Genomic DNA, 57,290 nt, shown 5'->3' on the forward strand with positions numbered 1-57,290 from the left:
CAGCCTGGGCAGGCTATATCGACAGCACGCCGGACGGCGTGCCGGCGATCGGCGAAATCGCCACGCTTCCAGGTTTCATCTTCGCTGCGGGCTTCAGCGGCCACGGCTTCGGCATCGGACCCGGCGCCGGTCATCTGATCGCCGACATCGTCGCCGGCGATGAGCCGATCGTCGATCCCAGGCCCTATCATCCCAACCGCTTCGCGGCCTCCGCCTGGGGCAAGGTCGCCGACTTCTAGAGCGCCGTGCGTCCGTGCGGACCCCCAAAGGACTCTCTCACTCTTTAGACCGCGTGCCGCGCAAAAGACCCGAAGGTCGGGCCACTCAAGAGGCCACGGCCATCCGCGGGCTCACGGCAGAGGAAGCCCTGCGGCCGTCGGCGGTTTGAAAGCGGGAGATCCGTTCATTCAGCAGTTCCACCTGCTGCCGAAGCCTGTGAATTTCGGCGGTGTTTTCCTCCACCATGGCGGCATTGTGCTGCGTGATATGCTCAATGTCGCGGACGGCGCTGTTGACCTCGTCGATGCCTTTGTACTGCGTGCTGGTGGCCGTCGAGATGACCTGCACCAGCCCGTTGATGGAGGTAAAATGCTCCATGATCGCCGAAAGCGCCTGGCCGGTCTCCTCGACGAGCCTGACGCCGGTGCCAACCTGCGATGCGCTGTTGGAGATGAGATCCTTGATTTCGCGGGCAGCCTTGGCGCACCGCTGCGCAAGCTCGCGCACCTCCTGGGCCACGACGGCAAAACCTCTGCCCGCCTCACCTGCCCGCGCCGCCTCGACGCCGGCATTGAGGGCGAGAAGATTGGTCTGGAAGGCGATCTCGTCGATCACACCGATAATGCTGGAGACCTTGTCCGACGAACGGTTGATGGCGTCCATGGCGTCAACGGCCTTGGCGACGACGGCAGCGGAATGCTCCGCCTGCCGATGCGCCTCGGCGACGGAAAGCGAGGTCTGGTGGGCGTTTTCCGCCGTCGTGCGCACGCTGGCGGTGAGTTCGCCAAGCACACGTGAACTGTCTTCGAGAGCGGCCGCCTGCTGTTCCGTGCGCCGCGCCAGATCGTCGGCCGCACCCGAAAGATTGGTGCTGCCCTCGGCGATTTCGTAGGTGGTGTTGCGAACCTCGGCGAGTGTGCGGCGAAGCGCATCGATCGCCTGGTTGTAGGTCCTGGCCATTGCGACATAATCGGCAGCCAGTTCCTCGCTCATCACGGCGGCGAGGTTGCCGTCGGCAAGTTTGCCGAGCATGTCGGACAGTGCGTCCAGGGCCTCGCTCTGCTCGGCTTCGATGCGCGCCTGCTCGGCGGCGCGGCGGGCCTGTTCCTGTTCGTCGCGCGCCCTGTTCGTTTCAGCGACCTCTTCGAGCCTTGTCTTTTCGAGCGCCTGGTCGCGGAAGACGGTCACGGACCGGATCATATCACCGATCTCGTCGCCACGCTTGCCGTCGCCGATCGGCACGTTGAGATCGCCGGCGGCAAGTCTCGTCATCGTCTGGGTGATCCGCTTCAGCGGTCCGCGTAGCGTTTCGATCAGCATGAGGCCGCCAATGATCGCAAGCACCGTGCCGGCAATCATCGCCGCGAGCGACATCGTGGCCGAACGCTGGCTGATGTCCTTGCCGCTCTCCTGCGCAGTGCTGACGAATTGCTCCAGAGTATGGCTTGCAGCGGCCACGAGTTCGGTTGCCGCCCCCCTCTCTGCCCGCCACCGGTCTGCGACCGATATCAGCAGCGACGTGTCCTTTTCGATCGTGGCGAGGGATGGCTCGATCTTCTTCGCAAGGTCCTGCAAGGCGGCATTTTTACCGCTCAAGGGTACGAGCTGTGCAGCGCTTTCGCGCAGCGCCTTGAGATCGGCGAGAACGGCGTCCCGGGCTTCGGTATCGACCCGTCTGTTCAGTTCACTCAGGTGCAGGCGCAGATCGTCGATCGATTTGAAAGCGGTGCTGACGATCGCCACCATTGAGCGAAGCGTGCCGATGTTCGCATCCATGCCGACAAAACGCTCGATTGCGGTATCGGCATTGCCTGAGGCGAGCTTGACGAACGTCTCCTCGACGCCTTGCAGATCCTGGTCGACCGGAGCATAGCCCTCGAGCGTTAGGTTGGCGCTGTCCTTGGCCATCGCCGCGAGCTTGTCCAGCACCGGCTTCAGCGCGGCAATCTGGCTTTGGGCCTTGTCGGAGGCGACTGCGGCGCTGCCGCCGACCTCCTTGACCAGCGGCGGCAGGAGGCTGCCGAGAGCGCCGGCGATATCGGCGGGGGCAGTCGCCTGCGCTGTTGCCTTGCGCAATTTTGCAATGCGCTGGGCGATAGTCTTGTAGGCGGAGGCATCGAGAAGAAGCGCCCGGACGAAGGCTTCCTTTCCGTTCGCCTGATCCTGAAGGACGTCGAGCTGCTTGCGGGCGGTCTGGCTTTCCTTGAAAAGCTGCGCCACAGCCTGATCGATCGCCTGTTCGGTATTCGTGCGCTCCTGTGCCACGGCCCAGAGCGCGTCGGCGCTACCCTGCATCTTGCCGCCGAGGTCGCGCACCGCCGAGATCTGCTGCTTCTGCGACGGATCGATCAGCATGGCATCGAGCGTCGCAGCCCCCTTCTCCTGATCCGAGATGCCGGCGATCAGCCGGTCGCGCGTGGCCGCCGTCGGAAGATCGGTAAAGGCCGTCAGCGAGGATCTGAGCTGCTGGAAACTGGAAAGCGTGTCGATCGTCTGCCGCGTCAGGGTCATCTGGCCCTTGAGCGTGCCGGCGGTGAAATAGCCGAAAAGCCCGATGCCCGCTATGAGGACGATCAGAGGCACCACGAAGAAGAGAACCTTCGTGACGATCCGCATACGCTGCAACAGTCGATCAATCAATGCCATAAGAAAGCCCCGCCCCCAGGAATGGTCACGCCTGATGGCGCGACGATAGCCGCAACTGCTAAAAAAATGGTCAATAGTGTCGAGTTCGTTCGGAGTCGCCAAATGCGTAACCGAGGCTCCATTTTTCTGCCTCCTCAGGCTCGCTGATAAACCTCGCTCTTTACTCGACGTCATCCTCGGCCTTGTGCCACTGCAGACGCTTCCTGCGAATTGAGACACGAGCAGGAGTTCAATCTCAGGCGACATCCCGACACCGGAGATCGACGAAACCAGCCCCGGCACCTTCTCCCCGTAAACGGGGCGAAGGGGATATGCCGCAGCCTCTCCGTTCCCTCACAGCGTCTCGTAGTGCACGTCCCCTCTCCCCGACAGAACGGGGAGAGGGTGAGGGTGAGGGGCAATCGCAACGCGAATCGGACAGCCATGGAACAAGCCAGAGCATGACGAAAGAGGAGTTGTAGCCTTGGGCCGGAGGCCGGGAGAGCGCATATTTCCGCGCTCACCCTGCCCACTCAGCCGATCGCCATCAGGCTGGCATTGCCGCCGGCAGCGGCGGTGTTGATCGAGGTCGACACTTCCTCCAGCAGCCAGTTGAGGCAATAGGCTTCCGGGTCGCTCGCCAGTTCCTCGCTCGTCGCGGCCTGAACCAAGAGAAGCGGACCGGGCAGCGCGGCGATCTTCCGGTTGACGGCAAGAACTCTGTCGCGATCTCCTTCGACGAGCGCACCGGAAAACGGCCCGTCCTTTTCCCAATCCGATGTCCAGGAAAGGCGGCCGGCCACAGCCGCCGGAAGATCCGCCAGAACCGACTTCGATATCGAACCCGCGTCGACGACGACGTGGTTGCCTGTGGAAAGGGCGGCGGCGACCTGGCGATGCAGCCCCCCTTCCGTCTGCGGAACGAGCAGGATGCGGCCGCGAGGATGGAGCGCGTAGAGATTGCGTTCGCCGACGGGGCCGGTGAGCTCACGTTCGAGGCCGAGCGCCGAGCGGCTCGCATAGCCGCGCGCCACCTCCCCTTCCGCCGTCAAGCCTTTCTTGTCGAGCCAGACGATGTAATCGCGAAGGGCGAGGTCGGTATGAACGGAATCCTGCTGCGGCGGCACTGGCGCGCGCTGCACCAGCCGGCCGATATAGAGCGGACCGCCGGCCTTCGGGCCGGTTCCCGACAGGCCGCGACCGCCGAAAGGCTGCACGCCGACGACCGCGCCGATGATGTTGCGGTTAACGTAGAGGTTGCCGGCCTTGATGCGGCTCGTCACATGGGCAATCGTTTCGTCGAGCCGGGTGTGAAGCCCGAATGTGAGGCCGTAGCCCGAGGCGTTGATATCGTCGATCAGCCGATCGAGGCCGTTCCGCTTGAAGCGGACAACATGCAGGACCGGACCGAAGACCTCCTTCGTCAGGTCCGAAAGCGACTTGATCTCGATGATCGTCGGCGGAACGAAGGTGCCTTTTGCTGCGCTTTGCGGCAGCGGCAGCTGCTCCACCTTGCGGCCGGCCCCGCGCATCGCTTCGATATGCTGGTCGATTTCCGCCTTGGCGCCGTCGTTGATGACTGGCCCGACATCGATGCTCAGCCGATCGGTGCGGCCGATCGTCAATTCACGGAAAGCGCCCTTCAGCATGGCGAGCGTCCTGTCGGCGACGTCGTCCTGCAGGCAGAGAACGCGCAACGCCGAGCAGCGCTGGCCGGCGCTGTCGAAAGCCGATGTCACGACGTCGGCCACGACCTGTTCGGCCAGTGCGGAGGAATCGACGATCATGCCGTTCTGGCCGCCGGTTTCGGCAATCAGCGGGATCGGTTTGCCGGTCGCTGACAGGCGCTCGGCAAGTTGCGCCTGGATCATGCGCGCGACCTCGGTCGAGCCGGTGAACATGACGCCGGCCGTTTCCTGCGCTCCGACCATGCCCGCGCCGAGGCGGCCGCTGCCGGGCACGAATTGCAGCGCGCCGACCGGCACACCTGCTTCGTGGAGGATCTTGACGCTCTCCGAGGCGATGATCGGCGTCACGCCGGCCGGCTTCGCCAGCACCGGATTGCCGGCGACGAGGGCTGCAGCAACCTGGCCGGTGAAAATCGCCAGCGGGAAATTCCACGGGCTGATGCAGACGATCGGGCCGAGCGGCAGATGCGACGGGCCGAGAGTCTTGCGCGCCTGATCGGCGTAATAGCGCAGGAAATCGACCGCTTCGCGTACTTCACCGACCGCGTTGGCGGCGGATTTGCCGGCTTCGCGTATGATGATGCCCATCAGCACCTTGATGCGGGCCTGCATGATATCGGCCGCCCGATCGAGGCAGGCGGCGCGCTCTGCCGGCGGCACAGCCGCCCATTGCGGCGCATATTCGGCCGCCATCGCAACGATACGGGCGGCTTCCTCGACCTTCAGCTCGGTCACCGTGCCGACGACGTCGCCGTGATCGGCGGGATTGGGGACATCGCGCGTCACGCCCTCCGTGGAGCCGTCAGCGAGGATCGGAAGCGCATGCCAGGGCGCGACAGCCGTGGAGGCAAGCGTCTCCGCCAGGTCCGAAAGCGTGATTTCGCTCGAGAGATCGAGGCCGCTCGAATTGGCGCGTGCGTTGCCGTAAAGAGCCTTGGGCGCCGCGATCTGCACATGCGGGGCGCCGACGACGGGCATGGCCGCGACGGTCTCAGCGGGATCGGCGATCAGCGCCTCGACCGAGACGTTCGGATCGGAGATGCGGTGCACGAAGGAGGAATTGGCGCCGTTTTCGAGAAGGCGGCGAACGAGATAGGCGAGCAGCGTCTCATGCGTTCCGACAGGCGCATAGATGCGGCAGGGCCGGTCGAGCTTTTCCTTGCCGACGACCTCGTCATAGAGCGGTTCGCCCATCCCGTGCAGGCACTGGAATTCGTATTTGCCGACCGCGAAATCAGGCCCTGCGAGATGATAGATCGCAGCCAGCGTCTGCGCATTGTGGGTGGCGAACTGCGGGAAAACGGCATCGGCGGCGGCAAGCAGCTTGCGTGCGCAGGCGATGTAGGCGACGTCCGTATAGATCTTGCGGGTATAGACCGGATAGTCGTCGAGACCATCCAGCTGGGCGCGCTTGATCTCCGCATCCCAATAGGCGCCCTTGACGAGACGCACCATCATCCGGCGCCCGGAGCGGCGGGCGAGATCGATGATATAGTCGAGCACGAAGGGGCAGCGCTTGCCATAGGCCTGCACCACGAAGCCGAGCCCGTTCCAGCCGGAAAGTTCCGGAGCAAAGCAGAGTTCTTCGAGAAGATCGAGCGACAGCTCCAGCCGGTCGGCTTCCTCGGCATCGATATTGAGGCCGATATCATAGCTCTTGGCCAGAACGGCGAGCGCCTTGACCTTCGGCAGCAGCTCGCTCATCACCCGGTCGGCCTGCGCTCTCACATAACGCGGGTGCAGAGCCGAAAGCTTGATCGAAATGCCCGGGCCGTCGTAGATGCCGCGCCCAGCCGCCGCCTTGCCGATGGCATGGATCGCCTTCTCGTAATCCTTGAAATAGCGCTCGGCGTCTGCTGCGGTCGTCGCCGCCTCGCCCAGCATGTCGTAGGAATAGCGGAAGCCCTTGGCCTCCAGCGGACGAGCGCGCTTCAGCGCCTCCTCGATCGTTTCGCCGGTGACGAACTGCTCGCCCATCATGCGCATCGCCATATCGACGCCGCGGCGGATGACCGGCTCGCCGGCGCGCGCGATCAGCCGCGTCAGCGCCGCCGACAGGCTGCGGTCGTTGACCGTCGAGGTCAGCTTGCCGGTGACGACGAGACCCCAGGTGGCGGCGTTGACGAACATCGATTTGCCGCCGCCGATATGCGAGGTCCAGTTACCCTCGGCGATCTTGTCGCGGATCAGCGCGTCGCGTGTATCCGTATCGGGAATGCGCAGCAGTGCCTCGGCAAGGCACATCAGCGCGACGCCTTCCTGGCTGGAAAGCGAATATTCCTGCACCAGTCCTTCGACGCCGGTGCCCTTGTGCTTGGCGCGCAGCGCCTCGATCAGCGTGCGGGCGGTGCTGCGGATGTCATAGCGCTTCGCCTCGGAAACGCGCGCTGCCGCAACGAGCGGCGGCAGGCATTCGGTTTCCGGTCGGCGGTAGGCTGATGTGATGGCCTGGCGAAGGTCCGATTGCGGCCGGATCGGCGGGGCAAAGGCGGCGAACGGCACGCCGCCGGCGGGTTCTTTGGAGGATGCGGGGTCGATCGCTGCGTTCAACATGGGAGTCCCTGTTCAATCAAAATCTGTTTAGCGGATAAATGGAACACCTGGCTCGTCATCCCAGAGTGCATCATCCAGAAAAGCGGGACCGGAATATTCCGTCTCGCGAAGCGGGCGCGCCTCCGACTTGTCGCGCTTGAGGGTGAATGCGGCCGCAACCGCTCTTATCGCCACCGGCCTGTAGTGAACGAGCAAGTCCGGCTTCTGATCGTCATCGATTTGTTTCCCGTGCATCCATGATCCCCCTGTGGTGCGGCGCCGCTGCCGATCCCGGCAATGCGCCAGACGCTCACGCCTTCCTCCCATTTGCCGACGCACAATCTATCACAGCCGCAAATCGCGATCTCACTTGATCTTAGCCATTTTTAAGCTGTATGAACTTATAAAACGATCGCCAAGGGTTCATATGTCCACAGAAACCGAGACATTTAGTGATTTGGACCAGTTCGACAGAAAGATCCTCGCGGCGCTGGCCGAGAATGGTAGGCTGTCGATCACCGATCTCGCGGCGCGCGTCGGGCTTTCGAAGACGCCTTGCCAGATCCGCTTCAAGCGGCTGATCAACGACGGCTATATCGAAGGCTTCAAAGCCGTCCTCAACCCCGCGAAAATGCAGCTCGACCACATCGCTTTCGTCGAAGTGAAACTTTCCGATACCCGTGAGGATGCGCTGAAGAGCTTCAACGAGGCCATCAAAAAGATCAGAGAAGTCGAAGAGTGCCACATGATCGCCGGCCGGTTCGACTATCTCCTGAAGATCCGCACCCGCGATATCGGCCGCTACCGCCGCGTCCTCGGCGAACGCATCTCGACGCTGCCGCATGTGGCCAACACTTCGACCAATGTCGCGATGGAGACGATCAAGGAAGGCTGGGACAAATTCGGGTCGAGCCTTTCGTGAACGGCGGGGTTGCCGACAGTTACGCCAAGCCAATATTCGGCCACTGAAGCGCAGGTGAGGGTCAAAATGGATCAGGCCAATAGTCCGCAAGGCTCGGCGAGCGAACAGAGGGAAGCGCGCCGGCTGCAATACCTTCCCTGGCAACGCAGTGCGTCGGACCTAGATCATCCTGCCCATCTCGCCCGCAAGGCTGAGCTTCGGCGATCATGCGGCGCTGAATTGGCCGCGACGTCCTATATCGCCGAACATGCGGCGGTTTTCACCGAAAGCCTGACAATGGGCGAGCGGTCCTGGATTGCCGGGCACGCGCTCGTGCGGGGCGACGTGGTCCTCGGCGACGATTGCAGCGTCAATCCTTTTGCCTGCGTTTCCGGCAAGGTGACCTGCGGTAATGGCGTGCGGATTGCCTCGCATGCATCGATTGTCGGCTTCAATCATGGCTTCGACGATCCCGATCGGCCCATCCATCGCCAGGGCGTCGTCAGCCTCGGCATCGTCATCGGCGACGATGTCTGGATCGGCGCCAATTGCGTGATCCTCGATGGCGTCACGATCGGCAACGGCGCCGTGATCGCCGCCGGAGCGGTGGTCACGCAAGACATTCCTGCGCTAGCGATTGCCGGCGGTGTACCGGCAAAAGTGCTGCGGAGCCGGGGGGCATCTTCCAGGAAATCCGGCACTGGAGAGATCGAAGATCAATTGGGCAGGCTCGGGCAGAAGGCGAAAGAGCAATGGCCCGATATTCTTGGCCGTTGGAAAACACCCGAAGGCTATGAATCGCTGGAAGCGGACGGCGTCAGGCGCCCGGCGATCCGGCATCTCTGCGATGCCATCGAGATTGCGGCCGGCTTCGGGCATCTGCCGCCCGGATTCGATCTGTCGCAGACCGTCGAGCGTCTCCAGGGCCTGCAGGATCGGGAGACCGGCCTTTTCCCGGAAGAACATTCGCCCGGGCATGGCCGGGCGTTGCGGGAGGATCCGAAGGCACTCTACAACGTGCTTTCGGTCGGCTATGCGCTTGAACTGCTTGGCTCCGGGCCACGGCACCCGATCCAGGCGGTGCAGCTCGACGCCGAAGAGCTGGAGCAATGGCTGAACGCCCTGCCCTGGTCGAGCCGGGCGTGGCACGCCGGCAGCGTCGTCGATGCCATCGGAACCGCCATGTACTTCAACGCTAGGCATTTCGGCATCAAAGGGCCACGGCAGGCGCTCTTCGAGTGGCTGAACCGCAATGCCGGCAGCGTCTCCGGCCTCTGGGGCGAGCCGACGGTGGCGGAAGGATGGCTCCAGCCGGTGAACGGCTTCTATCGCCTGACGCGCGGGACCTATGCACAGTTCGGCATGCCGCTTCCGCATCCGCATGCAGCGATCGAGACGGTTCACCTGAATTACCGCAACCACAAAGGCTTCGTTGCCGAGAAATACAATGCCTGCAACCTGCTCGATACGATCCATCCGCTGCTGCTGATCGGGCGGCAGACCGATTATCGCCAGACCGACGGCGAGGCGATCGCGCGCGGCCTGATCTCCAGGGCGCTCGACAGATGGCGGGATGGCGAAGGTTTCCCGTTCGCCGACGGCGGCGAAGCGAGCCTGCAGGGAACGGAGATGTGGCTTTCGGTCATTCACCTGGCGGCCGATTTCCTCGGCCTCGCGGACCAGTTCGCCTTTGTCCCCAAGGGGGTTCACCGGACGTCAACTCCGGGGCTCGGCCTCTGATCAGCCGTGCAGCGAGGCCGTCAGCCAGGCGGCGGCGAGATCGCTCGCATGGCTACGCTTGGCTTTGATCGGCACGATCACGTTGTAGCGGCCTTCGGCTGCAAGCTCGGTTTGCGAGGTGGGCACCAGGGTTCCGTCCTCCAGAAAGGTGCCTATCAGCATGCGCCATCCAAGAGCGATCCCCTGCCCCGCGCGCGCCGCCGCGATGCTTTCGGTGTAGTGATTGAAGCGAAGCGACGGCTTGACCTCGATATTGCCGCCGGTCAGCGACACCCATTGCGCCCAGCCATACCAGGAACGATCGACCACATCCGTTTCGATGAATTCATCGGCGGAGCCGAGCGGGCCATCTCCCCGGCGCTTGAGATGGTCGGGCGAGCAGACCGGGCAGACGACGTCGCCGCGCGAGGCAATGACGGTTCCGTCGCTGAAGGGAGGCACGCCGTACCGGATCGCCACGTCGATCTCTCCGCCATCAAGAGTGATCGGATTATCCTGGGATATCACCCGCACCAGAATACCGGGATTGGCCCGGCGGAATTCGGCAAGCCGCGGCAGCAGCCAGAAGGAGGAGAAGGCGACTGTAGCGCCGATCGTCACCACGTCCTGGCTGCGCGACTGGATCGCCTCTACGCTCTCGGCGATATCGGCGAAACTCTTGGCCAGCGTCGCGCCGAGGCTGACGCAGGCCGCCGTCGGCTCGATCGCCCGGTGCTTGCGCAGGAAGAGCGGCTGCCCGAGTTCCTCCTCCAAGGCGGCGATCTGCCTGCTGACGGCCGCTTGGGTGACGCCGAGTTCGCTGGCAGCCGTGGTGAAGCTTTTCCGGCGCAGCACCGCTTCCAGCGTCACCAGCGCCGTCAGCGATGGAAGCCGTCTTCGAAACTGCATCTCGAAATCCATCACATGAGAAAATATTATGCGAGCGTGATTTTTTATGCCGTTGAAAGACAAGTGCTGCAAGCGCAATCTAGGGAAACTCTCACATAAGAGGTTCTCATGCTAAACAGGCTTCCTTCTTCCATTTCGGCGCTGCTCGACTCCCGCGCGGAAGGCCATTCGCTGCCGGCCGGCCTCTATATCCGCGAAGACGTGTTCGAAGCGGATGTCGACGTCTTCTTCCACAAGCACTGGATCTGCGTCGGCCTCGACTGTGACGTTCCCGAGCCGGGCGACGCCACGGTGATCGATATCGGCAAGACGAGCCTGATCCTGCTGCGCGACGACGAAGGCGAAATCCGCGTGCTGCACAATGTCTGCCGCCATCGCGGCTCCCGCCTTCTCGATGCGGGCAAGACGATCGTTTCGAAGCTCGTCTGTCCCTACCACACCTGGACCTATGAACTGACCGGCGAACTCAGCTACGCCCCTCATATGGGCAAGGATTTCGACAAGGACTGTCGCGGCCTGAAGCCGGTCATCTTCAAATCGATCGGCGGCCTGATCTACGTCTGCCTCTCCGACAATCCGCCCGAGGATATTGCCGGCCTCGAACAGGCGATGGTCGAGCGCCTCGCTCCCTACGACATCCGCAACGCCAAGATCGCTCACCAGACCGATGTCATCGAGGACGGCAACTGGAAGCTGACGATGGAAAACAATCGCGAATGCTACCATTGCTCCGCCAACCACCCGGAGCTCTGCGTCTCCTTCGTCGATCTCGACTTCGGCTTCGATCCGGAAACGCTAAGCCCGGAAGACCGTGAGCAGGCGGAGGAGCATTTCCGGCTTTACGAGGAACGCACGCAGGCTTGGGAGGCCGACGGTTTCCCCTCGGCTGCCATCGAGCAGCTTACCGACTGCGCCACAAACTTCCGCACACAGCGGCTGATCATAGCAGGCGCCGGCGAGTCCCAGACCCATGACGCCACCGCTGCATCCTCCAAGCTGCTCGGGCAGATGACCCGCAAGGATCTCGGCGACACGCATCTGTGGGGTCATAACAGCTGGAACCACTTCATGGGCGACCATGCGGTCGTGGCAACCGTCATTCCGCTCTCGGCAGGCAAGACGCTGGTCAGGACCAAGTGGCTGGTGCACAAGGACGCCGTCGAAGGGGTCGATTACGACCTCGACAAGCTGACGGATGTCTGGATCGCAACGACGGACCAGGACGCCGACCTCGTCGCCCGTTCCCATGCCGGCGCTCTCGATCCCGCCTATCAGCCGGGCCCCTATTCCCGCTTCTCCGAGACGAACCTCGACAAGTTCGCCTCCTGGTACATCGACCGGATGCGCGCTCATGGGTATTGATCTCACTTCCATGCGTCTAGCTCAGAGCGCGCAGCAGGTCTGGGACCCTGAGACCGACGAGACTCTCGTCTGTCTCGACGTCCATCAGGAGACGCATGACGTGAAAAGCTTCACGTTCGCGTCGCCCGAAGGCAAGCAGTTCCACTTCGATGCCGGCCAGTACTTTCTGTTCGACCTCCCCACGGGTTCGGATGGCGAGGCGCGCTGCTACAGCATCTCGTCGTCGCCCCATCGAACGAACGCCTTTACGGTGACGGTCAAGCGTGTGCCAGGCGGCAGGATATCGAACTGGCTCCACGACCACATGGCGCCAGGCATGACCGTCAAGGGTCAGGGACCGCTTGGTCATTTCATCCGGCCCAAGGGCGATAAGATCAAGCTTCTGCTCCTCTCCGGAGGTTCGGGCATCACGCCTGTGATGTCGATCACGCGTGATCTGGCAGACCGCTACGAAGTGTCGGACATCGTCTTCCTGCACGCGGCGAGAACCCCTGCCGATCTGATCTTTCGCCAGGACCTTTCGGGGCTCGCAGCGAGGATGAAGGGACTGCGTCTCCAGTTTCTTCCCGAGACGGTCGCCGGAGAATTATCATGGCCAGGGCTGACCGGCCGGATCTCGCCGGAATTCCTCAAGCTTGCCGTCCCCGACATCGCCGAACGCATCGTCATGTGCTGCGGTCCCGCGCCGTTCATGGCGGCGGCGCGTTCGATCACGGCCGCTCTCGGCGTGCCGGCAGAAAACTATATCGAAGAGAGCTTCGACGCCGCGGTCATCGACGAGCCGGTCCTCGACGTCGAAGCACAGCCGACGGCAAGGACTTTCCAGGTCGAATTCTCGAAACAGAAGAAGACGTTGGAAGTCCCGTCAGACCAGACCGTGCTTTCAGCCGCAAAGAAAGGCAGCGTCCGCCTGCCCTCCTCGTGTTCGAACGGGGTCTGCGGGACCTGCAAGTCGAAGCTCGTCTCCGGCTCGGTGGAGATGAGCCATAATGGCGGAATCCGGCAACGCGAAATCGACGCCGGTTTCTTCCTGCCCTGCTGCTCCAAGCCGCTCAGCGATCTCGTCATCGAGCGCTGAGCGCTCGCTCACCCCACGCCATTCACGGACAAGAAGGATCGACTCGGATGCTGCGAGACGAAAGCTGTTCCGCCGAGCCGTCCGGCTCGACGGTTTTCAAGGACGAGAGAAAGCAGGCCTATCTCAATCCCGAGGGAGCCGACCGGCCCCTCATCAGCCCCGTGCCGGCCGCAACGCTCGACCGGGCGCGCCGCTACCGGCTGGAGCGGCTGCGCCTGAAGATGCGCGAGTGGGACTGCGGCGCCCTGCTGCTCTACGATCCCGTCAACATCCGATACGCTTTTGATTCCTCGAACATGAGCATCTGGACGATGCACAATCCGTCGCGCTACGCCCTGATCCTCACCGACGGTCCGGCAATCCTCTTCGAATTCGAAGGCGCCGAACACGTCAATGACGGGCTGCCCGGCATCGACGAAATCCGGACGGCGAAGTCGTGGATATTCTTCACGGCAGGAAACCTCACGGAGCCCCGGATGAAAGCCTGGGCCGACGAGATCGCCGCCCTCGTCACCGGCAATGGCGGCAACAGGCGCATCGCGGTGGACCGGCTCGAGCCGGCAGGCGCTATCGAACTCAGGGAACGCGGATTGACGCTGCTCGACGGCCAGGAACTGGCCGAACGGGCGCGATCGATCAAGAGCGCCGAGGAGATCGAGCTGATGCGGTGGACGATCCGTGTCTGCGAAGCAGGCATGGCGCGGATGTACGAAATTTCGGAGCCCGGCCGGACCGAGCGGGAGATCTGGGCCGAACTGCATTTCGAAAATGCGCGCAGCGGCGGCGAGTGGCTCGAAACCAAGCTGCTGACCGCGGGTCCGAGGACCAATCCCTGGTATCAGGAATGTTCGGACTATGTCGTCAAGCGCGGCGAGATGATCTCCTTCGATACCGACATGATCGGCCCCTACGGCTATTGCGCCGATCTCTCGCGCTCATGGACGGCAGGCCATGTCGCCATGAACGCCAAGCAGAAGGAGCTCTACGCGGCAGCCAGGGACCAGATCGAGCACAATCTTTCCGTCATCAGGCCAGGAATGACATTCGGCGAATTCAACGCATTGTCGTGGCGGATTCCGGAGAAATACCAGCCTTATCGCTATACGCTCGCCCTGCACGGGACGGGCATGGCGGACGAGTGGCCGGGGGTGCTGCTGCATCCGGATTTCGATCCCGATTTCAGCGGCATCATCGAGGAAGGCATGGTGCTGAACGTCGAAAGCCTGATCGCCGAGGCCGGCTCCGAAAGCATCAAGCTGGAGACCCAGGCCCTGATCACAGCGACGGGCGCGGAGCGGCTGGACAGCTTTCCGTGGGAAGATATCTGAACGGTCGCTATGTTCAGTGCGCTCTCGCAGCGGCCGCGCGATGCTGCGACGGCGTCTGCCCGAATGTGCGCTTGAACGTCCTCGTGAATTGCGAGGCGTTTTCGAAGCCGACATCGAGCGCGATCTCGATCAGCGGCGCCTTCGACTGGGCCAGGATCGATTTTGCCCGCTCCATGCGGACACGATTATAGGCCTTTGCGGGCGACATACCGGTCTTCTCGATGAAGATTCTTTCCAGCTGGCGCCTGGATAGCCCGACCATGGCGGCAAGCTTTTCGATCGGCATACTGCCGTCGACGAACTGCTCCATGGTGATCATCGCCGCCTTGACGCGGGCATCGTCATAATCGTCGTAGAGCGGACGCCGGGGCTGAATGTCGGCCGGAGCGCGAGCCTTCTCGATCTGCAGCACTTCAAGCGCGTTTCGTTCGGCATCGCGGCTGATGTATTTCCTGACCAGCAGCGCCGCCATATCGGCACTGCTGCTGCCGCCGGCGCAGGATCCGCGCTGGCGATCGAGATTGAAGAGCCGGTCGGAGCGAACACTGAGATCGGGAAAGCGCTCGCGAAATTCCTTGTAATGCAGCCAGCTGACGCAGGATTCATGCCGCTTCATCAGGCCCGCCGCGGCAAGGATGAACGTACCGGTGCATACGCCGATCAGCGGCACCTTCTTGGCATCCGCCTGCTTGAGGAAGGTGATGGTCTGCTGATCGACGGGGTTCTCCACGCTCAGAAGGCCGCCGACGACGGCGATGTAATCGAAACGTGTGGGATCGACGAAGTCCGACGTCGGAGCGACCTGGACGCCGCAACTCGAAGTGATCAGGTGCCGCGTGCTGCCGATCACCTGCCAGTCGGCAAGCACTCTTCCGGAACGGTCCTGCTCGTCGCTGGCAAGCCGCAGCGTATCCACGAACAGCGCAAAGGCGGACAGCGTGAACGACCGCGACAGAACGAAACCAACCTTAAGCCGGGCGGCGGGTTTTGCGGCGCCATCTGCCTGCCGATGCTGCCCAGGTCGCATATTCATCTCATCACCGTTCCTGAATGCGCTCATCTGATCTGAAAACCGTGCGCCAGCGGATCGCGGTCGTCAACAAAAATGGTGTTGTGGCCGATGACCCGCGCCCAGCCTCCGATGCTTGGGAGAATGCCGCGATAAGGCCCGACGTTTGCCTCGGCCTCCACCCGCCCCTCGAAGATGGTTCCGATCAGACTTTCATGACGGTAGCTCGATCCGACGGTAAGCCGTCCCTTTCCATGCAGCTGCGCCATGCGCGCTGAGGTGCCGGTGCCGCCCGGCGAGCGATCGATGGCCTTTTCCCCATAAAAGACCGCGCAGCGCCCGTCCGACACGTCGTTCACCGGCCGGTCGCACCAGATCGCGTGATGCACGCCCGATATCCTGGCATCGTCGGGATGAACGGGATTGCAGATATCGGCAAGCGCTGTCCTGAGCTTCTGGCTGCAGCCGACGATGTCGGATGCGCTCATGCCGTCGAGTCCGCTCCAGTTCTCCTGTGGCTCGACGACTGCATAATAGTTGCCGCCATAGGAAATATCGACGCGCAGGCGGCCCATTCCGGGCACATCCACCGCGACATCGGCGTCATGGAGATAGCTCGCGACGTTGTGGAGACGGACGGAATCGACATATCCATCCTTCTCCTTATAGGTGACGTCGACCCTGCCCGCCGGCGTCTCGATCGCGACCTTTCCGGGCTCGCGCGGCTTGACCAGCCCTTCCTCGATCGCGGCGGTGACGGTGCCGATGGTGCCGGCGCCGCACATCGGCAGGCAGCCGCTCACCTCGATGAACAGGACAGCGAAGTCGCAATCGGGCCGATAGGCGGGATAGATGATCGAGCCCGACATGATGTCATGCCCGCGCGGCTCGAACATCAGCGCCTTGCGCACCCAGTCATGGTCACGGACGAAGATCTCCCGGCGCTCGCTGATCGGCGCATGCGGCAGCAACGGGCCGCCGCCGGCGACGAGACGAACAGGGTTGCCGCAGGTGTGCGCGTCGATGCAGAAGAAGCTGTGTCTCATTCCACCATCTCCTTGCTCATCTCGCCTTCGGCAGACTGCCGCGGTCGAGCAGGCCGCGGGACAGCCGATCGAGCAGAAGAGCGACTGCGACGATCGCCAGGCCTGCTCTCAGGCCGAGCCCCATCTCCATGCGCGTCAGGCCCCGCGTCACTTCCGCGCCGAGACCACCCGCGCCGACGAGGCCGGCGAGCACGACCATGGCAAGCGACAGAAGGATGCACTGATTGAGGCCGACGAGCAGCGTCTGCTTGGCGAGCGGAATTTCGATCTTCCAGAGAATCGAGCGGGGCGGCGCGCCGATGGCGCTGCCGAGCTCGATAAACACCTTCGGTACCTGGTTGAAAGCCAGCGTCGTCAGTCGCAGCATCGGCGGAATGCCGTAGACGATGGTGGCGATGATGGCAGGCACCCGCCCGAGGCTGAAGATCATCACCGCAGGGATCAGATAGACCCATGGCGGCACGGTCTGCATCACGTCGAGAACCGGGCGCACCACAGCTTCCAATGTCTTGTAGCGCGAGCAAAGCACGCCGATGGGGAAGGCGATGAGAACGGAAATCGCGACGGCGACGGTCACCAGCGAAAGCGTCTGCATCGACGCCGTCCACAGCCCGACAAGAAGGCAGAAGCCGAGACAAAGGCCAGCGAGGATGGCGGCGCGCAGGCTGACGGCGAAGAATGCCAGCAGGACGATGATGGCGATTAGAGCATAAGGCGGCACGAAGAGGAGTGCCGTCTCGATTGCCGACAGGACCGTTTCGACCACGGTGCTGATGGCCGCAAACAGCGGATGAAGATTGGTGTTGAGCCAATCGACGGCCGGGGCCAGGAAAGCGCCCGGCGAAAACTGCAGGTCCGCAGGATTCATGACTTCCTCCCTGTTCCCAGCCGGGCAGCACTCTGGGTTATCCGGTCAATCACCATGGTTAGTACCACGATTGCGATCGCGGCATTGATCGAGGTCGCGATATCGAGCGTCCTGATCGCGCCATAGATCGTCTCTCCGAGCCCGCCGGAGCCGACGATGCCGGCGATGACAACCATACCGAAAGCCATCATCAGGCTCTGGTTGATGCCCGCCATGATGCTCGGCAGTGCAAAGGGAAGACGAATCTTGAAAAACATCTTCCCCGGCGTCATCCCGAGTGCCTCGCCGAGCTCGATGAACTCCTTGGGCGTCATGCGGATGCCAAGAGACGTCAGGCGGATGGCCGGCGGCACGGCAACGATCACTGTGGCGATCAGCGCCGTCGCCGGCCCGTAACCGAGCAAAGCGATTGCCGGCAGCAGGTAGATGTATGGCGGAAGCGTCTGGATGAGATCGAGGCCCGGCTCCATGAAGTGATCGAGAGCCGTGAAGAAGCCGGCGGCAATGCCGATCGGAATGCCGATCGCCAGGGCGATCGTGGTGGCAGTCAGGACCAGAGCCAGCGTGCTCATCGTCTCCGGCCACAGCCCCATCGAAAAACAGAGCGCCAGCGCGACGCCGCTGAGGAGTGCGAACCAGACATTGACCAGCCGCCAGCCGACCAGCGCCACGATCAGGGCGACCACGTAAAACGGCGGAAGCTCCAAGAGCCAGAGGATCCCGTCATAGAGACCCTCAAGAAGCTGTCTGATATAGTCGAACAGGAATTCCCCGTTGTCGCTCACCCATTCGAGCGCGGAGTCCGTCCATTCGTCGAAAAGGTCGGTGAAGGCTGAAGTATCCATATCAATACCTCCAGTTGGGATCACGCCGCCGTCAGATCGTGGGCGGAGGTTCCCTTGACGCCCATCAGGAGGCTGCGCGGTGTAACCACGCCGACCACCTGATCATTATCCACCACGGCGATGGCGTCGCGGTCCGACTGCATCGTCAAAGAGATGAGCTCGTCGATGTCGGCGTCCGGCGTCGTGCGCGCCAGCGATGCGATATCCGAATTCGCAGCGCCCTGCTGGAATTCGGCAACGCTGCGCATGACCGAATGCGCCTTGATCAGATGCAGGCGGGATATGCCGGCGACGAACTCGGCGACATAGGCGTCGGCCGGGTTGAGGATGATTTCCTCGGCCGTGCCGGTCTGGATGATGACACCGTCCTTCATGATGGCGATGCGGTCGCCGATGCGGATCGCTTCGTCGAGATCATGGGTGATGAAGACGGCGGACTTGCCGAGCGCTTTCGTCAACTGGCGGAATTCGTCTTGAAGCTGGCGCCGGATCAGCGGATCGAGCGCGCTGAACGGTTCGTCCATCAGAATGATCTCGGGATCGGAAGCGAGCGCGCGGGCAAGGCCGACGCGCTGCTGCATGCCGCCGGAAAGTTCGCTGGGATAACGGCTCAGCCAGTCGGCGAGGCCGACTTTCTCGAGGGCGGCGGCGGCGGTCTTGTTTCGCTCCGCCTTTGCAATTCCCTGGACCTCGAGGCCGAAGGCCGCATTTTCCAGAACTGTCCGGTGCGGCAGCAAAGCGACACTTTGAAACACCATGCCGATATTCTTGGCGCGCATCTGCCGGAGATCGACCGGCGACAGGCTGGCGAGATCGCGCCCCTTGACGAGAACCTTGCCGGAACTCGGCGTAATCAGCTTGTTGAGAAGGCGAATGAGCGTCGATTTTCCGCTTCCCGACAGCCCCATGATGCAGAAGATTTCGCCGCGCCGGACCTGAATGCTCGCATTGGAGACGCCGACGACGCAATTGAACTCCTGCAGGACCTCTTTCTTGCCGAGGCCGCGCTCCTTGATCGATTTCATCGCCGCAGCGGACTTACCTCCGAAGACCTTCCAGAGGGATTGGCAATCGATCAGGACATCCTTGGCATCGATATTGACGGTTTTCATGGCGATCCCCTTTGAGCCAATGGCGCTGGCTTCTCATTAGGTTTCAAGATGGCCGCCCGACGGCTCGGGCGGCCAGGAGGTGCTCACTTCTTCTTGATGTTTTCCCAACGCTTGATCAGGTCGGCATGGGCGCCGATCCAATCCTGCACGGCCTGGTCCATGGTCTTGCCGTCCTTGACTGCACCGTTGATGGTGGTGATGTCGGCGATCGGCACGTAGACGCTGGCCATGACTTCACGGGCATGCGGATATTCTTCCGAGAAGCCCTTGTGGCCGATCCAGTAGTAGCTCTGCGGCGGCGGGAAGACACCCTTCGGATCCTTGAGGTACTTGACCTCGTACTTCTGGACCATCCACGACGGTTCCCAGATCGTCACCGCAATCCATTCCTGGCGGTCGTAGGCAGACTTCAGCGCCGCCGTCATCGCAGCCGTGCTGCCTTCGACGAGCTGGAGCTTGAGGCCGTATTCCTTGACCGCATTCGCGGTATCGCGCATCAGGCCGGCGCCCGGTTCGATGCCGATGATCTTGCCGCCGAACTTGTCGGCGTTTTCATTGAGCTGTTCGAGCGAGTCGATCGGAACATATTTCGGAACGGCCACGCCCTGATAAAGGCCGTGCGACACCGGAGAAATCTTCTCCAGGCGGTTCTTGTTCTTGTCCCAATAATCTTGCGCGACGTAGTCGGTCTGCGAGGTGAGTGCCTGGATGTCGCCCTTGGCAAGAGCGGCATAGGCAATGCCCCATTCGGAGAATTCGGTGACCTTCACGGTGTAACCGGCGTCTTCAAGAACCTTCTTGGTGATACCGGTGATGGGGGTCAGGTCTTCCCATGCCATCGTGCCCAGAGTGATCGTCTTCTCTTCCGCGCGGGCAGGCAGGATACTCATCCCGATCACCGCAGCGGCGCAAAGCGCCTTCCACAAAGTCTTCATTGTTGTTACTCCTGGTTTTCGTTCCCATTCTCATTGAAGCCTGCGAACGGCAGTCTTCATATTGCGCCGGCCGAGGGATCACCCCTCGCGGCCGGCTCGCAATTCCTGAAAGCGGATGACCGAGTTGATGCCGAGCCATGCGATGGGCTCGGGCGGCAATCTCGTCGGTTCCGGCTGGTTCTTGTATGTGTCGAGCTCGGGGCTTGCGGCTCCTGTCGCAAGATCTGCGGCCATCATGCCGGCGAAGGTGCTCTTGACGGTGCCGAGACCGTTTTCGCAGCAGGCGGAAAAGAGCCCTTCCTCGACCTCACCGAACGCCGGCACATGGTTTCGGCTGAGGCAAAGCGCACCCGCCCAGCTGTATTCCATCGGAAGGCGCTCCAGCCCGGGGAACCGGGCATCGAACGAGCGGCGCTGTTCGGCCGCGATGCCGGCGACCCGCTTCTCCGATACTTTGAGGCTCGGGTCGTAGGTGAACCTGGTCCTGACGACGATCCGCGAAAGCCCATTCTTGGTGATCTTGCGCACCGTTGCGCCCATCGGATCGGCCGGCAGCAGCGCCCAGCGATCGACGCCGGTGACATCGCCGCCGAATTCATTCTGGGAAAAGGCCGATGTCATCGACGCATAGGTGAAGATGTGCATCAGCCGGCCCCGGAAGTGGCCGAAGCTCTGAATATGGCCGTTTACACCCAGAATGACCTTGGGCGCAGAAACGGAACCACGCGCGGTCTTCGCCTTCCAGGTTCGACCATCGCGCGCAAGCTCCAGAACCGGCGAATGCTCGTGAATCGTGACTTTCGAGGAAAGCCCGTGTGCCAGGCCGCGAATATAATCGGCGGGCTGGATCATCACGGCACCAGGCGTATAGAGCCCGCCGAGATAGTAACGCGAGCCTGTCATCTCCCGCATCTGATCAGCGTCAAGAACGCGATGTTCCTCGCCGATCTTTTCGAGCGACTTCCGATAGTTGTCGTTGAGCCCCAGCCCCCGCTCGGAAGCCGCGGCATTCACCTTGCCCGCCGGATCGAAGGTCTCCGCGGAGAGGCCGTATTCGGCTGCGGCGTCGGCGGCAAAGGAGATCGCCAGACGGTTCTGGCGAATCTCGTCCTTCGTCGCCGCTTCGTCGGCGACCGAATATTCGCCCGAGGACAGATTGTGCGGCACGTCGATCATGAAGCCGGAATTTCTGCCGGCCGGTCCCTTGGCGAGTTCGCGCGCCTCCAGGATGACAATCTTGTCCTGGGGCCGTGACTGCGAAAGGCGGCGGGCCGCCGACAGGCCGGCAAATCCGCCGCCGATGATCAGCCAGTCGGCGGTGATGTCGTGTTCAAGCGCCGTCACGGGAAAGGCGCGCTCGCTGGTCGCCTCCCATCCCGAGACGCCGGTATCCGTCGGCAGGTGCTTGATCACATGATGGCTCATCGGATCGTCTCGTCAACAGATCGTTCGGATACGTCGATCCAGATGGTCTTGAGCTCGCAGTAATTGTCGTGTGCGAAGATCGACTTGTCGCGGCCGCCGAAGCCGGACTCCTTGTAGCCGCCGAACGGTGTGCTCGCATCGCCCTCGCCGAAGCAGTTGACGGTGACCAGACCCGCACGGATATCGCGCGACACCCGGATCGCATTGCGCAGGCTGCCCGTGTAGACCGACGCGGTCAGACCGTAATTGGTGTCGTTGGCGAGAGCCACGGCTTCGGAGAGGGTCTCGAATGTCGTTACCGACAGGATCGGCCCGAAAATCTCCTCCTTGAACAGGCGGCTGGCAGGCGTGACGCCGTCAACCACCGTGGGTTCGATGAAGACGCCGTCCTGGGTTTGCCCGCCGAAGGCCAGCGAAAGCTTCTCGCTCTTCACGTCGTCGAGGAACGACCTCACCTTGTCGAAATGGCTCTTGCTGACGAGCGCGCCGATGCGGTTTTCCGGATCGAGCGGATCGCCGGTCCTCCACTCGCGCATATAGGCGCCGATCCGCTTGAGGAGTTCATCCTTGATGCTGGCGTGAACGATAAGGCGCGAGGATGCGCTGCAGTTCTCGCCCATATTCCAGAAGGCGCCGTTGACCACCTGCTCGGCGACGAGATCGAGATCTTCAGCGTCTTCAAGCACCACGGCCGGGTTCTTGCCGCCGCATTCGAGCACCACCTTCTTGAGGTTGGAATCGGCAGAATAGTGGAGGAAGCGACGGCCTGTGGGGGTCGATCCGGTAAAGGCGACCATGTCGACATCCATATGCAAGCCAAGCGGTTCGCCGACATCCTTGCCGCTGCCGGTGACGACATTGAAAACGCCTGCCGGGATGCCGGCCTCGAGCGCCAATTCGGCGACACGCAGCGTCGTCAGCGTGGTTTCCTGGGCGGGCTTGACGATCACCGAGCAGCCCGCGGCAAGCGCCGGCGCGATTTTCCAGGCCAGCATCAGCAGCGGGAAGTTCCATGGCAGGACGCAAGCGACCACGCCGATAGGTTCACGAACCACCATCGCCAGCGCATCAGGGCCGACGGAATTCGTGTTGTCGTATAGCTTGTCGATCAGCTCGGCATGCCAGCGGATCGTGTGGATCGTGTCGGGGACATCCACGGTCTGGCACTCGCGGACCGGCTTGCCGCTGTCGAGGCTTTCCATGACGGCAAGCTCGTGACGATTGCGCTCCAGCAGCTTTGCGAACTTGAGCAGCGTTTCCTTGCGTGCGCCAGGCGTCAGCTGACGCCAACGGCCATCGTCGAAGGCTTCGCGGGCCTTGGCGACCGCATAGTCGACGTCGCTTGTATCACAGGCGGCGATCTCGGCGAGGAGTTCGCCGGTTGCGGGATTGGTTGATTTGAAGGTCTTGCCCGACTTCGCCGGACGGTACGCGCCGTCGATGAAGGCATTGGTTGGCAGATGGAGTTCTTTGGCGAGTGCCTTGTATTCGGCGGCGGTCAAAGGTTCATGCATGGTTGGCTCCCGACGTGATCTGGGCGACCGTGCGCTTCAAAGTGGCGACGACAGTCTCAAGGGTTCTCTTCTCTTCGGAGGTCATACCGCGCAGCGGCGCACGCACCGGGCCCGCCTTCAGGCCGATGATCTCGCAGCCATGCTTGATCGACTGGACGAACTTGCCGCATTCGAGGAAATCCATCAGCGGCAGCATCGCGCTCATGATCGCCCGGCCCTTGTCGAAGTTCTTCTCGACGACGCAGGCCTCATAGAGGGCGACATGCTCGCGCGGCAGGAAATTGGAGCCGGCGCAGACCCAGCTCTTCGCACCCCACGCGAAGAATTCGAGCGCCTGGTCGTCCCAGCCGCAGGAGAGCGAGATGTGCGGGAACTTCCGGGCGAGCAGGTGAAGATTGCCCATGTCGCCGGAGCTTTCCTTGATGGCGACGACGTTCTTCGACTTGCCGACGCGAGAAAAATACTCCTCGCCCATCACCACACCCATCCGGGCAGGGTAGTTGTAGAGCATGATCGGCAGGTTCGCGGCGCGATCGACGGTCAGCGCATGCACCGCGTTCTCGCGTTCGGTCGGCAGCGCATAGGGCGGTGACGATACCAGGATCGCATCAGCGCCGATTTCCTTTGCCGATTTTGCATATTCAACCGAATCTTCGGTCCGCGTGGCGCCGGTGCCGATGATGAGCGGCAGCCGTGTGCCGATCACTTCCTTGGCATAGGCTGCAAGTTCGTAACGTTCCTGGCTGCTCTGGGCGTAGTATTCGCCCGTCGAGCCGCCGACGATGATGCCGTGCACGCCCGCCTCGATCAGCGACTCGAGCACGGCAGCGAATGCGGGCCGGTCGATCTGTCCATTTTGATCGAGCGGCGTCACCGCCGGTGTATAAATCCCCTCAAATTTCACGATGACTTCTCCAATAATTGCGTGGCGGGACCGCCGACGAAGGCGTCCGCCTTGAGGCCTTGCGGAGCGATGAACATCTCCATGTTCTCGCGGGACAATTCCCAGTGTTCGAAAACGAGGTCGACGACGGCATCCTCATCGTGAGCGCCGAGCGCTGCGATAAAGCCGTCATGATGCTCGACGGCCAATCGAAGCCGCCGCCGCATGTCCTCGTTTCTCGGCCGGAAGAACGTATGACCGATGCGCGCATGGTCGATGAGCAGCCGGCCGAGGCTCGGCTGCATGTAGACGTTGCCCGACATCTCGCCGAAAATTTCGTGAAAGCGGTTGTTCTCCAGCACCATCGCCAGAGCGTCCATGTTCTCGCTGGCGGCGCGAAACCGCTCCTGCGTCTGTTTCAGGTCCGACAGCTGCGCGGGCTTGAAGTTCTGCACGGCCAGACGACCGATCGCCGCATAAATCATCGGCGCGACGAGGAAGAAATTGCGCAGCGTGGAGTGGTTCATCGGGATGACCCGCGCACCCCTGTTCTCGCGGATGTCGATATAGCCTTCACCGGCAAGGCGGCGGAATATGTCCCGCACCGGCGTCCGCGACAGCCCGTATCTTTCGCTCAAACTGGCCTCGTCCAGATCGGCGTCCGGGTCCAGCTCCATCGTCAGGATCTGGCGTTTCAAATCTTCGTAGAGATTGCTCTTGGGTGTCTTCGCCATCGTCGATCTCCGGCCATTCGTTGCTCTACTGCCTGGAAGATGACACGCCTTTCAGCAGGAGTCAATAATTGTGTACTCTGCGTACACAATTCGTATTCGAGAAAAACACAATTCTTTCCGCGCCTCGAAAGTTTGCCGTGATCGAACGCGAAGCCGTCCGTGAACGTGAGGATTCCGGGCGCGCGACAAGCTGATGGTGGATAGCAATGTGTGGGAAGCGGCCGAGCGCGGCCGTCATGGGACATTGGTCGTCCAATGATCGGGGAGCGCCGGGGTCGGCGCTCCCCGGGAAGCTTTAAGCGGCAAGCACGCCGTTCTTCTTGGCAGTCCAGGTCGCGATATAGTCCATCAGGCCGGGCGACAGGCAATCATAGGGCTCCAGACCCGACGCCTTCAGCTGCGCCCGGACCGCATCCATCCTGGCGGGATCGAAGCCGCTTTCGATGATTGACGACACGAAGGCCGCAAAGGTCGGCTTTGCCCAGCCGGTTTCCTGGAAGCGCTCCGGATGGACGAACGACAATCCCTGGAAGGGGTGTTCGCGCTCGACCGGCCCATACATATGCACGCCGCATTCCTTGCAGGCGTGCCGTTGGATCAGAGCAGCGGGATCGACGACAGCGAGCTTGTCGCCGTTCTCGAGCACTTCGACGCTCTCGGTCGGAGCGACCGCCACGACCGAAAAGACAGCACCCTCGGGCTTCCAGCACTTGGTGCAGCCGCAGGCGTGATTGTGGGCGATATCACCCTTGATCCTGACCTTTACCGGATTGCTCGTGCACTTGCACACGAGCGTCCCGCCTGTGAAAGTAGCGTCAGTCGCTCGAAAGCCTGAATCCAATGCCGGATGAATGGCTATGCTGCTCATTGCTTCTCTCCTTCCCTCCCTGGCCGTTTGCGTTATGCCCGGCCGAGCTCGTTAAAATCATTTCCCCAACCTCTGCGCGTGCCAGCGCAGATGGTCTTCCATGAATGTCGAAATGAAAAAGTAGGAATGGCCGTAGCCTTCCTGCATGCGCAGCCTGAGCGGAATGCCTGCCGCCTCGCATGCTTGCCGGAGCTCGTCGGGACGTAAGCCGTCCTCCAGGAAGCTGTCCGCCGTTCCCTGGTCGACGAGGAGCTCGGCGAAGCGATGCCCATCTTCGATCAGCGAGCAGGTGTCATAGGCCCGCCAGGTCTTTTCGTCGGCTCCGAGATATTTCCGCAAGGCCGGTTTCGACCAGCCTGAAACCGAGGGATGGCTGATCGGCGCGAAGGCCGAGCAGCTCCGGAAGCGATCCGGTTTTTTGAGCGCGATCGTGATCGCGCCATGTCCGCCCATCGAATGACCGAAGATCCCCTGGCGATCCATGTCGGCAGGAAATTCCGCGGCAAGGAGCCGCGGCAATTCATCGGTGATGTAGCTATACATGCGATAATTCGCCGAAAACGGCGGCTCGGTGGCGTCGACGTAAAAACCGGCGCCCTTGCCGAACTGCCAGTTGTCGGGTTCGTCAGGAACGTGATCGCCGCGGGGGCTCGTATCCGGGCAGACGATGATCAGCCCGAGCTCGGCGGCAAGCCGCCGATACTCGCCCTTGTCCATGACATTGGCATGCGTGCAGGTCAGGCCGGACAGGTACCACAGCACCGGACAATTGCCCCCCTGCGGCGGCACGTATACCGCAAACGTCATGTCGCAGTCGCAGACTTCGGAGCGATTGACGTAGACCCCTTGAGTGCCGCCGTAAGACTTGTCGATCGAGATGGTTTTCATAGCTTAGTAGACCACCACGCCGCGGATGCTTTCGCCCTTGTGCATCAGGTCGAAGCCCTTGTTGATGTCTTCGAGCGGCATGGTGTGGGTGATCATCGGATCGATCTGGATCTTGCCCTGCATGTACCAGTCGACGATCTTCGGCACGTCGGTGCGGCCGCGGGCGCCGCCGAAGGCGGTGCCCATCCAGTTGCGGCCGGTCACCAGCTGGAACGGCCGCGTCGAGATTTCCTGGCCGGCGCCGGCAACGCCGATGATGACCGATTTGCCCCAGCCGCGATGCGAAGCTTCCAGCGCCTGGCGCATCACCTTGGTGTTGCCGGTGCAGTCGAAGGTGTAGTCGGCGCCGCCGATCAGGTCGCCATTACGCTTGGTCATGTTGACCAGATAGGGCACGATGTCGTCGCCGACCTCCTTCGGGTTGACGAAATGCGTCATGCCGAACTTCTCGCCCCAGGCCTTGCGATCCGGGTTGATATCGACGCCGATGATCATGTCGGCGCCGGCAAGCCGCAGGCCCTGCAGCACGTTCAGGCCGATGCCGCCGAGACCGAAGACGATCGCCGTCGAACCGATCTCGACCTTGGCGGTGTTGATGACGGCGCCGATGCCTGTGGTGACGCCGCAGCCGATGTAGCAGACCTTGTCGAAGGGCGCGTCGGGATTGATCTTGGCCAGCGCGATCTCCGGCAGCACCGTGTAATTGGCAAAGGTCGAGCAGCCCATATAGTGATGGATCTTGTCCTTGCCGATCGAGAAGCGCGAGGTGCCGTCCGGCATCACGCCCTGACCTTGGGTGGCGCGGATAGCGGTGCAGAGATTGGTCTTGCGCGACGTGCAGGAATAGCATTCGCGGCATTCCGGCGTATAAAGCGGAATGACGTGGTCGCCCTTCTTGACCGAGGTCACACCCGGGCCGACATCGACGACGATGCCGGCGCCCTCATGGCCGAGGATCGCCGGGAACAGGCCTTCCGGATCTGCTCCCGACAGGGTGAAATCGTCGGTGTGGCAGATGCCGGTCGCCTTGACCTCCACCAGCACTTCGCCGGCCTTCGGCCCCTCCAGCTGCACGGTCATCACTTCAAGCGGTTTTCCGGCCTGAACGGCTACGGCGGCGCGAACGTCCATTTGATAATCCCTCCTGTTAATTCAATTCGGTTGTTAAAATATGCGAAGATACGACCGCGAGATCGAAACGATCTGCCTCGGCCTCACCTCGATCATCCGGGCTCGACCTGACACCACACCGCAAGAAGCGGCTGGGCCGTACATCTTATCGCAAAGGATTGTCCGGCATCATTTGCGAAGACCGTTCCGGTCGCGGCAGAAAACCACTGGGAATCACCAAGGCAAATTTCTCCCGGCGAAAGCAGAATGAAGGCGCGCGGCTGGGTCTGAACATGATCGGGGAAGCGGGTGTAGCGATCCATGTAGATCACGCCGACCCGTAGATCGGCGCGCTCCTCCATGCCGCCAGGACCGACCAGAACGGCGTGGGAGTGCGTATTGCCGAAGTTGAGGCTGGCAAACGGGCCGGTGCGGCCGCGCCTCCAGAGCAGCCTGTCGGCGAGGCTCTTGAACTGGCCGGCGATCGCCTCGTATTTCCGTCCCGACTTCGCCAGATGACTGATGGCCTCATCCAATCCCTCGGGCACACCGGGAAGAGGGCCTCCTTCCGGGTGCACCTTGCCTGTCTTGAGCAGCCTCTGAAGGACCTTGCCCGCAACGAAACTGGCAACGGCGGGAGCGTCGGCCGATAGCATCAGCCCACCGATATCGTTGAGAAATTCCTGCAGCGGCCGGGGACGCCGTTCCCTGCCGATGTCGTGCAGCCTGATATAGGCCGGCTTTTCCTCATCGTTCAGGAGAAGGTCGGCACCAGGTCTGATTGGACGTCCCGCCATGCGCGCCACGTTCGGTCCCCCTCGCTCAGAGCGCCTTCTGCAATTCCGGCAGGGCGTCGAAGAGATCGGCGACGAGGCCGTAGTCGGCGACTTGGAAAATCGGCGCCTCCTCGTCCTTGTTGATGGCGACGATCACCTTGGAATCCTTCATGCCGGCCAGATGCTGGATGGCGCCGGAGATGCCGCAGGCGATATAGAGATCGGGCGCCACCACCTTGCCGGTCTGGCCGACCTGCCAGTCGTTCGGGGCATAACCGGCATCGACGGCGGCACGGCTGGCGCCGACGGCGGCACCGAGCTTGTCGGCAACCGGCAGGATGACCTCTTTGAACTTCTCGGCCGAGCCGAGCGCCCGGCCGCCCGAGATGATGACCTTGGCCGAGGTCAGTTCCGGACGTTCCGAGGCCGACAGCGCATCGGAGACGAAACGCGACAGGCCCGGATCGGAGACGGCCGGGATCGCCTCGACCGTTGCCGAGCCGCCTTCCGCTGCCGAGGCGAACGAGGCGGTGCGCACGGTGATCACCTTCTTGGCGTCGCTTGCCTGCACCGTCTGGATGGCGTTGCCGGCATAGATTGGTCGCTTGAAGGTGTCGGCGGAGACGACCTCGATGATCTCCGAGACCTGGGCGACGTCGAGCAGGGCGGCCACCCGCGGCAGCACCGTCTTGCCGACCGAGGTGGCGGCCGAGACGATCGTGTCGTAGGAACCGGCAAGCGAGACGATCAGATCGGCCAGAGGTTCGGCGAGATTGTTGGCAAGCGCGTCGCTTTCGGCAAGCAGCACCTTGGTCACACCGGCAAGCTTGGCGGCCTGATCGGCCGCCGCCCTGGCGGCCTTGCCGGCGACGAGGATGTGCACGTCGGCGCCGATCTGGCTTGCTGCCGTCAGCGCCTTGGCGGTCTGGTCGGAGAGGTGATTGCCGTCATGGTCGGCCAGAAGAAGAATGGTCATGATAGTTGCTCCTGTTCTTGCCCGTTACAGCACGCCGGCTTCGTTCTTCAGCTTGTCGACCAGTTCGGCGACCGACTTGACCTTGACGCCGGCCTTGCGGCCGGACGGCTCCTCGGTCTTCAGCACCTTCAGCCGCGGCGTCGTGTCGACGCCGAAATCGGCAGGAGCCTTCTTGTCGAGCGGCTTCTTCTTCGCCTTCATGATGTTCGGCAGCGAGGCATAACGCGGCTCGTTCAGGCGCAAGTCGGTGGTCACCACCGCCGGCAGCTTGATCTCGATCGTCTGCAGACCGCCGTCGACCTCGCGGGTGACCGTCGCCTTGCCGTCGCCGATCTCGATCTTCGACGCGAAGGTCGCCTGGGCCGAACCGAGCAGTGCCGCCAGCATCTGGCCGGTCTGGTTGGAATCGTCGTCGATCGCCTGCTTGCCGACGATGACAAGACCCGGCTGTTCGGCATCGGCCACCGCTTTCAGGATCTTGGCGACGGCGAGCGGCTCGACTTGCTCGTCGGTCTCGACCAGGATCGCCCGGTCGGCGCCCATGGCGAGCGCGGTGCGCAGCGTCTCCTCGGCCTTGGCCGGGCCGATCGACACCACCACCACTTCCTCGGCCTTGCCGGCCTCCTTCAGCCGCAGCGCCTCTTCCACCGAGATCTCGTCGAACGGGTTCATCGACATCTTCACGTTGGCAAGCTCGACACCCGTGCCATCCGGCTTAACCCGGATCTTCACGTTGTAGTCGACAATCCGTTTGACGGGCACGAGAATCTTCATTTGCAATCCCCTTTGTTATTCCGAATGCTGATCCCTACAGCGCCGCACGTCTTTTCAGACGCGCACAGGACGCCGCAAGGTTTAAACCTGCTCATCGCGCTACTGGTGCGGTCGATCGGCAAGCAACGCCCAGAAGGCGAAGAGCGGCGTATCGACCGACCTCATGGCATGTTTGATCCCTGGGACATTATAGAACGATCCGCCGATGCCGGGCGAAAACCAGTTCCCCTCCCCCTGCTTGAACTCCCCCTCGGAAAGCACGAGATAGACCTCCTCCGGCGCATGATCATGATCGGGATAGCGCACATGCGGCGCCATCAACGTCACCCCGAGCCACAGGTCGCTCCGCTCCTCAAGTCCGCCGGGGCCGATGATCATCGCATTGGCATGCCCATCGGCAAAATTGTCGCTCGCCGAGTGGTCATACTTGGTGCGCCGACGCCATTCAAGCATTGGCTCGATGCCTTTGAACGCCTCGACCAATCGCCCCAGCGAAGGATCATAGGAGGTATCAATCGCGAGCGCCACATCAAGGTAAGCGCAGACCGGCAACCGGCTTCCGTCGCCGGCACGTGCGGTTCCCGGCTGCTCCAGCTTTGCGACAAACTGCCGGATCGAGCGTCGGGCCTCCGGGGCTGTCGCAAATGCCTGGAAAGCCTGAGAAGCTGTGTCCAAGAAAAGCTGCAGGCTCCCCCCGCGTAAACTCATGCCATCCCTCCCTAGAGCATGTCTCGCAAAAGTGTGCAGCGGTTTTGCGATAAAGACATGCGTAAAAACAAGGACCTAAAGCGTGACAAGCGAATCCGAAAGATCGCGACACGCTTTAGAACAGGACGATTTTAGGCCTGCCAGCCGGTGGCCTCTGCTGCAATCATATATCCTTCGCGATGCGCAGGCCGTCATAGACGGCGGCATGCGTGTTGCGCGCAGCGACAGCGTCGCCGATCCGGAACAGCTGGAATTTGCCCTCGGGATTGCGAACGACCGACTGCGGTACACCGGCCAGAAGCTGGTCATGCGACATCTCGCCGAGGTTGCTCGAATTGGGCTTCAGCTCGAAATAGAGCTCATCGAGCGGAATGGTCCCGTGATTGACGACGATCTGGTCGTAGCTGCTCTGCTTGGCAATCCCGCCGTAATCGCTGCCGACATGGGCAACAAGCTGATTGCCGCTCTTCTCGACCGCCTCCAGGCGATAGGTGACGGTGAAGGTCACGTCATGCTTCTGAAGGGAGCGCATATAGGGCACGAGGTTCATCGCCATGACCTCCGGCGCGAAGGACCGGTCGGGCGTCATGATCTCGACCTTGGCGCCCGCCTTGGCGAGAAATTCCGCCGCCTGAAGGCCGGCATGGTCGCCGGCATCATCGAAAATCAGCACGTTGGTGCCAGGCTTCACGTCCCCGGAGATGATGTCCCATGAGGAGACCACCAGCTCGTTGCCCGTCGAAAGCACCTCGGTATGCGGCAGGCCGCCGGTCGCGATAATGACGACATCGGGGTTTTCGGCTTCGATCGTGTCGGCTTCCGCCCAGCTGTTGAAGTGGAAGGTCACGTCGTATTTTTCGCACTGGCTCATGCGCCAGTCGATGATGCTGATCATCTCCCTGCGGCGTTCGCTCAGGGCGGTGAGGCGGATCTGGCCGCCGGGATTGTTCGCCGCTTCGAAAACGACCACCTTGTGGCCGCGTTCCCCGGCAACCCGCGCCGCCTCGAGACCGGCCGGACCGGCGCCGACGATAACGACCTTCTTCTTCACATCGGCCTTATCAAGGATATGCGGCATGGTCAGTTCGCGGCCGGTGGCGGCATTGTGGATGCAATAGGCGGCGCCGCCCTGATAGATGCGGTCTAGACAGTAGTTGGCGCCGACGCAGGGGCGGATATCCTCTTCCCGTTTCTCGATGATCTTGCGGACAATATGCGGGTCGGTCATGTGGGCGCGGGTCATGCCGACCATGTCGACCTTGCCGGCCGCGATCGCGTGGCGAGCGGTTGCGACGTCGGGGATCTTCGCCGCATGGAAGGTCGGGAATTGGGTGGCGGCGCGGATTTCGCCGGCGAAATCGAGATGCGGCGAATTCGCCATGCCCTGGATCGGGATTACGTCGGTCAGGCCCGCGTCGGTGTCGATATGGCCGCGGATCACATTCAGGTAATCGATGAGGCCGCTTTCCTTCAGGCGCTTGGAGAATTCGAGGCCTTCGGCCTTGCCCGTGCCGCCGGGAAGACATTCGTCGGCCGTATAGCGCAGGCCGAGAATGAACTCGTCGCCTACCCTTTTCCGGATCGCCTTGAACACGTCGAAACAGAAGCGCAGACGATTGTCGAGCGAACCGCCATAGGGACCATCGAGCTCATTGGTGAGCGGAGACACGAACTGGTCGATGAGGTGGCCATAGGCCTCGAGCTCGACACCGTCCATGCCGCCCGCCTTCATGCGCTCGGCCGCGTCGGCGAAATCCTTGATGATGCGCTCGATATCCCAGTCTTCCATCTTCTTCGGGAAGGCGCGGTGCGAAGCCTCGCGATGATGCGACGGCGCCACAACAGGCAGCCAGTCGCCCTTGTCCCAGCGCGTGCGCCGGCCGAGATGGGTGAGCTGGATCATGATCGCCGCCCCCTCCTCATGCACCGCATCGGTCATTTCCCTGATCCACGGGACGATCTCGTCCTTATAGGCGAGCAGGTTGTTGAAGACCGGCGGGCTGTCCTTGGAGACGGCCGCCGAACCCGCCGTCATCGTCAGGGCCACGCCACCCTTTGCCCGCTCCACCGTATAGGCGCGATACTTTTCCTTCGGCATACCGTCTTCCGGATAGGCCGGTTCGTGCGAGGTCACGATGATACGGTTGCGCAGCTTCAGATGCTTGAGCTGGTAAGGCTGAAGGAGAGGATCATTCGACATGGGCCGTGGTTCCGGATTAAAAACGACAACGGAACGCTATGCGCAATGTACATAGGTGTCAACGAAGAAAACAGACGGGTCGTTATTTTCGACACATATGTACATTTTTCTTGTGCGCCGTGTCGTAATTTGATAGGAGTAAATTCATGGATCAGGCTTTGAACGACACTGGCTGGCGCGGATCGCAGGAGGGATGGCTCGAAGCAGCCTACCATTCCCTGCTCGAGTCGGGCGTTGACTCGGTGAAAATTCTGCCGTTGGCGAAGAAGCTCAACCTCTCCAGGACGAGCTTCTACTGGTTCTTCAAGGACCGGGAGGAACTGTTGAGCGCATTGGTGGCGCGGTGGCGCGACAAAAACACCGGCAACATCATCAAACAGTCCGAGGCTTACGCGGAATCGCTGGCCGAGGCGATGCTCAACGTCTTCGATTGCTGGCTCAACACCGATCTCTTCGACGCGAAATTCGAGTTCGCCATCCGCAGCTGGGCGCTGCAGTCGGACGAGCTTCTGGCCGAGGTTCAGCACGCCGACCAGATCCGGCTGGAGGCGCTGAAGCGCATGTTCATGCGGTTCGGGTTACCAGAAACGACATCGGATGTCAGAGCGCGAACAACATACCTCGTGCAGATCGGGTACATCTCCATGCAGTCGAGGGAGGATATCGCCGTCCGCATGAAACGGATTCCGGAGTATATTGCGATCTACACGGGCGAAGTGCCGCAGCAGAGAGAGCTTGATCGCTTCTTCTCTCGGCATGGCTATAGGCCCAGTTAGAGGAAGGCCGGAGATGAGCGTTTCCTTGAGGATCGGCATAATCGGTGGCGGCGGCTGGCTTGGCGGGGCAATCGCCGGCTCGCTGATTGATGCCGGCGTGGTCGATTCTCGAAATCTTTGCCTCTCCTATCGCGGCGAGCAGCCGCGCCGCTTCCCGAACTCCTTCTGGACGTCCGACAACCAGGCGCTTGCCGACCGTTCTGACGTGATCATTCTCTCCGTGCGCCCCGGTGACTGGCATGGCCTGACGGTCGACGCCGGCGGCAAGCTGGTCGTCTCAGTCATGGCGGGCGTCCGACTGAACGCCCTCTCAGAACGCCATAACACCGGTCGCGTCGTCCGCGCGCTGCCGAATGCTGCCGCCGAAGTGGCCAGATCCTATACGCCCTGGATCGGCGCGAGCGGTGTCACCGCAGACGACCGGGCCATTGTCGGCGCCATTTTCGAGGCTTGCGGATCACAGGACGAAGTCGCGAGCGAAAGCGACATCGACTACCTCACGGGCCTTTCCGGGTCCGGCCCGGCATTTCCGGCGCTGCTCGCTGCCGCCATGATGAGCGACGCCGTCGCCCATGGCCTTTCGGCCGAGATTGCACGCCGCGCCGTCAATACGGTGCTGATCGGCGCCGGCCACCTGCTGGAACGTCGCGATGAATCTCCGGACGATACCGTTGGGGCCTTTCTCGACTATCGCGGCACAACGGCAGCAGCCATCGAAGGCATGCGCGCCGCCGGGTTCGACGCCGCGGTGGCAGACGGACTATCGGCAGCATTCAAGAAATCGGTGAGTATGGGAGACGCTTCCTGACGACCGTTGAGGGCGGGTACTGCGGCACCCCGCCTGGCTAGATCAGCCGCTAAATAGAGGGAACGAGAATGAAGAAACTACTTGCATCGACATGTTTGACGTTCGGCCTGCTTGGCGGCGCGTCTTTCGCCAGCGCTGCCGAATGCGGCAGCGTCACCATCGCCAGCATGAACTGGCAGAGCGCCGAAGTTCTCTCCAACCTGGACAAGTTCATCCTGAACGAAGGTTACGGCTGCAGCGCCGACATCACCGTCGGCGACACCGTCCCGACGATCACGTCCATGGCCGAAAAGGGTCAGCCTGATATCGCCCCGGAAGCCTGGATCGACCTGCTGCCGGATGTCGTCAAGAAGGGCACGGAAGAAGGCCGCATCGTGCAGGTCGGCTCGCCGCTGCCGGACGGCGGCGTACAGGGCTGGTGGATTCCGAAATATCTCGCCGACGCCCATCCCGACATCAAGACCATCGGCGACGTGCTGAAGCATCCGGAACTCTTCCCTGATCCGGAGGACGCGAAGAAGGGCGCCATCGTCAACGGCCCGCAGGGCTGGGGCGGCACGGTCGTCACCTCGCAGCTCTACAAGGCCTTCGGCGCCGAGAAGGCGGGCTTCACCCTCGTCGACACCGGTTCTGCTGCCGGTCTCGACGGTTCGATCGCCAAGGCCTACGAACGCAAGGAAGGCTGGGTCGGTTACTACTGGGCGCCGACCGCGCTGCTCGGCAAGTATCAGATGGTCAAGCTCGAAGCCGGCGTGCCGGAAGATGCGGCCGAATGGAAGCGCTGCATCACCGTCGCCGACTGCCCCGATCCGAAGCCGGCGGCCTGGCCTGTCGACCACGTCGTGACCCTCGTTGCAAAGCCCTTTTCTGAAAAGGTCGGCCCGGAGGTCATGGATTATCTGAAGAAGCGCTCCTGGAGCAACGACACGGTCAACAAGCTGATGTCGTGGATGACCGACAACCAGGCGACCGGCGAAGACGGTGCCAAGCACTTCCTGGAAGAAAACAAGGACGTCTGGACCAAGTGGGTCTCGCCGGAGGCAGCCAAGAAGATCGAAGCTGCTCTCTAAGCCAAAATTGCGGTGCGCGAAAAGCGCACCGCTTCTCACGGGCCGACAAAACCAAAAAGACTGCTGCGGCTGTTTGACGAAAGGGGAACCGAGATGGAATGGTTTTACAAATTCCCGCACATGAACGATGACGCGCTTCGCAATCTGAAGAAGGCGATCGATGACGGCTTTCGCGGATTTACCCGCAGCTATGGCGACGGCATCGAAAGCCTGTTCGTGCCGCTGCAGCATTTCCTCATCGCCGCCGAGCGCTTCATGACGCAGACGCCATGGCCGATCATCACCGCGATCATCCTGGCCATCGCCTGGTTTGGGAGCCGCAGCCTGAAGGTCGTCGCCGGCTGTCTGGTGACGCTGATGCTGATCGGCTATTTCGACATGTGGGACGACACGATGCGGACGGTCTCGATGATCTTCGTCTGCACGGTTCTTTCCATCGCCATCGGCATCCCGATCGGCATTCTGATGGCCCGCTCCGACCGGCTGCAGCGCATCGTCAACCCGATCCTCGACGTCATGCAGACCATGCCGAGCTTCGTCTACCTCATTCCCGTCGTCATGCTGCTCGGCATCGGCAAGGTGCCCGGCCTGATCGCCGTCGTCATCTACGCCATCCCGCCGATGATCCGCCTGACCGATCTCGGCATCCGGCTCGTCGACAAGGACGTGCTCGAAGCTGCCGACGCCTTCGGCACCTCGCGGTCGCAGAAGCTGTTCAAGGTGCAGCTGCCGCTGGCGCTGCCCACCATCATGGCCGGCATCAACCAGACAATCATGATGGCGCTCGCCATGGTGGTCATCGCCTCGATGATCGGCGTCCAGGGCCTTGGCCAGCCGGTGCTGAAAGCGATCGCCAACCAGTACTTCACACTGGGCATTTTCAACGGCCTTGCCATCGTCGGCATCGCCATCATCTTCGACCGGGTCAGCCAGGCATATGGCAAAAGGCTCCAGAAGCATCGGGAGACCGTCCATGGCTGAGCAGCATTTCGGCGGCATCAAGATCCGCCACCTCTACAAGATCTTCGGTCCCAACCCCGCCGCCCATGTCGAGGCGGTGCAGAAAGGCCTGACCAAGACCGAGCTCAACCAGAAGCACGGCCACGTGCTCGGCCTGCGGGATATCAATATCGAGATCCCCTCAGGCTGCATCCAGGTCGTCATGGGCCTTTCGGGATCAGGAAAATCGACGCTGATCCGCCATATCAACCGGCTGATCGACCCGACCTCCGGCGAAGTGCTGGTCGACGGCGTCGACGTCGTGAAGATGAACGAGACCGAATTGCGGACGTTCCGCCGGCAGCAGACGGCGATGGTGTTCCAGAAGTTTGCGCTGCTGCCGCACCGCAACGTCCTCGACAACACCATCTTCGGCCTCGAAGTGCAGGGCATGGAGCGGGCCAAAGCCATCGACGTCGCCATGCGCTGGCTGGAGCGGGTCGGGCTCAAAGGCTTCGAGCAGCGCTATCCCAACCAGCTTTCCGGCGGCATGCAGCAGCGTGTCGGCCTAGCGCGGGCGCTTGCCAACGATGCTCCAGTTCTCTTGATGGACGAAGCCTATTCGGCCCTCGACCCGCTGATCCGCACGGATATGCAGTCGGTGCTTCTCGACATTCAGAAGGAGATTAAGAAGACCATCGTCTTCATCACCCACGATCTCGACGAAGCTTTGCGCCTCGGCGACCAGATCGCCATCCTGCGCGACGGCGAAGTCATCCAGCAGGGCACCAGCCAGGACATCGTGCTGCGCCCGGCCGACGAATACATCGCCAACTTCGTCAAGGAGGTCAACCGAGGCCGGGTCATCCATGTCGAGGCCGTCATGACGCCTCTGCACACCGTGGTGGCGCCGGGCGGTTTGACGATCGCATCGGGCACGACGGTGGAAGAGGCCGTCCGAATGCTGGCTTCGACACCGGACGATGATGCCAGGGTGGTTTCGCCGTCGGGGGAAACACTGGGCCTTGTCACCTTCCGCCAGCTCGCCGGCGCAATGGTGAACTCGCAGGAGGTGGCCGCCCGACACGACAGCACCCTTACGGTCGCCCTCTGAACCTCCGCGGGCGGCCTCTCCCGGCTGGCCGGCGGGACTAGCGCTCGGCGGTCGCCCGGCACTGCAACCGGCAAACCCGCCGCCCGAGGGATTACGATGTCAAAGCTTTTTCCGCGTCTGCTTTCGCCCGTCAGTCTGCGCGGGCACAGCTTGCGCAACAGGATCGTCTTCGGGGCACACACGGCAAATATGGCCCGGGACGGCGTGCCGGGCGACCAGCACGTCGCCTATTATGCCGAACGCGCCATCGGCGGCGCCGGGATGATCGTGGTCGAGCCGATGCCCGTCCATCCCGCCGCCATACTGACGCGCGGAAATTTTCGTCCCGGTGACGACAGCGTGGTTCCTCATTTCAGAAGAGTCACGAGCGCAATCAAGCAAAATGGCGCGGTCGCGATCCAGCAGCTCTACCATGTCGGCGCGCATGGAGACTCCGATAATTCATATCACCCGCATTGGTCTCCCTCCGGCATGGCCAGCTATCACGACAGCGATGGCTCGCATTCAATGAGCGAGGACGAGATCTGGGAAACCATCGACGGCTTCGTGCAGGCGGCGCGTCGCTGTCGCGAGGCCGGCTTCGATGGGGTGGAAGTCTGGGCGGCCTATCTCGGCCTTATCGAGCAATTCTGGACACCATGGTCGAACCGGCGAGAGGATCGGTGGGGCGGCTCCCTCGAAAATCGGACACGTTTCTCCAGGGAAATCATGAGCCGCATCCGCTCGACGTGCGGTCAGGACTTTATTATCGGGCTTGCGATCAGCGATGCCGCCGACCAGAGCGTGGCGCTCGGACGGGACGAACTTGCCGAAATCGTCGCACTGCATGACAATCTCGGCCTCGTCGATTATGTGACCTGCGGTTCGGGCGGCTACCTCGACTTCGAAAAGCTGATGCCGACCTTCCTCTACCAGGAAAAGCTCGGCGCCGATCTGGCGGCGACGATCAAACGGTCGGTCAAACACGCGCTGGTCATCGCCGAAAGCCATATCAGAACGCCGGAAAACGGCGAAACCGTTCTCGGAGAAGGATCGGCCGACCTCGTGTCGATCGTGCGCGGCCAGATTGCCGATCCCCACCTCGCGCGAAAAGCCGGAGAGGACCGTCCGGAGGATGTTCGCGGCTGCATTTCGTGCAACCAGATGTGCTGGGGCCGGCGTTCGCGCGATTATTGGATAAGCTGTCTCATCAATCCTTCGGCCGGGCGCGAATATCAATGGAGCGGTGACCGCTTCACGCCAGCTGCCGAGCCGAAGACGGTGCTGGTTGTCGGCGCCGGTCCCGCCGGCCTGGAAGCCGCCCGCGCGGCCGCCGAGCGAGGCCACAAGGTCATCCTCGCGGAAGCATCCAACCGGCTTGGCGGCAATTTCCTGCTTGCCGGGATGCAGCCTCGCCGGGGGCAGATTCTCGACCTCATTGCCTGGTACGAGCGGCAACTGACAAAGCTCGGGGTCGACATCAGGTTCAACGCCTATTTCGAGGCATCGGATGTCGAGGCCGTCGGCGCCGATGCGGTGATCCTGGCGACAGGCTCCTATTCCCTCGAAACCGGCTTTCAGAAGGCCCTGCCATCCGTCGAGACGCTGCCCGGCATCGAAAAGGACAACGTCTTTACAATCGAGGCGGTCATGGCGCGACAGGCAAGGCCGGGCCGGAAAGTCCTCCTGCTGGACGAAGGCGGCGGCTGGCGCGGCTGCGGAACCGCCTGGAAACTTGCCGAAGACGGGCATTCGGTGACAATGCTCTCGCCCGATCCCTTCATCGGCAAAGAGCTTCAGCGCACGACCGCCGACGTACCGCTGCGCCGGACCCTGAAGAGGCTGGGCGTCAAATGGCTTCTGGAGGTCAGCGTGCTGGAATGGCACGGCAATGGGGTCACGCTGCTGGATCACAATACCGGTGAACGCTTTTTCGAGGAAGGCGACAGCTTGGTGCTCGCCACCACCAATGCGGCGGCCAGCGCGCTGGGCGAGGAATTGCGCTCGCATGGTATCGACGCCGTCGAGATCGGCGACTGCGCCGCGCCGCGCCGGGCCCCCTATGCCTTCTACGAGGGCCGGCGAGCCGGACTAGAGATCTGATTCGGAGGCGCTCCGAAAAGACGGTGCGGGAAGCGTCAGCCTATACATTTTGCGCACGACCAGTCCAGACTGCGCCACGAAAAGCGGATTGACCGACAATATCGGGGCACGCCAATTGCTCCGTCGTCGGGGAACACTAAACTGAACCGGACCGGGGCCATGATGGCCTACGGTCTGAAAGCCACCGCTCCATCGATCACCCCATGTGATGGACGGGGATTACATCCATACGCACTCCATCCCGTGCGTATGCCAACTGCCTGTCAGCCTGCCGAAGGCTATCTCGAGCGGTCCACTTCAGAACCTTCGGCAGGCGACTTTTGGATGGCGCCTTGAATATGCCCTATGCGCACGCTGGCTAATCGTTTCATCACCGGATCACCATCAAAGCAGCAGGTCCAAGGCCTTGCCAAGTGCAGCCGGTTCTGTCAGTTCCTGCCGCCTGGCCAGGAAAATCCGACGGATGGGAATTGTTGATAAATCCTTTAAAAGGTTTGCGTTTCCGACGCACGCCACGCGCGAGCTCTGCCTGGATCGGCTTGCCCCGGCCAGCAATATCGACGCCCGGATCACGTTGAAACTTACCCGTCTGGCTGCCGCTTACTGCGCTCTGGCTTCTTATCCGCTAATATATGGCCAAGCCTTATTCGTGATGCCTTGGCAAGCGTGAGGAGAAAGATGACGCTCGGTGACGTGCGAACAATAAGAGGGACGTACTTCATTCTGATGTCCAGGTGGGCCGAGGTGTCACGCCGTGCGCGATGCCGGATGAAATAACGGGGACAGCATGACGGAAAACAGCGCCCAGCCATTCTCCTTCCGATTCCACGGTTCGTCTTTCGACAACATGGTGGAAACCCTCGGCGGCGCTTTCGGCGCGTTTGATGCCGAGCCTGTCGGCCGCGCCAAGGATTTTCATTGGGGATTAGATTTTTCCGTGGCCGAGAGCGCCGTCCTGCTGACGGGCTATCATGAGGCGGAGTTCCAATTCAACGTCGAGCCGACTGTCAGCACGGCGGAGTATCTGTCGCTCGTCGTGCCGCGTCGCGGCGGCATGGGAGTTACCTATGGGGCGCGCAAGGCTGAGGCCGGGCAAGGCAAACTGCTTCTCTACAATAATTTCGAACCCGACAGCGTTTTCATGCATGGGCAAGGCAATGTCATCGACGAATTGCTGATCAACTGGCCCGTCATCCTCCAGACGATCGGCCAGACGTTCGAAATGCCGTTCAGCGGCTCGCTCGACCTTCTGCCCGAACTGGATCTGTCGACGCCGGCCGGCCGGACGATCGGCAATCTCACCGAAACAATCATATCAGGGATGCGCGATGACGGCCCGCTGCTGCAGTCGCCGATCGCCATGGCGCACATGACGCAGGCGCTCGCCGATCTCGTCGTACGCATGGTGCCGCACCGGCTGTCGCACTTCCTTGAAAAGGGACCCGCTCTGATTGCTCCGAAGCATGTGCGCAGGGCGATCGAGTTCATGCAGGCCAATATCGATCAGCCGATCACCATGCCAAAGGTGGCGGAAGCGGCCGGCGTCTCCAGCAGAGCACTCGAAACCGGTTTCCGCGCATTCAAGGGAACGTCCCCCGCCGCTTACCTACTAACGCTTCGTCTGCGCGCGGCGCGCCGGGATCTGCTCGATCCCGAGTGCAAGGAGACGATGAAGGCCGTCTGCCTGAAATGGGGATTCTTTCATTTCGGCCGCTTTTCCGCGGTCTACAAGGCGACTTATGGCGAATACCCCTCCGATACGAGAAAGCGCATGGGCCGCCGGTAACTTGCATCTGAAGCGCACCGCGATCTTTCAGCTTCGCTCTTTGCGCCCTCTGTCGTTTAAAGCACGGCCAACCTGTAGTGCACTCGCATCGTCCTCGGATCCCGCTCGACGATTTCAAGCATATCACCACGCTCCGCCAGCGCGCTGAGATCCCGCAACACAAGGGCATGCGCGATCCCCAGCATGCGCGCAAAGGAGCCGCTGTCGGAGGCGATTCCGAGCTCGGCGGCGACGAGCAGACCAGCCTGTATAGAGGTCAATCCGATGTCCCTATCCTGCGCCGCAGCGACAAGGGCAAGAAACCGGTCTGCGCCGATAGCCTCGTCACTCACGCGGCGTCTCGCTTGCGCAAGGAAACCATGATCGATTTCGAGGTCGGCGTATCGCTTTCCTCGCCTGCACTGCCAAGCGGCACGAGCACGTTCAGTTCCGGGTAATAGCCGGCAATGCTGCCCTGCGGAATATCATAGGGCACGAAGCGGAAATCCCGCGCGATACGCTTGATGCCGTCATCGTACTCGCCGATCACGTCGACACGGTCCCCGGCCTTGGCATTCATCGCCTTCAGATCCGCCGGATGAATGAAGATGACCTGCCGCTCTCCGTAGACACCGCGATATCGGTCATCGAGACCATAGACCGTCGTATTGTATTGGTCGTGCGACCGGAACGTCTGCAGAGCGAAACGCCCCTCGCCCCTTCGCGCACGCTGGTGCACGGTCTCCGCAGGAAGCGGCTGGCAAGAGAATGATGCCCTGCCTGACGGCGTCTGCCACTCCCGATGGGCGGCCGGATTGCGCAGGTGGAAACCGCGCGGCTTGCGCAGGCGGGCATTATAGTTTTCAAAGCCGGGAATGGTCGCCTCGATATGATCGCGGATGCGGTCGTAGTCGTCGGCCAGTTCTGCCCAGTCGGCCACGGAGGAGCCGACCGTTGCCTGCGCAATGCCGGCAATGATGGCGACCTCAGAGAGGAGATGCGGCGAGGCCGGACGGTTGATGCCGGCTGATCCATGCACCATGCTCATCGAATCTTCGACACTGACGAGTTGAGAGTTGCCGACAGCGTTCAGATCTATCTCGGTACGCCCGAGGCAGGGCAGAATGAAGGACGCCTCGCCGGGCATCAGATGTGAATGATTGGGTTTGGTGGCGATGTGCACCGTCAGCTTCAGCTGGCGAAGCGCTTTTTCGACCAGTGCGCTGTCGGGCGTCGCACGGGCAAAATTGCCGCCAAGCCCGATGAAGGCCTCGGCCGAGCCGTCAAGCATCGCCCCGATCGCGGCAAGAACATTGTGGCCATGGTCACGCGGCACGGAGAAGCCGAAATGCTTCTCCAGCGCATCGAGGAAACCGTCCGCAGGCCTTTCATTGATGCCGACGGTTCGGTCGCCCTGGACGTTGGAATGGCCGCGAACCGGGCAAAGACCGGCGCCAGGCTTGCCAATATTGCCGCGCAGGAACATGAAGTTGGCGATCTCCCGGATCGTCGCCACCGAATGCAGGTGCTGGGTCACTCCCATTGCCCAGGTGCAGATGACCCGTTCGGCCCTGATATAGACATCGGCGGCCTGTTCGATGTCCTGTCGGCTCAGTCCCGATTGGTCTTCGATATCAGCCCAGGCTGTCGCCTCGACTAATGCCCGGTATTGCGCAAACCCGGCGCAATGTTCGGCCAAGAATGCATGATCGAGAACCGGTGGCAGACCGGCGGCAACCGCAGCGTCTTCCGCGGCCAGCACCGCCTTTGCCATTCCACGCACAGCGGCCATGTCGCCGCCGAGCTGCGGTTGCAGATAGAGGCCGGCGATATCGGTCGCGCCGCCGCGCAGCATCTCGATCTTGTCCTGCGGATCGGAGAAACGCTCCAGCCCGCGCTCGCGGATCGGATTGAAAACGACGATCCGCGCGCCGCGCATCGCCGCCCGGCGCAGGTCGCCGAGCATTCGGGGATGATTGGTGCCGGGATTCTGGCCGATCACAAAGATCGCATCGGCCTCCTCGAAGTCCTCCAGAAGCACGGTGCCCTTGCCGACGCCGATCGCCTGGTTCAGGGCTATTCCACTTGCCTCGTGACACATGTTGGAACAATCGGGAAAATTGTTGGTGCCGTAGATGCGCACGAACAGCTGATAGAGGAAGGCAGCCTCGTTGCTGGCGCGGCCGGACGTATAGAACTCCGCCCGATTGGGATTATCGAGGCCCTTCAGAATGCTGCCGATCTCGGCAAAAGCATCCTCCCATGCCACCGGCAGATAACGGTCGCTCGCAGTATCGTAACGCATCGGATGCGTGAGGCGGCCGTTGAGTTCCAGTTCGTAATCCGACAGCCGGCGAAGCTCAGAGACCGTATTCGCCGCGAAGAAGGCGGGTGTCGCCCGCTTTTCCGTCGCCTCCCAGGCGACGGCCTTCACGCCGTTTTCACAAAATTCGAACGACGAGCCGTGTTCCGGATCGCCCCACGCGCAGCCCGGGCAATCGAAGCCGTCCGGCTGGTTCGCCTTCAGCATCGTCCGCGCCCCCGAGACCGGCATGCCGCTTTGCAGCAATTGTTTGCCGCAGCTTTTCAGAGCGCCCCAGCCGCCGGCTGCCGCCGATTTCTTCCCAATGAATTTTGTGTCCATGCGCCCTGTATTGACGAAGGGCGCTAAACATCAAGGGCGTACGAATGATGACTCGATAGAAGAAACCTATCGAGAGAGCTGAAGCGCGTAGCTTCTAACCGGTTTCCTTCAGGGCATGCCCGTTCTCGCGGGAATGCGCCAGAATACGGTTGCGACCTTGCGTCTTGGCCTCATAGAGCGCGGCGTCGGCCTCTGCCAATAGCCGGTTCGGGCTGGTCCGCAGGGTCGCGCCTGTGGCGCAGGATATGCCGATGCTGGCGGTGACCCGGCCGAACTCACTGCCGGAATGAATGATATTCTCCTGGGCCAGGCGACGCGCGAATTGTTCGGCAACAATCATCGCCCCCTTGGCGCTGGTGTCGGGAAGAAATACGGCGAATTCCTCTCCGCCGTAGCGCGCAACGATGTCCGCCGGCCGACTGACGGACTGGCGCAGACACTTGCTGAGGACGCGCAGGCATTGGTCGCCGGCGGGATGGCCATAGGTATCGTTATAGGCTTTGAAGCGGTCGATATCGACCATCAGCAGGCTGAAAGGCGTATTTTTCCTGGTGCTGCCCGCCGTCTCGCGTGCGAAGGCCTCGTCGAAAGCGCGGCGATTGACAATGCCGGTGAGCCCGTCGGTCTCGGCAAGATTCTTCAATTGCTCCGCCGACAGCCTGAGCGCGATTTCCGCCTGTTTCGTCGCCGTGATGTCCGAGACGACGGCCATCGCCGTGCCGTCTCCGGCAATCCTTGTGCGGATGCTGCGCCAATCACCGTTGTGAAGCTGAATCTCCTCATCCTTATTGCTGTGCAGGGTCGCGCTGGCGGTCTTGATCCACTCTTCCAGATCACCCTCTGCGATAGCAGGCCGCTCGCCGGTTTCGACGACGCGGCGCAGGATGTCGCTGATATGCGCGCCGACCACGCGGGCATCTCCGGAGAGCGGAAAGGCGTCGCGGTACTGTTCGTTGCAAAAGACAAGAAAGCCTTTGCTGTCGTACATGGCGATGCCATCGGACATGTTCGCCATCGCATGCGACAGCAGGTTCTTGCTTTCGCGCAGCTCCCGCTCCAGCGCCGTGCGCTCGGTCACGTCGCGTGTCACGCCGGCAAGACCGATGATCCGTCCCTGCTTGTCCCTGAGTGGCACCTTGGAAGCGAGTAGGAAGCGGCCTTCGATCCGCTCGTTGGAGTCGATCAGCGGCGTCCCTGTCTCCATGACCTGCTGCTCGAGATGATACAATTCTTCAGCGAGCGGCTGCGACATCAGATTGAAATCCGACAATCCGGTCATCTCCGCCGTCGTTCTGAAACGGAAGAGGTGCGTCATGTTTTCATTGACGGTAATGAACCGGCTGTTTCGGTCCTTCACATAGAGATAGTCCGGCGATTGCGAAAATGCCGTCACCAGGATGCTTCGTTCGAGTTCCCATTGCTGCGTCTTCAAGAGGACAAAGCCGCCCAGCACGGTCGCCAGACAATTCAAGGCCGTCAGCGGAAAACCGACGCCGGCCAGCACATGAGCGGTCACCAGAGTGGGAAGCAGAGCCATCGATGCGACCAGCGCGCCGCCAAGGGCGAGGCTCAGCAACGCAACGTCCATGAGCACCGGAGATCTCTTGCGGGTCCAGAAATGGCCGGCTACGCCGATGCCGGCTGCAGCAGCCATCGTGACGATCCCGTCGACCATCGCCGTGCCGCCGACGGCAAAGCGAAAGGCGATCGCCAGCGACGCGGCAAAAGCCGCCGCAATCGGCCCCCCGAACATACCGGCCAATGCAAGCGGCGAAAAACGCAGGTCGATATAGATGCCCGGATAGAATTCGATTGCCAGCAGTATGGATCCGATGGAGGCGCCGCCGGCCATTATCCCGAAGGCGATCTTCTCCTGCCTGAAGGAACGGCGCTGAAACTGGATCGAAAAGAGCGCCCAGAGCGACATCGCCAGAGACACGAAGGAAAGGTTGCCACCAAATTGCGTCCAGATGCCATTCACCGCGTTGGGTCCACCTTCCAAACCATGTAACAACCCTGTCATACGACAGAGTGGTTTGGGCTTCGTTAAATCGGGCAGCTGGATGCGCCATTCACCGGCTAATGCACCGGATATCGCGCTCGTCTACGGATGCTCGCTGGGTTTGCACCCTTGCCCGGGCCATCGCAGACGCCATCGCAGACTAAGGTTTGTCATTTTAGCTTCGATTCCACCCAGAAGCGTTATTGGTTAGAATGCAGTGTCGGGCACGAACGGTAAACGAATGGGATGCGGGTACTTGACATGAAGACGCGACATTGGGATCGCAGGGGAGACGGCGGGCTTACCTTTACGGAATTGGGGTTCGGCACCGCGCCGCTCGGCAATCTTTATCAGGCGATAACCGATGAGGAGGCGGCAGCGGTATTGGATGCAGCCTGGCAATACGGCATCCGCTACTTCGACACCGCGCCGCTCTATGGACTTGGCCTCGCAGAGAGGCGGGTTGGCCGCTTCCTCGCAACGAAACAGCGTAAAGACTTCGTCGTGTCGACAAAAGTCGGCCGGCTCCTCAAGGTCTGCCGACCCGAACAGCGGACCGGCATCGGCAAATTCTTCGATACTCCCAATCGCCGAGAGGTTTTTGACTATAGCTACGATGGCATCATGCGATCTTTCGAAGCCTCTTTCGAGCGCACCGGGCTCGACAGCTTCGATATCCTGTTCGTGCACGATCTGGATGTCTTCAATCACGGCACCCCGGCGGCCTGTGACCATTATGTCGAGCAATTCATGAGCGGTGGGTATCAGGCGATGACCTCACTACGCGACCAGGGAGTGGTGAAAGCCATTGGTGGCGGGATAAACGAGTGGGAGATGTGCCAGACGCTTGCCGAGCGTGGCGACTTCGATCTGTTTCTTCTTGCTGGACGATATACTTTGCTCGAGCAGGAGGCGTTGGAATCCTTTCTCCCCCTGTGCGTCGCCCGCAATATCGGCATCGTGCTCGGCGGGCCCTATAATTCCGGCATACTCGCGACAGGCCCGGTTGCTGGCGCGCAGTATAATTACTCTGACGCCCCGTCACACATCCTCGATAAAGTCGGGCGCATCGAGCACGTCTGTCTGAAATACAATGTCGCCCTCTCAGACGCGGCTCTCAACTTTCCGCTCTTCCATCCGGCTGTCGTTTCTATCATCCCGGGTGGCCAGTCGATCGATCAAGTGGCATCAAACGAACGCGCGCGGAACACACATATCCCTCACGAGCTGTGGGAGGACCTGAAATCGCTTGGCCTGATGCGAGGTGATGCGCCTGTCGGTGAGTCATAGGGCGCGCTGACCTAAACGTATCTGCAAACGGCGGCGGTTGACGCAGTTGCACGCGAAAAATCAATTGTGACAGCTCAGAGGCGGTACAGTGTGACTAATTGGCACCATAGGCCATGAGTGGAACCAAATCCTGCATCGGCGTATTCGTTCTGAATTACCTTCATAGCGGGTGAGCAGATGGCCTTGCACATCAAACGAATCTACGAGCCGAAAGAAGACAAGGACGGCACGCGTATTCTGGTCGACAGGCTGTGGCCGCGCGGCCTGAAGAAGCAGGAGGCGGCCGTCGATGTCTGGTTGAAGGACATCGCGCCGAGTCCGGCGCTGCGCCGATGGTTCGGCCACGACCCCGCCAAATGGAGCGAGTTCCAGCGCCGCTACCGCGACGAGCTCAAGGAGAATTCAGCTGTTGTCGAGGAGCTCGAACGCCGGATCGGGCAGTCGGATGCCACGCTTCTCTATGCGGCGAAAGACCAGGCCCACAATCATGCTATCGTGCTTCAGCGTTTTATCGGCGAAGACTGAACCCACGACAGACAACCATTTCCCGCTTCGAAGATTTCCGGGAACCTTTTCGATCGATCTGCATCCAATGCTCGCATTCATCCGACATAGGAGACAGATCATGTTCAAACGAATTCTCGGCGCAACCTTCATCGCGGCATTGCTCGGCACGGCCTCGATCGCCGCCGACGCCAAGCCGACCGACCCTCAGATCGCCCACATCGCCTATACGGCGGGGCAGATCGATGTCACCGCCGCCGAGCAGGCGTTGAAGAAGAGCAAAAATGCCGAGGTCATCGAATTCGCCAAAACCATGGAGCGCGACCACAAGGCCGTCAACGACCAGGCGCTCGCCCTCGTTAAGAAGCTGAAGGTGACGCCTGAGGACAACAAGATCAGCCAGTCGCTCTCGACCCAGGCGAGCAAGGAACTGAAGACGCTTGACGCCCTCGACGGTGCAGCCTTCGACAAGGCCTATGTCGAAAACGAAGTCGCTTATCACAAGTCGGTCAACGATGCCCTTGCCAAGGTGCTGATCCCTTCGGCTCAGAACAAGGAACTGAAATCGCTGCTGGAAACGGGCCTGACCCTGTTCAAGCAACACCAGACGCATGCCGAGCATCTCGCTTCGATGATCAAGTAGGGTCGTGATGCGATTGCTGATGAAATTGTCGCCGCTGTTGTTGGCGCTGCTCTGGGCAAGCAGCGGAGTCGCCTCAGCGGCGGAATATCAGGTCACCATCGCAGGCATGAAATTCGGCGCACCGCCTGCCGAGCTGCATGTCGGCGATGTGATCGTCTGGCGAAACGATGATATATTCCGGCATACGGCGACGGCTCGCGACAAGAGCTTCGATGTCGATCTGCCGCCGAAATCGGAGGCGCGGATGACGGTCGGCCGGGCGGGAGCGGTCGATTTCTATTGCCGCTTTCATCCCGCCATGACGGGCAAACTGGACGTCCGGCCGTAAGGTCGGGTTCCGATCCAAAGCAATGCGGAGATTTGCATGACAGCCATTGCGGTTCCGGTCGCGCAACGCCGGCAGAATATATCAGCGCTCCCCGATGCCGAGCTCGTGTCCCTTGCAAAGCAGGGTGACGAGCCCGCCATCCGCGCCATTGTCCAGCGTCACAATCAGCGCCTGTTCCGCACCGCGCGCGCCATCATCCGCAACGATTGGGAAGCGGAAGACGTCGTGCAGGCCGCCTATGTCAAGGCCTTCACCAACCTGGCGACATTCCGGGGCGAGGCCGAGCTTTCGACATGGCTGACCCGGATAACGCTCAACGAGGCGCTGGGCCGCGTGCGCGCACGAAAGAATACCACCGGGCTTGAGGAAATCGACATGCAGACGACATCGCGGGGCGGCGAAGTCCTCCAGTTCCCCTCCTCGCTCTCCGCGACCGATCCGGAAACCGAGCTGTCGCGAAGCCAGGCGCGGCATCTCCTCGAACAGGCCGTCGACGACCTTCCGGACGAATTTCGCGCCATCTTCGTGCTGCGCGAGGTCGAGGGCATGAGCACCGAGGAGGCCGCATCCTATCTCGGCATCAAGCCTCAAACCGCCAAGACCCGGCTGCATCGGGCGCGCAAGCTGATGCGCCAGTCGATCGAGAAACAGCTCTCCGGCGCATTCTCTGCGCTGTTTCCCTTCGACGGCGCTCGTTGCGCCTCCATGGGCGATCGCGTCATCGCAGCCCTTCGCCAGAGATCGTGAGATCCGGCATCAGCACGCGCTTGCTTCGACGCTGCAACGCGAGGCAGGCAGGCCGTATGCCTTCTCGAAATCATCAAGCATTCCAGACGGCGGCGCTGACCGCCTCGACCTTGCCCGCGCCGACGGCGAGGTTCTTCCGTGCATGAGGCAAGCGGCGGGACCGGTGAAATTCCCCCGCCCGCTATCAGCCTTCGATGATCAGATGGCTTAGCTCGCCGTTCAATCTATCGAGTTCATCCAACACCTTCCGAATTCGGGCGCGTGCCTGAAGCATTTGATCGATGTCTGCAGCGCCGGACGGCTCACCTGTGGCCTGCGACTCGTTGGAGCCTATCGAGAGTTTGGAAACTGAATTTGGAAAGGGGATGATTTCGGCAATTTGCACTTCATTATTTCATATTCTGGAGGACGGGAAACGCTCATGTCTCCGTATCCGATGGCTCAAGGGCTGCCGCCTGCTTCATCGCCGGTCAACCGGAACAGTTCGCCATGTATTTCAATGAGTTGCGTGTTGTTCGTATGGCAGTAAACGCCGGATCGGCCTTAACAAATCCCTACTTTCGCGCGTCTCGCACCTCACTTTGCGGCTTTGCTGCGCCAACTGGACAGAGCTGCGACAATCGGATAGCGCAACCGACGACTGCAGGCTCGGCTTGCTGACCGGGGCGCGTGCCTGCAGAATCAGGAGGATGACGTCGATCCGGCGCCGCCGCGATGAATAGTTGATGGGCGGGCGCTCACCCGCGAGGCGACATCTCGTTGGGACTCGAGCCGCCCACCGGAGAGTGCAGCCGCAGGGCGATGATATCCGCTTTCGGCACTGCCTTGCTGTAAAGGAACCCTTGCGCCGAGCCGCATCCGTTTGCGGCGAGAAAGGCAGCCTGCTCGGCGGTTTCGACGCCTTCCGCCACGACATTCTGGCCGAGACAGCGCGCGATCGAGAGGATCGCCTTCACCAGTTCCTCATTGCGCCTGTCGGCGCTGTTGATGAAGGACCGGTCGATCTTCAGCGTGTCGATCGGAAAGCGCGCGAGGTAATTCAGCGCCGAATAGCCGGTGCCGAAATCGTCGATGGCGATCGAAAATCCCATGCTGCGAAGTTCGGAGAGCGTCTGCAGCGTCTCGTCCTTCTGATCGAGCAGAAGGCTTTCGGTGATTTCGATTTCGATCCATTCGGCGCGGCAACCGGTCTCGCCGAGAATCTCGGCGATCGAGTTTACCAGTCCGGCGGATTGGAATTGTTTGACCGACAGGTTGACCGCCACCTTGTGCGGCGCCTGGCTGCCGGCATTCAATTCGACCGCGGTCTGGCAGGCCTCGCGCAGCACCCATCGCCCAAGCTCGACGATCAGTCCCGTATCTTCCGCGACCGGAATGAAGCGGTCGGGCGGGATCATGCCCATCTCGGCGTGGCGCCATCTCAGCAGGGCTTCGGATCCGACCATCGCGCCGCTGTCCAGAAGCACCTTCGGCTGGTAATGCAGTTCCAGCTCCTCGCGCTCGATCGCCCGGCGCAATTCCGATTCCAGCCGCATGCGTTCCTCGGCGTTCGCCGTCAGGTCCTTGGAATAGAAGCGAAAATTGTTTCGCCCCGAGCGCTTGGCGAGATACATCGCCGAATCCGCGTATTTCACCAGGTCATTGGCGTCGGCGCTGTCACCGGGATAGAGCGCAATGCCGACGCTGCAGGAAATGAAGACCTCCTTGCCATCCAGCAGGAAGCCGTCCTTGAACTTCTCGAGAATGCTGCTGGCGATGCGGCCGAGATTATCGCCTTGCCTGAGATCCGGCAGCAGGATTGCGAACTCGTCGCCGCCAAGACGGGCGACGGTGTCGTAATCGCGCACACTCGCATTGAGGCGTGCGGCCGCCTGGCAGAGCAACTCGTCGCCGACAGGATGGCCCATCGTGTCGTTGACCACCTTGAAATGGTCGATGTCGATCAGCATCACGCCGGCGCGCTCGCCCCGCGATCCGGCCGAGGTGATCATCTGCCGCAGCCGATCGTTGAACAGCGACCGGTTCGGCAGCGCGGTCAAGGGATCGTAGAAGGCCATCTGGTGGATCTTTTGGCGCGAGGCATTCAGCTCGGTCACGTCACGCGCCACGCCGAGAACCCCGACGACCTCTCCCGCCGCATCCATGACCGGCACCTTGCGTGTTTCAAGAAGAATGGATTGGCCATTCTCCTGCGAAACCACCCACTCCTCATCGCTGAGGATGCACTCGCCGGCCCTGATCGCCGCCTTGTCCGATTCCCGAAAAAACCGAGCCCTTTCGATATCGAAGAGGTCGAAATCCGTCTTTCCGACAACCTCGGCTTCCGCCAATCCGGTCAGCCGCTCGAAGGTGTGGTTGCACAGGAGATAGAACCCATCCATGTCCTTGACCCAGATCATGTCGGGCATGGTTTGAAGCACGCTGAGCAACTGCGTCCGCACGGAATTGATGGCGTCTTCAGCCTGTTTTCGCTCGGTGATATCTCGCGAGAATGCCAGGAGCGTGGTGGCAGCGATCGGATCGGCGCTCGGTCGTCTCGCCACGGAAAGCTCGAACCACCGCGTTTCGCCGTTCGGCAGGGCGATGCAGATGCATCGGCCGTAGGCAACGCCCTCCTGGCCGGCGGTGCGAAGAGCCTCCATCGCGATGGCTGCCTGATCGGGCGCAAAAATCTCGTTGACCGTCTTGCCGAGCAGCATCTCCTTCTGTTGAGCCAGCAGTTCCGGGCTTCTTGTCCAGACCTGGAGATAGCGGCCGTCCTCATCCATCTCGAAAAGAACATCCGGGATGGCGATGAGGATACCTTCCGCGAATTCAAGCGCTTTCTTGAGTTCCTGCTCCGCCTGCTTGTGCTCGGTAATATCGACAACGGCGCCGATCAGGCCTGCCGGAGCGCCGTTTTCCCCTGGCAACACCGCCTTGTTGAAAACGACATTCCGCACCGCACCGTTCGCGGCCAGCATCTTTCGTTCGGAACGCTGGGCTCCACCTCTTTCGCGGAGCGCCTCATTATCGACGAAATGGAGTTCAGCCAGGTGTTTCGAACTGAGATCGAAATCGGTTTTCCCGATGATCTCTTCGCGTCGGTAGCCGCAAAAATCTTCGAAAGCCTTGTTGCAGCCGAGATAGTGGCCATGTGGGTTCTTGTAAAAAAGCGGAAGGGGGAATGGCCCCAGCAAGGCAGCGCTGCAATTTTCGGCGCGCGATACGGATCATCCCGGCGCAAAGTGGATAGTTTTGTCGGCAAAATCCCGCCCGCTCGGTGCCGCAGTCCTGCGACGAGATCGTCGAAGCCGCCGAAAGGATCAAGACTGCGGGACGCGTGCCGGTCGCGCTCGGCGGTGCGCGATGGGAGGTGTCTCTCATCTTCAACGACATGTCTATAAGAAGTCCTTCCCGCTCACCAATCGCAATGGCGCGACCGGGGGGGCAGGAAGCCTTCGCCCGGATGTCGATCGCAACAATCAGGTTGCGTTCAGCCGGATCAAGGGATCGCTGCCGGTCCGCACCGACGTCGCTTCGTCCGGGCTCGATCATTGCGGCAAGCTCGGATTGGAGATGATCAAGGCCAAGAAGGGTGAAGTCAGCGCCCAGTCGCAGGCCATGCCGACCTAGATGGCGGAAGGCTGGATTGCCGTGGTGGGAGACCTTTTCAATAACAGGAACATGTCTTCGCAGGAGGTTCAAAGACGCCTGCACGACCTGCTGATGCAGCGCTGAGAGAGGCTCCTCCGCATGCGCCGACAGCGTAGCGAATATCCATAATTCGCAACCATGTCCAATAAGCGCAGCAAACGGCGTGCCGACAGTGCATCTTCTACCGGAAATTGGGAATTTAACAAACCCTCAAGTTTTCGAGATACATCTTGCTTTTGCTATTTTTTGTCTTGCGTCATGGTGTGTTTTGCAGTCGGCTTTTTCATACTCACTCGCTCGAATTACGAGCGCCCTCCGCAGTCTCGGAAGGGATAGGGGCGGCAACGTCGCGATCGTCGTCGCCCTCAGCCTCGTTCCGATGCTCGTCGCCGTCGGTGCGAGCTTCGACTATATCCGCAGCTACAATGTCCGGCAGAGGATGCAGAGCGACCTTGACGCGGCCCTGATCGCAGCGGTCAAGCAGATCAACAACACCGAGGATACCGACGCTCTTAAGGAGAAGGTTTCCGACTGGTTCCACGCACAGGTGGACAATAGCTACACGCTTGGCGATATCGACATCGATACCGTGAACCACAACATCACGGCGACGGCGAACGGCACTGTTCCGACGACATTCATGAAGATCGCCAATATCGAGACCGTTCCCGTCAGCGTGGCAAGCGCCGTCAAGGGCCCTGCCACGTCCTATCTCAATGTCTATATCGTCATCGACACATCGCCGTCGATGCTGCTGGCGGCAACGACGTCCGGCCAGTCGACCATGTATTCCGGTATCGGATGCCAGTTCGCCTGCCACACGGGTGATGCGCACACTGTCGGAAAGACGAAATACGCCAACAACTACGCGTACAGCACGGCAAAGAAGATAAAGCTGCGCGCCGATGTCGCCGGCGACGCCGTCCGTGAAGTGCTCGACATGATCGACGAATCCGACGAGAATCATGAACGGATCAAAGTCGGATTATACAGCCTGGGAGATACGCTTTCGGAGGTTCTCGCCCCCACGCTGAGCACGGATACGGCGCGCACCCGCCTCGCTGACAGCAGCTACGGCCTCACCAGTGCGACCTCGAAGGCCGCCACCTATTTTGACGTTTCGCTTGCGACTCTCAAACAGAAAGTCGGCGCCGGAGGGGACGGGACTTCCTCGGGCTCCCCGCTCAAGCTGGTTCTCCTGCTGACGGACGGCGTTCAGTCGAAGCGCGAATGGGTGACCGACGGAGTAGTATGGTCGAGCGGGAAGGCGATCTCCGGCTCGTATTGGAACAAGGTGGCGCCCCTCAACCCCGCCTGGTGCGACTATCTGAAAAATCAATCCAACACGATGGCCGTGCTCTACACCGAATATCTGCCGATCACCACGGACTGGGGCTATAACGCGACCGTCGGCTCGACCATGGCGAGCGCCAACTGGAAGAGCACCTGGGGCGGCACCATGGACAGCGGCGTGTCGACCAGCATTACGAGACGCGATTATATTCCCTACGCGCTTGCCGACTGCGCATCGTCGAAGAGCCTGTTCATATCGGCATCGTCGTCGACGGAAATCACGGCGGGCCTGTCGACGCTCTTCACTCAATATCTCTCTTCCGTCCGGCTGACCCAATGACCGCAAGAAACCGCTTTGCACTGCTTCGCCGCCTGCTCGGCGATCGCAAGGGGGTGGCTGCGATCGAATTTGCGATCCTGGCCCTGCCGCTCTTCATCATGATCTTCGGCATCATCGAAGTGTCACTGATGTTCTTCGTCAACTCCTCGCTGGACGCTTCCGTTCATAAAATCTCTCGGATGATCCGTACCGGCGAGGTGGCGTCATCGAAGATCACACTGGCCACTTTCAAGAGGAAAATTTGCGACGACATGCTTCTATCTTTCAGCTGCTCGAGCGGCCTCGTCGTCAAGGTCAGCGTGCTTTCCGATCTGTCGTCCGCCACCAGCGCTGATCCGATCGACGACAGCGGCAATCTCGCCGTCACCGAGACTTATGATATCGGCAAGGGCAGCGATTACATTCTGGTACAGGCGTTTCTGCCCTGGGAAGCCTCGGTCAATTTCTTCAGCCTGTCGAGCGCCAAGCTTTCGGACGGCCGCTATCTCCTTGGGTCCTCCGCTCTGTTTCGCAATGAGCCCTTTTGAGATGATCATGAAACGGAACCTCCCCCTTCTCAGCCTCGCCCGATCCTGCATCGGTCGCCTCGCATGCGACCGCATGGCCGCTTCGGGCGTGGAATTCGCATTGGTGCTGCCGATCCTGATCGTGCTGCTGTTCGGCACCGTCGATCTCGGCCATGCCCTCACCGTCAGCCGCAAGATAGACGAGATTGCCTCCAGTACAGGCGATATGATCGCGCAACAGAGCACCTGGACGAAGACCGACGTCGCCAAGCTTCTTTCCGGTGCGAGCTTCATCCTGCAGCCCTATGAGACCACCGGGCTGACGATTACGGTCACGGTCAATGATGTCGACAACAGCGGCAAGGCGACCGTCAACTGGTCCGCCGCGTTCAACACCTCGTCGCTTGCTTCCGGCACGGCAAGCGCGATCGACATACCGACGAATATCCAGGAGACGGGCGTCCAGGTGGTGCTGACGCGGGTACAATACACATTGACGACACCGGTGTCGGCATTTTTCTCGAACTTCACCGGACAGAACGGCTACAGCTTCGACCACCATTTCTTCAATCGCCCACGCGTGAGCGACACGATCAGTTACAACTAATGCATATGAGCGCGTCGCTGCAACGGCGATTCAGCGCTTCGCCCGGTCGCAGGCCGATAACCGCGAGATCGAGCCGGCTCACCCCGCGAGCCTGACGATGCCGTAGGGATTGAACTTGAATTCGTCCACTTCATAGGTGGAATCGAAGGAGAGGCTTGCGCCCCGCGCCTTGAGCGTCGGATCGAGACCCTGCTTGCCGATCTCGTCGGCAACTGCATCCATGATGGCAACGGCCTGCCTTTCGCTGCCGGCCGTCTCCGGCACATAAACCTCCGGCAGCCCCACGAGATGGAAGCCGACGCTTTCCAGATATCCCCGCGCCGAGAGCGGCCGCTTCGCGAAGGCCAGCCGGCCGACGCGCTGCTGGGCGAGCGGATTGCCGGCTTTCTGCGCTTCGACGCCTTGGCCGATCAGCACTCTCCATCGATCCAATCCATGTGCGATACCGGCGCTTTCGCCCTTGACGGCAACCGCTCCCGCCTCGATCAACCGCTCGACGAGGCGCAGGGCCGTCATCGACACCTCGACGGTGTCTGCTCGCGCCATGCTCGGCCCGAGGACATAGAGGACGGATTGATGATCGGCGACGGCTTTCTCGTCCGCCTCGTTCCATGCATCGGGTTCGACTCGATCCCAGCAGACATCGAATGACCGGCTCATGCGGTCATCCGGCTCTGCCTGCGAATAGTCCTCATCGACGCTGAACCCGGTGGCGAAATCACGGATCGCTTGGGCTGCCGCTTCGGACAAGCGGCTGAGGTCGCGATCCCTCCCGAGAAAACAGAGGACATGGCGGGGTGTCACCGACGACGCCTCCTCCTGGGTGACTGTTTCCGGGCTGGTGTCGATAGCGAAAGAAGGTTTCCAGCCGATCAGGGCCCATAGAGACCCCAACAGCGCGCGACGCACGATATGCAAGATCAATGCCTCCGTTCGGTCGAATCTTTACAGCTTGCGCTTGTAAACACATGATGTCCGAAACGAAAGCGGGATCATCGCCCAGGCGATGCGTCGCGCCCCTTAGCTCAGGCCCAGATGTCCCCTGGGGTGAACCCTTCGGTGAAGGGATCGTCATTGTCCAGAACGAGGGTGTTCAGGCCGGAGATCCAGCTGGTGCCGGTCAGCGTTGGGACGACGGCGGATCTATCACCGATCCTTGCTTCT

51 protein-coding genes (2 of these 51 cut by a window edge) are annotated in these 57,290 nt (G+C 61.5%); 22 read left to right on the forward strand and 29 right to left on the reverse strand.

Annotated features, from left to right (window positions below; all coding sequences use genetic code 11):
* Window positions 1-239, forward strand: the final stretch of a protein-coding gene (locus AMK02_RS26845) for an NAD(P)/FAD-dependent oxidoreductase (protein ID WP_064807722.1). The gene continues 1,087 nt to the left of window position 1, outside the view; only the last 239 of its 1,326 coding nucleotides appear in the window; its start codon lies beyond the left edge, outside the window; its stop codon occupies window positions 237-239.
* A gap of 85 nt (window positions 240-324) precedes the next feature.
* On the opposite strand, the gene AMK02_RS26850 is transcribed toward AMK02_RS26845, so the two are convergent.
* The 3 genes from AMK02_RS26850 to AMK02_RS26860 all read right to left on the reverse strand — a co-directional run bounded on the left by AMK02_RS26850 (window position 325) and on the right by AMK02_RS26860 (window position 7,319).
* Window positions 325-2,865: a methyl-accepting chemotaxis protein gene (locus tag AMK02_RS26850; RefSeq protein WP_064807724.1), complete on the reverse strand. Its 2,541-nt coding sequence runs from the start codon at window positions 2,863-2,865 to the stop codon at window positions 325-327.
* A 512-nt stretch (window positions 2,866-3,377) separates the two neighbouring features.
* Window positions 3,378-7,085, reverse strand: a complete 3,708-nt coding sequence (gene putA, locus AMK02_RS26855; RefSeq protein ID WP_064807726.1) for a trifunctional transcriptional regulator/proline dehydrogenase/L-glutamate gamma-semialdehyde dehydrogenase — start codon at window positions 7,083-7,085, stop codon at window positions 3,378-3,380.
* A gap of 27 nt (window positions 7,086-7,112) precedes the next feature.
* The gene (locus tag AMK02_RS26860; RefSeq protein WP_064807728.1) at window positions 7,113-7,319 is read right to left on the reverse strand and encodes a hypothetical protein; all 207 of its coding nucleotides are present in this window, start codon (window positions 7,317-7,319) and stop codon (window positions 7,113-7,115) included.
* A gap of 172 nt (window positions 7,320-7,491) precedes the next feature.
* Here AMK02_RS26860 and AMK02_RS26865 point away from each other — a divergent pair, with 172 nt between their 5' ends.
* A complete protein-coding gene (locus tag AMK02_RS26865) occupies window positions 7,492-7,986 on the forward strand; it encodes an Lrp/AsnC family transcriptional regulator (RefSeq protein ID WP_064807730.1) in 495 nt (164 codons plus the stop codon).
* Between the two features lie 66 nt (window positions 7,987-8,052).
* Entirely contained in the window at window positions 8,053-9,705 is a 1,653-nt protein-coding gene (locus AMK02_RS26870) for an acyltransferase (RefSeq protein WP_064807732.1), read from the forward strand.
* On the opposite strand, the gene AMK02_RS26875 is transcribed toward AMK02_RS26870, so the two are convergent.
* Window positions 9,706-10,593 carry a LysR substrate-binding domain-containing protein gene (locus tag AMK02_RS26875; RefSeq protein ID WP_064807991.1) on the reverse strand — a complete coding sequence of 296 codons (888 nt, stop codon included), beginning with the start codon at window positions 10,591-10,593 and terminating at the stop codon, window positions 9,706-9,708. It abuts the gene before it with no gap.
* Between the two features lie 108 nt (window positions 10,594-10,701).
* On the opposite strand from AMK02_RS26875, the gene AMK02_RS26880 reads away from it, so the two are divergent.
* From AMK02_RS26880 to AMK02_RS26890, 3 genes are read left to right on the forward strand one after another with little or no spacing between them, the layout of a single operon-like run.
* Window positions 10,702-11,955 (forward strand): aromatic ring-hydroxylating oxygenase subunit alpha, encoded by a 1,254-nt coding sequence (locus AMK02_RS26880; protein WP_064807733.1) that lies wholly within the window; start codon window positions 10,702-10,704, stop codon window positions 11,953-11,955.
* Between the two features lie 10 nt (window positions 11,956-11,965).
* Window positions 11,966-13,033: a hybrid-cluster NAD(P)-dependent oxidoreductase gene (locus AMK02_RS26885; RefSeq protein WP_189637044.1), complete on the forward strand. Its 1,068-nt coding sequence runs from the start codon at window positions 11,966-11,968 to the stop codon at window positions 13,031-13,033.
* Window positions 13,034-13,080: 47 nt separating this feature from the next.
* On the forward strand, window positions 13,081-14,361 hold the full coding sequence (locus AMK02_RS26890; RefSeq protein ID WP_064807737.1) for a M24 family metallopeptidase: 1,281 nt from the start codon (window positions 13,081-13,083) through the stop codon (window positions 14,359-14,361).
* A 13-nt stretch (window positions 14,362-14,374) separates the two neighbouring features.
* On the opposite strand, the gene AMK02_RS26895 is transcribed toward AMK02_RS26890, so the two are convergent.
* From AMK02_RS26895 to AMK02_RS26980, 18 genes are all read right to left on the reverse strand, one after another.
* Window positions 14,375-15,388: a GlxA family transcriptional regulator gene (locus AMK02_RS26895; protein WP_011428696.1), complete on the reverse strand. Its 1,014-nt coding sequence runs from the start codon at window positions 15,386-15,388 to the stop codon at window positions 14,375-14,377.
* Between the two features lie 29 nt (window positions 15,389-15,417).
* On the reverse strand, window positions 15,418-16,416 hold the full coding sequence (locus AMK02_RS26900) for a 4-hydroxyproline epimerase (RefSeq protein WP_064807739.1): 999 nt from the start codon (window positions 16,414-16,416) through the stop codon (window positions 15,418-15,420).
* Between the two features lie 16 nt (window positions 16,417-16,432).
* Window positions 16,433-17,284 (reverse strand): ABC transporter permease, encoded by an 852-nt coding sequence (locus tag AMK02_RS26905; RefSeq protein ID WP_064807741.1) that lies wholly within the window; start codon window positions 17,282-17,284, stop codon window positions 16,433-16,435.
* Window positions 17,281-18,129 carry an ABC transporter permease gene (locus AMK02_RS26910; protein WP_064807743.1) on the reverse strand — a complete coding sequence of 283 codons (849 nt, stop codon included), beginning with the start codon at window positions 18,127-18,129 and terminating at the stop codon, window positions 17,281-17,283. The genes AMK02_RS26905 and AMK02_RS26910 overlap by 4 nt, the downstream gene beginning before the upstream one ends.
* A 20-nt stretch (window positions 18,130-18,149) precedes the next feature.
* Entirely contained in the window at window positions 18,150-19,241 is a 1,092-nt protein-coding gene (locus AMK02_RS26915) for a quaternary amine ABC transporter ATP-binding protein (protein ID WP_064807745.1), read from the reverse strand.
* 83 nt (window positions 19,242-19,324) lie between these two features.
* Window positions 19,325-20,176: a glycine betaine ABC transporter substrate-binding protein gene (locus AMK02_RS26920; RefSeq protein WP_064807747.1), complete on the reverse strand. Its 852-nt coding sequence runs from the start codon at window positions 20,174-20,176 to the stop codon at window positions 19,325-19,327.
* 78 nt (window positions 20,177-20,254) lie between these two features.
* Window positions 20,255-21,601 carry an NAD(P)/FAD-dependent oxidoreductase gene (locus AMK02_RS26925; protein ID WP_064807749.1) on the reverse strand — a complete coding sequence of 449 codons (1,347 nt, stop codon included), beginning with the start codon at window positions 21,599-21,601 and terminating at the stop codon, window positions 20,255-20,257.
* Window positions 21,598-23,115 carry an aldehyde dehydrogenase gene (locus tag AMK02_RS26930; RefSeq protein ID WP_064807750.1) on the reverse strand — a complete coding sequence of 506 codons (1,518 nt, stop codon included), beginning with the start codon at window positions 23,113-23,115 and terminating at the stop codon, window positions 21,598-21,600. The genes AMK02_RS26925 and AMK02_RS26930 overlap by 4 nt, the downstream gene beginning before the upstream one ends.
* Window positions 23,108-24,019, reverse strand: coding sequence for a dihydrodipicolinate synthase family protein (locus AMK02_RS26935; protein WP_064807752.1), 912 nt, complete (start codon window positions 24,017-24,019; stop codon window positions 23,108-23,110). The genes AMK02_RS26930 and AMK02_RS26935 overlap by 8 nt, the downstream gene beginning before the upstream one ends.
* Window positions 24,016-24,732, reverse strand: coding sequence for a GntR family transcriptional regulator (locus AMK02_RS26940; RefSeq protein ID WP_064807754.1), 717 nt, complete (start codon window positions 24,730-24,732; stop codon window positions 24,016-24,018). The genes AMK02_RS26935 and AMK02_RS26940 overlap by 4 nt, the downstream gene beginning before the upstream one ends.
* A gap of 295 nt (window positions 24,733-25,027) precedes the next feature.
* Complete coding sequence (gene gfa / locus AMK02_RS26945) at window positions 25,028-25,600, reverse strand: S-(hydroxymethyl)glutathione synthase (RefSeq protein ID WP_064807756.1); 573 nt, start codon at window positions 25,598-25,600, stop codon at window positions 25,028-25,030.
* Window positions 25,601-25,657: 57 nt separating this feature from the next.
* Window positions 25,658-26,488 (reverse strand): S-formylglutathione hydrolase, encoded by an 831-nt coding sequence (fghA, locus tag AMK02_RS26950; RefSeq protein WP_064807757.1) that lies wholly within the window; start codon window positions 26,486-26,488, stop codon window positions 25,658-25,660.
* 3 nt (window positions 26,489-26,491) lie between these two features.
* The gene (locus AMK02_RS26955; RefSeq protein WP_064807759.1) at window positions 26,492-27,619 is read right to left on the reverse strand and encodes an S-(hydroxymethyl)glutathione dehydrogenase/class III alcohol dehydrogenase; all 1,128 of its coding nucleotides are present in this window, start codon (window positions 27,617-27,619) and stop codon (window positions 26,492-26,494) included.
* A 92-nt stretch (window positions 27,620-27,711) separates the two neighbouring features.
* Window positions 27,712-28,404, reverse strand: a complete 693-nt coding sequence (locus AMK02_RS26960) for a dimethylsulfonioproprionate lyase family protein (protein ID WP_064807761.1) — start codon at window positions 28,402-28,404, stop codon at window positions 27,712-27,714.
* Window positions 28,405-28,420: 16 nt separating this feature from the next.
* A complete protein-coding gene (locus AMK02_RS26965) occupies window positions 28,421-29,350 on the reverse strand; it encodes an electron transfer flavoprotein subunit alpha/FixB family protein (RefSeq protein WP_064807763.1) in 930 nt (309 codons plus the stop codon).
* Between the two features lie 24 nt (window positions 29,351-29,374).
* Complete coding sequence (locus AMK02_RS26970) at window positions 29,375-30,124, reverse strand: electron transfer flavoprotein subunit beta/FixA family protein (protein ID WP_064807765.1); 750 nt, start codon at window positions 30,122-30,124, stop codon at window positions 29,375-29,377.
* A gap of 99 nt (window positions 30,125-30,223) precedes the next feature.
* Window positions 30,224-30,832 (reverse strand): dimethylsulfoniopropionate lyase, encoded by a 609-nt coding sequence (locus AMK02_RS26975; protein WP_064807766.1) that lies wholly within the window; start codon window positions 30,830-30,832, stop codon window positions 30,224-30,226.
* Window positions 30,833-30,995: 163 nt separating this feature from the next.
* The gene (locus AMK02_RS26980) at window positions 30,996-33,032 is read right to left on the reverse strand and encodes an NADH:flavin oxidoreductase (RefSeq protein ID WP_064807768.1); all 2,037 of its coding nucleotides are present in this window, start codon (window positions 33,030-33,032) and stop codon (window positions 30,996-30,998) included.
* Between the two features lie 146 nt (window positions 33,033-33,178).
* Between AMK02_RS26980 and AMK02_RS26985 the strand changes: the two genes are divergently transcribed.
* The 7 genes from AMK02_RS26985 (at window position 33,179) to AMK02_RS27020 (ending at window position 41,607) form a co-directional block, all read left to right on the forward strand.
* Entirely contained in the window at window positions 33,179-33,808 is a 630-nt protein-coding gene (locus AMK02_RS26985) for a TetR/AcrR family transcriptional regulator (protein WP_004671993.1), read from the forward strand.
* 13 nt (window positions 33,809-33,821) lie between these two features.
* Window positions 33,822-34,616 carry a pyrroline-5-carboxylate reductase family protein gene (locus tag AMK02_RS26990; RefSeq protein WP_064807770.1) on the forward strand — a complete coding sequence of 265 codons (795 nt, stop codon included), beginning with the start codon at window positions 33,822-33,824 and terminating at the stop codon, window positions 34,614-34,616.
* Between the two features lie 68 nt (window positions 34,617-34,684).
* Window positions 34,685-35,686, forward strand: coding sequence for an ABC transporter substrate-binding protein (locus AMK02_RS26995; protein ID WP_064807772.1), 1,002 nt, complete (start codon window positions 34,685-34,687; stop codon window positions 35,684-35,686).
* A gap of 93 nt (window positions 35,687-35,779) precedes the next feature.
* Window positions 35,780-36,667 carry an ABC transporter permease gene (locus tag AMK02_RS27000; RefSeq protein ID WP_012490081.1) on the forward strand — a complete coding sequence of 296 codons (888 nt, stop codon included), beginning with the start codon at window positions 35,780-35,782 and terminating at the stop codon, window positions 36,665-36,667.
* Window positions 36,660-37,739: a quaternary amine ABC transporter ATP-binding protein gene (locus AMK02_RS27005; RefSeq protein WP_064807774.1), complete on the forward strand. Its 1,080-nt coding sequence runs from the start codon at window positions 36,660-36,662 to the stop codon at window positions 37,737-37,739. Before AMK02_RS27000 ends, AMK02_RS27005 begins: the two co-directional genes overlap by 8 nt.
* A gap of 96 nt (window positions 37,740-37,835) precedes the next feature.
* A complete protein-coding gene (locus tag AMK02_RS27010) occupies window positions 37,836-39,821 on the forward strand; it encodes an oxidoreductase (RefSeq protein ID WP_064807776.1) in 1,986 nt (661 codons plus the stop codon).
* A gap of 787 nt (window positions 39,822-40,608) precedes the next feature.
* Complete coding sequence (locus tag AMK02_RS27020; RefSeq protein ID WP_064807780.1) at window positions 40,609-41,607, forward strand: AraC family transcriptional regulator; 999 nt, start codon at window positions 40,609-40,611, stop codon at window positions 41,605-41,607.
* A gap of 56 nt (window positions 41,608-41,663) precedes the next feature.
* Here AMK02_RS27020 and AMK02_RS27025 read toward each other — a convergent pair whose 3' ends face one another.
* The 3 genes from AMK02_RS27025 to AMK02_RS27035 all read right to left on the reverse strand — a co-directional run bounded on the left by AMK02_RS27025 (window position 41,664) and on the right by AMK02_RS27035 (window position 46,253).
* The gene (locus tag AMK02_RS27025) at window positions 41,664-41,939 is read right to left on the reverse strand and encodes a hypothetical protein (protein ID WP_064807782.1); all 276 of its coding nucleotides are present in this window, start codon (window positions 41,937-41,939) and stop codon (window positions 41,664-41,666) included.
* Window positions 41,936-44,230 carry an FdhF/YdeP family oxidoreductase gene (locus AMK02_RS27030; RefSeq protein ID WP_064807784.1) on the reverse strand — a complete coding sequence of 765 codons (2,295 nt, stop codon included), beginning with the start codon at window positions 44,228-44,230 and terminating at the stop codon, window positions 41,936-41,938. The genes AMK02_RS27025 and AMK02_RS27030 overlap by 4 nt, the downstream gene beginning before the upstream one ends.
* Window positions 44,231-44,324: 94 nt before the next feature.
* The gene (locus AMK02_RS27035) at window positions 44,325-46,253 is read right to left on the reverse strand and encodes a diguanylate cyclase (protein ID WP_064807786.1); all 1,929 of its coding nucleotides are present in this window, start codon (window positions 46,251-46,253) and stop codon (window positions 44,325-44,327) included.
* Window positions 46,254-46,493: 240 nt separating this feature from the next.
* Here AMK02_RS27035 and AMK02_RS27040 point away from each other — a divergent pair, with 240 nt between their 5' ends.
* The 5 genes from AMK02_RS27040 to AMK02_RS27060 all read left to right on the forward strand — a co-directional run bounded on the left by AMK02_RS27040 (window position 46,494) and on the right by AMK02_RS27060 (window position 49,744).
* Window positions 46,494-47,522, forward strand: coding sequence for an aldo/keto reductase (locus AMK02_RS27040; protein WP_064807992.1), 1,029 nt, complete (start codon window positions 46,494-46,496; stop codon window positions 47,520-47,522).
* Window positions 47,523-47,699: 177 nt separating this feature from the next.
* Entirely contained in the window at window positions 47,700-48,047 is a 348-nt protein-coding gene (locus tag AMK02_RS27045) for a DUF488 domain-containing protein (protein ID WP_064807788.1), read from the forward strand.
* Between the two features lie 100 nt (window positions 48,048-48,147).
* Window positions 48,148-48,669: a DUF4142 domain-containing protein gene (locus AMK02_RS27050; RefSeq protein ID WP_064807790.1), complete on the forward strand. Its 522-nt coding sequence runs from the start codon at window positions 48,148-48,150 to the stop codon at window positions 48,667-48,669.
* 7 nt (window positions 48,670-48,676) lie between these two features.
* A complete protein-coding gene (locus AMK02_RS27055) occupies window positions 48,677-48,997 on the forward strand; it encodes a cupredoxin domain-containing protein (protein ID WP_064807792.1) in 321 nt (106 codons plus the stop codon).
* Between the two features lie 36 nt (window positions 48,998-49,033).
* Window positions 49,034-49,744: an RNA polymerase sigma factor gene (locus AMK02_RS27060; protein ID WP_064807794.1), complete on the forward strand. Its 711-nt coding sequence runs from the start codon at window positions 49,034-49,036 to the stop codon at window positions 49,742-49,744.
* 184 nt (window positions 49,745-49,928) lie between these two features.
* Here the strand turns inward: AMK02_RS27060 and AMK02_RS27065 are convergent, their stop codons facing one another.
* Together AMK02_RS27065 and AMK02_RS27070 are read right to left on the reverse strand one after the other, a co-directional pair.
* Window positions 49,929-50,129 (reverse strand): hypothetical protein, encoded by a 201-nt coding sequence (locus tag AMK02_RS27065; protein ID WP_064807795.1) that lies wholly within the window; start codon window positions 50,127-50,129, stop codon window positions 49,929-49,931.
* A 352-nt stretch (window positions 50,130-50,481) separates the two neighbouring features.
* Complete coding sequence (locus AMK02_RS27070; RefSeq protein ID WP_082929722.1) at window positions 50,482-52,923, reverse strand: putative bifunctional diguanylate cyclase/phosphodiesterase; 2,442 nt, start codon at window positions 52,921-52,923, stop codon at window positions 50,482-50,484.
* Window positions 52,924-53,092: 169 nt separating this feature from the next.
* Here AMK02_RS27070 and AMK02_RS32410 point away from each other — a divergent pair, with 169 nt between their 5' ends.
* From AMK02_RS32410 to AMK02_RS27090, 4 genes are all read left to right on the forward strand, one after another.
* Window positions 53,093-53,359 (forward strand): hypothetical protein, encoded by a 267-nt coding sequence (locus AMK02_RS32410; protein WP_237358379.1) that lies wholly within the window; start codon window positions 53,093-53,095, stop codon window positions 53,357-53,359.
* 289 nt (window positions 53,360-53,648) lie between these two features.
* Entirely contained in the window at window positions 53,649-55,013 is a 1,365-nt protein-coding gene (locus AMK02_RS27080) for a TadE/TadG family type IV pilus assembly protein (RefSeq protein WP_064807797.1), read from the forward strand.
* A complete protein-coding gene (locus AMK02_RS27085) occupies window positions 55,010-55,540 on the forward strand; it encodes a TadE/TadG family type IV pilus assembly protein (protein WP_064807799.1) in 531 nt (176 codons plus the stop codon). Before AMK02_RS27080 ends, AMK02_RS27085 begins: the two co-directional genes overlap by 4 nt.
* Before the next feature lies 1 nt (window position 55,541).
* Complete coding sequence (locus tag AMK02_RS27090; protein ID WP_064807801.1) at window positions 55,542-56,126, forward strand: TadE/TadG family type IV pilus assembly protein; 585 nt, start codon at window positions 55,542-55,544, stop codon at window positions 56,124-56,126.
* Window positions 56,127-56,204: 78 nt separating this feature from the next.
* Here the strand turns inward: AMK02_RS27090 and AMK02_RS27095 are convergent, their stop codons facing one another.
* Together AMK02_RS27095 and AMK02_RS27100 are read right to left on the reverse strand one after the other, a co-directional pair.
* Complete coding sequence (locus AMK02_RS27095; protein WP_064807996.1) at window positions 56,205-57,044, reverse strand: hypothetical protein; 840 nt, start codon at window positions 57,042-57,044, stop codon at window positions 56,205-56,207.
* A gap of 107 nt (window positions 57,045-57,151) precedes the next feature.
* Window positions 57,152-57,290: the 3' end of a proline racemase family protein gene (locus tag AMK02_RS27100; protein ID WP_064807803.1), read on the reverse strand. It continues 914 nt past the right edge of the window; only the last 139 of its 1,053 coding nucleotides appear in the window; the start codon falls outside the window, past its right edge; it ends in the stop codon at window positions 57,152-57,154.

It is taken from the genome of Rhizobium sp. N731, assembly GCF_001664145.1.
GTDB lineage: Bacteria > Pseudomonadota > Alphaproteobacteria > Rhizobiales > Rhizobiaceae > Rhizobium > Rhizobium esperanzae.

Excerpts from the sequence above, each read along its gene's own strand:
- AMK02_RS26850 (WP_064807724.1), bottom strand. The coding sequence starts at position 2,865 with ATGGCATTGATTGATCGACTGTTGCAGCGTATGCGGATCGTCACGAAG.
- putA (WP_064807726.1), bottom strand. The coding sequence starts at position 7,085 with ATGTTGAACGCAGCGATCGACCCCGCATCCTCCAAAGAACCCGCCGGC.
- AMK02_RS26860 (WP_064807728.1), bottom strand. The coding sequence starts at position 7,319 with ATGCACGGGAAACAAATCGATGACGATCAGAAGCCGGACTTGCTCGTT.
- AMK02_RS26865 (WP_064807730.1), top strand. The coding sequence starts at position 7,492 with ATGTCCACAGAAACCGAGACATTTAGTGATTTGGACCAGTTCGACAGA.
- AMK02_RS26870 (WP_064807732.1), top strand. The coding sequence starts at position 8,053 with ATGGATCAGGCCAATAGTCCGCAAGGCTCGGCGAGCGAACAGAGGGAA.
- AMK02_RS26875 (WP_064807991.1), bottom strand. The coding sequence starts at position 10,593 with ATGCAGTTTCGAAGACGGCTTCCATCGCTGACGGCGCTGGTGACGCTG.
- AMK02_RS26880 (WP_064807733.1), top strand. The coding sequence starts at position 10,702 with ATGCTAAACAGGCTTCCTTCTTCCATTTCGGCGCTGCTCGACTCCCGC.
- AMK02_RS26885 (WP_189637044.1), top strand. The coding sequence starts at position 11,966 with ATGCGTCTAGCTCAGAGCGCGCAGCAGGTCTGGGACCCTGAGACCGAC.
- AMK02_RS26890 (WP_064807737.1), top strand. The coding sequence starts at position 13,081 with ATGCTGCGAGACGAAAGCTGTTCCGCCGAGCCGTCCGGCTCGACGGTT.
- AMK02_RS26895 (WP_011428696.1), bottom strand. The coding sequence starts at position 15,388 with ATGCGACCTGGGCAGCATCGGCAGGCAGATGGCGCCGCAAAACCCGCC.
- AMK02_RS26900 (WP_064807739.1), bottom strand. The coding sequence starts at position 16,416 with ATGAGACACAGCTTCTTCTGCATCGACGCGCACACCTGCGGCAACCCT.
- AMK02_RS26905 (WP_064807741.1), bottom strand. The coding sequence starts at position 17,284 with ATGAATCCTGCGGACCTGCAGTTTTCGCCGGGCGCTTTCCTGGCCCCG.
- AMK02_RS26910 (WP_064807743.1), bottom strand. The coding sequence starts at position 18,129 with ATGGATACTTCAGCCTTCACCGACCTTTTCGACGAATGGACGGACTCC.
- AMK02_RS26915 (WP_064807745.1), bottom strand. The coding sequence starts at position 19,241 with ATGAAAACCGTCAATATCGATGCCAAGGATGTCCTGATCGATTGCCAA.
- AMK02_RS26920 (WP_064807747.1), bottom strand. The coding sequence starts at position 20,176 with ATGAAGACTTTGTGGAAGGCGCTTTGCGCCGCTGCGGTGATCGGGATG.
- AMK02_RS26925 (WP_064807749.1), bottom strand. The coding sequence starts at position 21,601 with ATGAGCCATCATGTGATCAAGCACCTGCCGACGGATACCGGCGTCTCG.
- AMK02_RS26930 (WP_064807750.1), bottom strand. The coding sequence starts at position 23,115 with ATGCATGAACCTTTGACCGCCGCCGAATACAAGGCACTCGCCAAAGAA.
- AMK02_RS26940 (WP_064807754.1), bottom strand. The coding sequence starts at position 24,732 with ATGGCGAAGACACCCAAGAGCAATCTCTACGAAGATTTGAAACGCCAG.
- gfa (WP_064807756.1), bottom strand. The coding sequence starts at position 25,600 with ATGAGCAGCATAGCCATTCATCCGGCATTGGATTCAGGCTTTCGAGCG.
- fghA (WP_064807757.1), bottom strand. The coding sequence starts at position 26,488 with ATGAAAACCATCTCGATCGACAAGTCTTACGGCGGCACTCAAGGGGTC.
- AMK02_RS26955 (WP_064807759.1), bottom strand. The coding sequence starts at position 27,619 with ATGGACGTTCGCGCCGCCGTAGCCGTTCAGGCCGGAAAACCGCTTGAA.
- AMK02_RS26965 (WP_064807763.1), bottom strand. The coding sequence starts at position 29,350 with ATGACCATTCTTCTTCTGGCCGACCATGACGGCAATCACCTCTCCGAC.
- AMK02_RS26970 (WP_064807765.1), bottom strand. The coding sequence starts at position 30,124 with ATGAAGATTCTCGTGCCCGTCAAACGGATTGTCGACTACAACGTGAAG.
- AMK02_RS26975 (WP_064807766.1), bottom strand. The coding sequence starts at position 30,832 with ATGAGTTTACGCGGGGGGAGCCTGCAGCTTTTCTTGGACACAGCTTCT.
- AMK02_RS26980 (WP_064807768.1), bottom strand. The coding sequence starts at position 33,032 with ATGTCGAATGATCCTCTCCTTCAGCCTTACCAGCTCAAGCATCTGAAG.
- AMK02_RS26985 (WP_004671993.1), top strand. The coding sequence starts at position 33,179 with ATGGATCAGGCTTTGAACGACACTGGCTGGCGCGGATCGCAGGAGGGA.
- AMK02_RS26990 (WP_064807770.1), top strand. The coding sequence starts at position 33,822 with ATGAGCGTTTCCTTGAGGATCGGCATAATCGGTGGCGGCGGCTGGCTT.
- AMK02_RS26995 (WP_064807772.1), top strand. The coding sequence starts at position 34,685 with ATGAAGAAACTACTTGCATCGACATGTTTGACGTTCGGCCTGCTTGGC.
- AMK02_RS27000 (WP_012490081.1), top strand. The coding sequence starts at position 35,780 with ATGGAATGGTTTTACAAATTCCCGCACATGAACGATGACGCGCTTCGC.
- AMK02_RS27005 (WP_064807774.1), top strand. The coding sequence starts at position 36,660 with ATGGCTGAGCAGCATTTCGGCGGCATCAAGATCCGCCACCTCTACAAG.
- AMK02_RS27010 (WP_064807776.1), top strand. The coding sequence starts at position 37,836 with ATGTCAAAGCTTTTTCCGCGTCTGCTTTCGCCCGTCAGTCTGCGCGGG.
- AMK02_RS27020 (WP_064807780.1), top strand. The coding sequence starts at position 40,609 with ATGACGGAAAACAGCGCCCAGCCATTCTCCTTCCGATTCCACGGTTCG.
- AMK02_RS27030 (WP_064807784.1), bottom strand. The coding sequence starts at position 44,230 with ATGGACACAAAATTCATTGGGAAGAAATCGGCGGCAGCCGGCGGCTGG.
- AMK02_RS27035 (WP_064807786.1), bottom strand. The coding sequence starts at position 46,253 with ATGACAGGGTTGTTACATGGTTTGGAAGGTGGACCCAACGCGGTGAAT.
- AMK02_RS27040 (WP_064807992.1), top strand. The coding sequence starts at position 46,494 with ATGAAGACGCGACATTGGGATCGCAGGGGAGACGGCGGGCTTACCTTT.
- AMK02_RS27045 (WP_064807788.1), top strand. The coding sequence starts at position 47,700 with ATGGCCTTGCACATCAAACGAATCTACGAGCCGAAAGAAGACAAGGAC.
- AMK02_RS27050 (WP_064807790.1), top strand. The coding sequence starts at position 48,148 with ATGTTCAAACGAATTCTCGGCGCAACCTTCATCGCGGCATTGCTCGGC.
- AMK02_RS27055 (WP_064807792.1), top strand. The coding sequence starts at position 48,677 with ATGCGATTGCTGATGAAATTGTCGCCGCTGTTGTTGGCGCTGCTCTGG.
- AMK02_RS27060 (WP_064807794.1), top strand. The coding sequence starts at position 49,034 with ATGACAGCCATTGCGGTTCCGGTCGCGCAACGCCGGCAGAATATATCA.
- AMK02_RS32410 (WP_237358379.1), top strand. The coding sequence starts at position 53,093 with ATGGGAGGTGTCTCTCATCTTCAACGACATGTCTATAAGAAGTCCTTC.
- AMK02_RS27085 (WP_064807799.1), top strand. The coding sequence starts at position 55,010 with ATGACCGCAAGAAACCGCTTTGCACTGCTTCGCCGCCTGCTCGGCGAT.
- AMK02_RS27090 (WP_064807801.1), top strand. The coding sequence starts at position 55,542 with ATGATCATGAAACGGAACCTCCCCCTTCTCAGCCTCGCCCGATCCTGC.